The following is a 57,671-nucleotide window of genomic DNA, read 5'->3' as shown; positions in this document are numbered from 1 at the left end:
CCCAACCGCTGACCGCGATCGTCAGCGCCTGCAGCGGCCAAGTGAGCACGGTGCGTGTCACGCCGAGCGCGACCAGTTGCCCCGCCCACCACAACGGCAGGTAGACGGCCACCCGCAACAGGTACTGGCACGACCAGGTCAGGCTCGCCCACGAGTAGGCCCGAAGCAGGGCAGGATCCTTGCGCCACTTGGTTTTCTGCCCCAGCAACAGTCCGACCACGACACCGAGCAGCGGCCAGCGCACGACCACGCTCGCCGCCCACAGCAGCGCACTGGCCACATTGGACAGCAGCTGGATCAGGAAGAAGTCCTGTGCCCGCCCGGTGTGCAGCGCGATCAGCGCCGCGACGATCACAGCGGCGAGGCTTACCACTACAGCGCGTGCCTTGTCGCCGCGCACGAGCCGGAACACCCCGACCACGACGGCTGTCGCGATCGCGGCCACCGAGCCCCACGCGATGGAGTTTCCGGTGAAAAGCCAACCCAGAACGAAGGCGAGCGGCGGTAGGCTCGCGTCGATCGCGCCGTTGCGTCCACCCAGCACACTGGCCAGAGATTCGCGTTCCGGAGTCGCAGGTGAGGTCACCCTTACATGCTGCCCGATCTGTGCCGTTCGGGGGAACGGTCCGCGAGATCTTGCCCACAAGGCTGGTTTCAGTCCGGTAATGAAGCGGCGCAGATGGCCGACAAGGTAAGAAACTATGACGTCCGAGGAAACCGGCGATGCCCATCAGGGAACAGCGCGGCGGCCTCGGGTTGTTGACACTGGGGCAGGGTGCGGCAGAGAGGGGATCGCAGCGTGTACGGCTACGAAAGCTATGTCGCCTTGGGTGACAGCTTCACCGAAGGCATGAACGACGCACTCCCCGACGGCAGCTACCGCGGGTGGGCCGATCGCCTCGCCGAGATCCTCGCCGGGGGCAGACCCGGTTTCGAGTACGCGAACCTGGCGCTGCGCGGCAAAATGCTCGCCGAGATCGTCGACGAGCAGGTCCCGATCGCCCTCGAACTGAAGCCGGATCTGGTCACCTTCTGCGGTGGCGGCAACGACGTGATCGTGCCCGGCACGGATGTCGACGAGATCTCCGCCAAGATCGACGAGGTCGTCGGCACGCTGCGCGCCGCCGGCATCGAAGTCCTGCTGTTCAACGGCCCCGACACGAAACGCCTGTCGGTGATGAGCGTGCTGCGCGGCCGGATCGGTATCTACAACACGAATCTGTGGGCGATCGCGGCCGCGCACGGCGCCCGTGTCGTCGACCTGTGGGCGATGGACGCGCTGCGCGACTACCGCGCGTGGAGCGACGACAGGCTGCACTTCACCGCGGAGGCGCATCGCCGGATAGCGCTGCGCACCGCCGAACTGCTGGGTGTGCCGGTGGCCGACGACTGGCGTGAGCCGTGGCCGGCGCTGGACGCCCCGCGCACCTGGGTCACCCAGCGCCGCTCGGATCTGGCGTGGACGAAGACGCATCTGCTGCCGTGGATCGGCCGGCAACTGCGCGGCGAGTCCCTCGGCGACGGTCTCGTACCGAAGAGGCCGCAGCTCACGCCGTTCGTCACCCCGTCGCGCCCCGCGGACGACCGCGCCTCCGCCAGCTGACTCGCGCCCGGCCCTACCGCGGCTTACAGTCGCGATACGCGGTAGGGGGTGGTGGCGTATGCACTGGCTCTGGCTCGTGGGGGCGTTCGTGCTGGGCGTGGCCGTCGGCGCGCTCATCGTCCGGCTGACCCGAAGACGCGTCCCGGTGGTCCCGCCGCCGGTCCCGGCCGAACAGACGATGTGGATTCCGCGTGTCCCGGACGAGTACGTCGACCCCGAGACGCGGGACGCCGACCACGGCCGCCGCTCCGGAACACTCCCGATCGACTGGCCGCCTGCGCACTGACAGTGACCTTATTGGTAGTTTTCACCACATGCCGCTCCCGCACTGGACCATGGAGGGGTCACTCCCGCCAGGGCGGCTGCCCGCCGATGTCGCCGACATCTATGAGCGCCTCGTGTTCGACGCGCCGCACCAGAACGAGCGGGAGATCCTGTTCAGTGCCCTGAACAGCTATCTCGGCGCGGTCGCGCGGATCATCCCCGGTGGCCGCGCGTGGATCGGCGGCGCGTTCATCACCCGCACCGAGCGCGTGCCGGGTGGACTCGACGTGGTTCTGATGCCGGACGACTGGGGCAGCCTCAAGCGCATGACCGGCCCGGCGCGTGACTCGCTGTACGGCCTGGTCACGCTGCGCGGGGTGATCATCGGCCAGCCCGCGATGTACCTGGACCAGGTGCAGCCGGTGGGTGGCCTGCTCGACGGCTTCCTGTGCTTCCCCGGCGACGAGGAGACCTGGGAGCAGACCTGGTCGGCTCATGGCACGCGCGGATTCCCCGAGGTGATCTGGTGACCGAGTTCCGCAGGATCGCCGACGAGATCCCCGGTGGCACCTGGCTCGACGATCTGGCGCGCGCCTCGGCGATGGCCGCGCACGCCAAGTTCGAGCGCACGTCCCGGTCGCCGCTGCTGCGGGTGTCGATGCTCGGCCCGACGAACCTCGACGCGTACACGTTCTCCGACATCAGCCGCGCGCTGCAGGACGCGACCGCGAAGGTCGGGCACATCATCCGCAACCCGCAGGCCGAGGTCACCTACGTGCAGCCGGCCGACCGCGACAAGGCCCCGCTCATCCAGCGCGGCCAAGCCGGCAACACGATCTTCTTCGGCTTTCCCGAGCCCGCGCTCGACGACGCGCTGATCCATGACGGCATCGAAAGCCTGTCCGAGCGCGCGGTGAAGGAGCTGTGCGACTTCCTGCCCGCGAACGGCTCCGACGACGGGGCGCTCGACGCGATCCTGCTGCAGCGCGACACCGTGCGCAACGCGGTCAGCGACGTCGTCAACGCGGTGGTCAAGAACGCCGGAATCGGCCTGCAGCTGACCCCGACCGCGGGTGACGAAGTGGCCCGCAGCATGACGCTGGACCAGGCGAAAGTGCTGAACAGCAGCCTGCGCGAAGCACGCGAGGCGGTCGGGTACGAGACCGTGTCGGGGCGGCTCGACGGGGTCCGCACGCGTAAGCGGATCTTCTACCTCGAGCGCGAGACCGGCGGCACGATCCAGGGTGCGGTCGCGCCGGATCTGCTCGGCAAGATCAAGGAGAACCTCGACCGTCCGGTGACGGCGAAACTGCGCGTGGTGCGGGCGACGACGATCGACGGGCGGCGTGGGCGGCCGGTGCACGAGCTGCTGGAGATCACGCCCGAGGTGAATCTGTTCGACCAATGAATGCGGCCCCGTACCACCAGTCCCGATCTGGTGGTGCGGGGCCGCACCCGGTGCAACATTGTCAGCGGTCGCACAGGACTTACCCGAGCGAGGAAGGACCCACACCACCGACGACAACCTCGGACCGCCCCGTCGCCGAGGCGGTGGCGACACCGTAACAGGCTGCGTCGGGTTCGCTACACGCGGCCTGCTGTTAGCTTCGTTACTACCGGGTCACCGGGGTGAAGTCCCGGCCGGCGATGAAGGTGGGCCGCGGTTTACTCGCCGCGAACGGCTCGACCAGCGCGTTCTCGACGCTGTTGAACACCAGGAAGATGTTCGAGCGCGGGAACGGCGTGATGTTGTTGCCCGAGCCGTGCATGATGTTCGAGTCGAACCACAGCGCCGATCCGGCCGCCCCGGTGAACTGGTCGATACCGTGCTCGGCGGCCATCGTGGTGATGTCGTGGCGGCTCGGGACGCCGATCTGCTGGTCCTGGAGCGACGACCTGTAGTAGTCCTCCGGGGTCTCCCCGACGCACGGCACGAACGTGCGCTGCGAGCCGGGCATGATCATCAGGCCGCCGTTGAACGGGTAGTTGTCGGTCAGCGCGATCGAGCAGCTCACCGACCGCGGGCCGGGCATGCCGTCCTCGGCGTGCCAGGTCTCGAAGTCCGAATGCCAGTAGAAGCCGGCGCCGGTGAATCCCGGCATGTAGTTCACCCGGCTCTGGTGGATGTAGACCTCCGAGCCGAGGATCTGCCGGGCCCGGTCGAGCACGCGCGGGTCGCGGACGAGTTCGCTGATCAGCTCGCTGATCCGGTGCACCTCGAAGACGGACCGGACCTCGCCGCTGGTCTTCTCGGTGATCACCCGCTCGTCGGCCCGGAGGGACTCGTCGCCGGACAACCGGACCAGTTCCTGCCAGTAGGTCTGCACCTCACCCGGGGAGAGCAGCCCGTCGACGACGTGGAACCCCTTGGCCTCGTGCGCCGCCAGCGTGGCCGCGTCTGCCGGACCGTCGCCCTCGGTTCCCCAGACCGTCGGCTCGGTGCGGTCCAACGGTGTCGCGGTCCCGGTGACCCTTGTCGGGTAACGGTCCTCGATACCGGTGTCCATCATGGTCAAAACGGTTCGCCTCCTTGTGGCTTCCCCTTTTTCGTGCGTGGCGGGAAGTTCAGTCCGCTTCGGTGACCAGCGGGTACACGCCGTTCTCGTCGTGCACCTCGCGCCCGGTGACCGGCGGGTTGAACACGCACACCGTGCGCATGTCGGTTTTCGGCCGGACCTGGTGCTTGTCGTGGTCGTTCAGCAGGTACAGCGACCCCGGCTTGAGCAGGTGCGTCTCGCCGGTCGCCTTGTTGGTGATCTCGCCCTCGCCCTCGAAGACGAACACGGCCTCGATGTGGTTCGCGTACCAGAAATCGTTCACGGTGCCCGCGTACAGCGTGGTCTCGTGAACGGAGAACCCGACCTTCTCCTTGGCGAGGATGATCCGCTTGCTGCGCCAGTTCGGCGTCTTGATGTCAGCGTCGGTGTCGGTGATCTCATCGAGGGTACGGACGATCAAGTCTCTCTCCTTTTACTTGCCCAGTACGGCTTTGACCGAGGCGTCGATGATTTCGAGGCCTTCGTCCACTTCGGACTCGGACAGGGTCAGCGGCGGTAGTAGTTTGGCGACTTCGCTGTCCGGGCCGGAGGTTTCCATCAGCAGCCCGCGGTCGAACGCGGCCCCGCACACCCTCCCGGCGATTTCGCCGTTGGGAAATTCGATGCCGCGGGCGAGGCCGCGTCCCTTGGCGGTGAGCCCGTGCTCGGGGTAGGCCTCGGCGATGCTCTGCAGCGCGGCGCCGACCCGTTCGCCCTTGGCGCGGGTGGATTTCTCCAGTTCGTCGTCGCTCCAGTAGGTGCGCAGCGCCTCGGCGGCGGTGACGAACGCCGGGTTGATCCCGCGGAAGGTGCCGTTGTGCTCGCCCGGCTCCCACACATCCAACTCGGGTTTGATCAGCGTCAGCGCGAGCGGCAGCCCGTAGCCGCCGATCGACTTGGACAGACACACCATGTCCGGTGTGATGCCCGCGTCTTCGAAGCTGAAGAACGGGCCGGTGCGCCCGCAGCCCATCTGCACGTCATCGACGATGAGCAGGATGTTGTGCCGCTGACACAGATCCGACAGGCCGCGCAGCCACTCGAACCCCGCCGCGTTGATACCCCCCTCACCCTGCACGGTCTCCACGATCACCGCGGCCGGCTCGTTGAGACCGCTACCCGAGTCATCCAACAGCCGTTCGAAGTACAGAAAGTCCGGGTACACCCCGTCGAAGTACTGGTCATAGGGCATCGGGGTGGCGTGCACCAGCGGGATCCCGGCGCCGCTGCGCTTCATCGAGTTACCGGTCACCGACAACGCACCCAACGTCATACCGTGGAAGGCGTTGGTGAAGTTGATGACCGACTCCTTACCGGTCACCTTCCGCGCCAGCTTCAGCGCCGCCTCCACCGCGTTCGCCCCACCCGGACCAGGGAAAATGACCTTGTAATCCAACTCCCGCGGCCGCAGAATGTTCGCCTCCAGCGTCTCCAGCAGATCACGCTTGGCCACGGTGAACATATCCAGCGCGTGCGTCACGCCGTCGCGGCCGATGTAGTCCAGCAGGGCTTTCTTCAGCACCGGGTTGTTGTGCCCGTAGTTGAGCGCGCCCGCGCCGGCGAAGAAGTCCAGGTACGGCGTGCCGTCCTCGGCGTAGAGGTGACTGCCGACGGCGCGGTCGAACACGACCGGCCAGCCGCGGCTGTAGCTACGCACTTCGGACTCGAGTTTTTCGAAGATGCTCACGTACTTTTCCTACTCCCGAGTGATATCCGAATCGAGGGACTTTTCCGCGCTATTAACGGGAAAGTGGTCCGATTCGGTAGAGGTCCTCCGGCTCGTGCGGCTCGTCTTCCGCGGGGAAGTCCGATGACTCGAACAGTCGCGTCTGCTCCATCGGCGCGTTCCAACGCTGCGCGAACGACGCGAACGTTCTTATCGACGCTTCGTTGTCCGGGGTGACGGTGGTTTCCAGGTACCGCACCCCCCGGCCCACCAGGCGTGTGAACAGCTCGTCCAGCAGAGCCCCGGCCAGGCCTTGTCCCCGCTGCAACGCGTCAACGGCCACCTGCCACACCAGCGCCGCATCGGGCGCCACGGGTCTGCGGTACGCGATGACGAATCCGACCGGCTGACCGTCCACTTTGGCCACTACCGATGTGTCGGCGAAATCGCGGCACCACAACAAATACGCGTATGGCGTGTTGAGATCCAGCTTCTTCGAATCCCGTGCTATTCGCCACAGCGCGGCGCCGTCGGCCTTGGTCGGAGAGTCGATCAAGTGCTTTCCGGACATGTCAAAACAAGTTAACAGAGCTTTCTGAGCACTTCAGCGGCCGGCGAAGCATGCAGGCTAACTACCTGCAACGACGACGAAACACATGTGATAATGCCAACAAAAAGGTATCTTTTTTCAGTAAAATGTGCTATAAGCTCAGCACATTCCCGCCCACGTCACTAACGTGGGTTCACCACCCTGCAAAGCGTTACCGCGGCAGGCTTCGTTACACGGTAGTGGCAGCGGTCACAACACGCGAGTCCGAACTTCTGGATCACATACCGCCCAGAAGCGAGTGCCGAACCGCGACACTCGCACTGTGTGACGGACCAGCCGGACCCGTTTCGCCGTGGCGCTCGCCGCGCGGACCAGCTCGTCGGTCGCCAGGATCTCGTACTGCGAGCTCAGCGCGGCCTCGGCGGCGGTGATGTCGATCAGCCCGAGCCCGGCCAGCCGGGTCAGGTAGCTGGGCACCTCGTCGAGCAGGGTCACGCCCGCCGTGCTACCGACAGTAGAAGCGTTGCGCAGCAGAATTCGCTCCCCCCTGGCCACGACGTCGACCGCGGGATAAGCGGGACTGCCGTTCGACAGCACCGAGAGGATGCGGGCCTCGTCCGGGGTCAGCTGGCGCAGCACGGTCGCGTACAGGTATTCGCGCGCCCGGTCGCGATCGAAGGTGACGGACCGGTCGAGCAGTTCCTTCATCGCCGCGCGCAACGGCTCGGGGGTGACCACGAGCTGACCGGCGGGCTCACCGCCACTGGACGCGGCGCTCAACGCGACCACGTAGGGATCGTCGACCTCGTCGAGGCGTTTGCGCAGGGTGGAGAACACCTGGCGCTCCACGAGCCGCAGGCTCTCGGTCGCGTTGTCCACGCCCGGCAGGCGGCGGCCGAGCGACACACCGGTGCGCGCGGCCCAGCCGGCGAACCGTCCGGCCCGGTGCAGCAGGGAACCGTCCGCGGCGGATACGGGCAAGTCTTCGCTGGTCACAGACCAGAGATTAGCTTTCCGACTGGAGCGCCTTGTGCGCCCGCCTGGTCGCGCGGCGCAGCTGGGCGATCCGGGCGCCGCCGACGAGCGCGACCAGCAGCGCGCCGCCGATGGCGGAGAGCAGCATCGCGACGCCGAGCGGCAGGCCGGCGCTCATCCCGAGGAACTGCACGGTGGCGTCGCCGAGGTTCTGCAGGATGAAGATGAGCAGGAAGACGAGAACGATGAGAGCGACGATCACCGCCACCCAGGTGCCGCTGACCCGAGTCCGCTTGATCTTCGCCGGACCGGTCGGTGTCGCCGGGGCAGCGGTTTCCGGAAGAGCCTGGGTGGTCGGCTCGTTGTCCTGAGCGTGGGTCATATGCGGATTATCGCCCGGTCGGCGGCGTTTTGCTGGGTTCCGCCGTCCGATCGGGTGACCAGACCAATGTGATCATGCGTCGTGTACCCGATCGGCCCCCCGCCAGTGCGGCGGCCAGCTCCTCGGTGCGGTCGGCGCCCAGGCAGAGGCGACGGCGAGTGACCGCGACCAGCTCGTCGAACGGGACCGGTGCCGAAGGTTGTTGCCAGCGCACCACTTCCGGCTCGACCCCCAGCTCCCGCAACGCGATCACGGCGTCGTCCGCGGTCGGCCCGTGCGGGCGGTCGAGGTTGTGAAAGCGCTTCCAGAGGTCGTTCATCGCGGTCAGCGGATGGGACTCGGTCAGCTCCAGGACGACCCGCCGCGCGTGCCGCCCGAGCGCCTCGACGAACGGCGACAGGTCCGGCACGTTGTAGAGAACGTTGGCACAGACGGCGACATCGACGAAGCCGACTTCGTTCGCCGCGTCCGGCCAATGACCTTCGATCGTGCGGTATGGCAAGGAAAGCGCCGCGGCTCGCACGGCGAACTCGGCGAGCAGCTTGATATTCGTGTCGATCGCGGTGACGTGGGTGATCGCCCGCGCGCACGGCAGGCTCGCCGCGCCGGCTCCCGCGCCGACGTCCAGCACCGTGCCGCCGTAGTCGAGCACGGCCTGGTGTGTCGGCGTGGACGGCGTGCCGAGCTGCCGGTCCGCCCGGCGGACGAACACGTTCCGGGACACCCCCCACGGCGATTCTTCCGCCCGCGCAAGGATTTCCGGCGGGATCGCCCAGCCGGCCAGCTCCTCGCCCCAGTGCTCGACGGCGGTCACGGCAGGCGCCCGCCGACCGCGATCACCAGCCCGTGAATGTCCAATGTGGACCATCCAGCGAGGTGCGGATCCGTGCCCATGGACCCACCCTAGAACCAGGCTTTCGCCACCTCGACCGCCTCCCGGGTGATCATGAGACTGGTGAGATGACGATGTGTCGTCAGGTCCGCGCCACGCGGGCGCCGGACCGGAGCCGTGAACGCGAGGGGCGGGGGCCGGCAGCACCGACGCGAAGGGGTCACGCCAGGTCCGGGTTGTGCTCGCTGGGCAGGTTCAGCTTCGGCAGCGCCCGCTCCATCTACTTGCGATCCGGGCTGTGCTCGCTGGGCAAGTTCAGCATCGACAGCGAGCGCTCGACCTACTCGCGATCCGGGTTGTTCCCGCTGGGCAGGTTCAGCATCGGCAGCGGCTGCTCGACCTACTCACGATCCGAGTCGTTCTCGCCGGGCGGGTTCAGCTTGGGCAGTGTGCGCTCGGCCTACTCGCGATCCGGGTTGTTCTCGCTGGGCAGGTTCAGCTTGGGCAGTGCCTGCTCGATCTGCTCGCGGTCCGGTTCGAGCCATGGGGGTAGCTTGAGCGCACGGCCGAGTTCCAGCAGCGGCTCGTCGATCGCGAAGCCCGGTTGGTCGGTCGCCACTTCGAGCAGGGTGCCGCCCGGCTCGCGGAAGTAGATCGAGCGGAAGTACTGGCGGTCGAGGATCGAGGTCACGTTCACCCCACTGTCGACCAGTTCCGCCCGCCACGACACCTGCGTCTCCTCATCCGGCGCGCGCCAGGCGACGTGGTGCACGGTGCCGGCCGCGACTAGACCGCGCGGGGCATCCGGCGTGACCAGGACGTCGACCATCGCGCCCGGTCCGCCATCGCCGGCACTGAAGCGCAGCCGGTTGGAGTCCTGGCTGGTGAAGGTCAGGCCGAGGTCCCGGAACATGTCCGCGGTCGCCTCCTCCTCCGCCACCGACAGGGTCACCGAGTGCAGCCCGCGGATCGCGTGCTCGGCCGGGACGTGCCCGTTGTCCCAGGGGTCGCGCGGGTCGCCCTGCGGGTGCGCGACGAGCGCGATCTGCAGGCCGTCCGGGTCGTCGAAGGTGAGTACGTCCTCGCCGTCGCGGCTGGCGATGCGGCCGGTGGTGATACCGGCTCCGGCGAGGTGGTCACGCCACCAGCCGATCGACGCGGCCGGGACGGAGAACGCGGTCGTGGTTGCCTGCCCGTTGCCGCGGCGGCCGCTGGGCGCGTCGCGCGACGGGAAGAACGTCATCAGCGAGCCCGGCTTGCCGGACGCGTCGCCGTAGTACAGGTGGTAGGTGCCTGGGTCGTCGAAGTTCACCGTGGTCTTGACGAGCCGCAGGCCAAGCGTGCGGAGATAGAAGTCGGCGTTGCGCTGTGGATCACCGCCGATCGCGGTGACATGGTGCAGGCCGGTCGTCTTGATGGACATCAGTCCTCCTTCGAGAGGCGTGCCGGACAGAATCTATCGCCAAAACCTCTATCGGCAGAACCTCTCGCTAGCAAGATATATTCCGGCGAAATACGTCTGCTTATACTGCTTGCGTGGCAGATGACGACGAGATCGTGACGTGGTGGGGCCTGGTCATCGAGGGGTACCTGGCCACCCAGGACAAGGTCATGGCTGAGATCGAGCAGCGGTTCGGGCTCGCGCCCGCACAGTTCGACATTCTGCTCCGGCTCGTCCGCACGCCCGGGTACCAGATGCCGATGACGCGGCTGGCCAAGGAAGCGGCGCTGTCCAGCGGAGGGTTCACCAAGGTCGCGGACCGGCTGGAGGCGGCGGGCCTGATCGTGCGCCGGCCGAGCCGGGACGATCGGCGGGTCACCTATGCCTGCCTGAGCGAGCACGGCAAGAGCGTGGCCGAGCGGGCTCGCCGGACGTGCGCGGAAATCCTCCGGCACCGGGTGCTGGAGCCGCTGGGCCCCGACGCGTCGAAGGCCCTGGCCGAGGCGATGCGCACGCTGCGGTCTGTCAACGCAGAGTAGTCGGCTGACGGAATTGCCTCCTTTTCCTTGCAGGCGCACGATTATGAGATCGCTCTGGTGAGGAGGCAGCCATGCTCACGAAATCCCAGGTCATCGTCTTCGTCCCGGTGCAAGACGCCGAGCGCGCGGGCCACTTCTACGCCGACACGCTGGGCCTGCACGAGGCGCCCACCGGCCCGGACGGGACCCGCCACTTCGAAGTGGGCGGCGGCAACGCGATCGGGCTCCGGGTACTGCCCGACGCCCGGCCGAGCGAGAACACCGCGCTGAGCTTCGAAGTCGCCGACATCGCGGCGGAGATCCGCGAGCTGGAGGGGCGCGGCGCCCGGTTCCTCGACTACGACTCGGACGACCTGCGCACGGTCGGCCACATCGCCACGCTCGGCAACGAGAAGGCCGCCTGGTTGACCGACTCCGAGGGCAACTACCTCTGCTTGCACCAAGGAGGCTAAAACCCCAAACCTGGGGCGACCCGAGACGGTCGACCACCGGGACCACTCCTCAGGCCGGTTGCCCGTTACGGGTTCTCGAAATGGACGAGCTGCCGGCCCGGTCGATGGCGCACCTTCGCCGCAGCCTGTCGGCGAAGGTGCGACTTACGGCTGTCCCGGTCTCGTCGGTGAGCCTGACGAAGTACTCAGCGAAGTGGGTGGTGACCGGGCGCTCTCGGGGCCCTCCACCAGCCACCGCCGCCACGTTGACCTAGCACGGCGACGGCTCGATGTCTCGACCCTCGCCACGGAGAACGCCGGCGAAGCACGCGAAGGTGTCCGTGACAATTGGCGCTAGATCCCCAACCCCGGAAAGAGTTTCGCCGCGTTGCCGGACAGGATGTCGGTCAGTACGCCCTCCGGCAGGTCCAGTGTGGACAGTGCGCGAACGTTGCGGGCCGTGCCCGGGACGCCGGGCCAGTCCGTGCCGAAGACGAACTTTCCAGCCAGGCGGGGAAAGTCGAACCGCGCGTAGTACTCGGGTAGCTTTTTCGGTGGTAGCCCGGCCAGGTCCAGCCAGACGTTTTCCCTGGCCAGCGCCATGAACGCGGCGACGTCGTACCACCAGCCGCGGCCACCGTGCGCGAACACGAAGTTCACCGCCGGGAAGTCCTCCACGAGGTCCGACCACAACTCCGGGTTGCCGAAACTCGCGCGCGCACCGGGAAAACTGCTGGTCCCCGAATGCAGGATCACCGGCACACCGCGTTCGGCGCACACGTGGTACGCGGCGTACAACTCCTTGTCCGCCGGCGAGAACGCACCGTGCACCGGGTGGATCTTCAGCGCCACCGCGCCGAGATCCAGCTGCCGCTCGACCTCCGCCGCAACAGGATGATGCAGGTGCGGGTTGACGTTCGCGACCAGCCGGAACCGGTCGGGATTGTGCCGCACCAGCGGCAGGTTGTCCTCGATCGGCTGGATACCGGTCGCGCGCGGGCTGTACTCGCTGAACAGCAGGACCCGGTCGACGCCCTCGGCCTCGAACAACGCGTCGAGCGCCGCCGGCACCGGATCGCCGTTCGCGTCGTAGGCCGACCGCCAGTCGTGAGGCCCGGAGAACTGCTCCGCCCATTCCAGCCAGGCCGGTTTGAGCGTGCTCAGCCGCGGCGCGTGCACATGCGCGTCGACGACCGTCCTGCCGTCGATCACGCGAGCGCCCCCGGCCGCAGCGAGCCCCGGACCTGCTCGCGGATGACATTGCGGCGGATCTTGCCGGTCGCGGTCTTCGGCAGTTCCGCGACCACGACGACCGCACGCGGCCGTTTGAACGAGGCCAGCCCCTCCCGGCAGAACTCGATCAGCACGTCCGGGTCCACAGTGTGCCCGGCCGCCGGCACCACACACGCGACGGGTTTCTCGATCCCGTCCTCGTCGGGTGCGGCGACCACGGCAACCTCGGCCACGTCGGGATGTTGCAGCAGCCGTTGCTCCACTTCGGACGGTGACACCCAGATCCCGCCCGCCTTCAGCATGTCGTTGAACCGGCCGAGGCAGGTGAAGGTGCCGTCCGGATTGCGGACGTAGCTGTCCCCGGTACGCAGCCACTCCCCTTGGAACACGCGCTTCGACGTCTCGTACCGGCTCCAGTAGCCGAACGCCGTGGACGGCCCGCGCACGAACAGTTCGCCCGGTTCCCCGGTGGCTTCGATCGGCGCTCCCGCGGTGTCACGGATTTCGACGTCGTACCCGGGCACGGCGACGCCGGTGGTGCCGGGCACCACCGCGCCCGGCCGGTTCGACAGAAAGATGTGCAACGCCTCGGTGGACCCGATACCGTCGAGGATCTCGACGCCGAAGCGGTCCCGGAACCGTTCGAACAGCACCGCGGGCAACGACTCGCCCGCGGAAACCGCTTGGCGTACCGACAAAAACGAGTCGTCCGGGATGTCGCTGGCGAGCAGGGCCGAATAGAACGTCGGTACCCCGAAGAACAGTGTGGGGCGTTCCGCGCGGACCCGGTCCGCGACGAGTCGCGGTGACGGCCGGCCCGGTTCGAGCACCGTGCACGCGCCGACCGAGAACGGGAAGAACGCGGAATTCCCGATGCCGTAAGCGAAGAACAGCTTCGCGACCGAGAAACACTTGTCGCCGTCCCGAATACCGAGCACGTTCCGCGCGTACGTCTCGCACACCGCGCGAATGCTGGCGTGCCGGTGCATCGCCCCCTTGGGCTCGCCCGTCGTGCCCGAGGTGTAGAGCCACAGTGCGGGCGAGTCCTCCCACGTATCGAACGGTGCCGCGGGGTCCGATGTGGACAGTTCGGTCCAGTCATGGGTGTCCACGCCGGGAAAGTCGAGCGGGTTCGCCCGGTCGAGCACCACGGACCTCAGTTCCGGCGCCAGCTCCAGGGCTTCCTTGGCGGCAGCGGTGAACTCCGTGGACACGCACAGCACCCGGGCGCGCGAGTCGGCCAGCACCTTGCCCAGTTCCGCCCCGGTGACCATGGTCGACACCGGCACCGGCACCGCGCCCGCGTACATCGCGCCGAGAATGCCCGTGAGCAACTCGATCCCGTCGACCATGCAGAGCATCACACGCTCTTCGGGCCGCACGCCGATCGCGGTGAGGCCACCCGCGACGCGATGCACCGCGTCGGCGAGGTCGGCGTAGGTGAGCGTCCCGGACGGGGCGACGACCGCGGTCCGGCCGCCGTCGCCGTCGCGTAAATGCCTGTCCAGCAAGTAATCCACCGCGTTGAACCCCGCCATGGCGCCCGCCTCCTAGAGGTACACGTACTCGTAATCGAACGGCTTGCCGTTGATCCCCTGGCGCGGCGGCGCGACCCAGCTCGCGATCTTCCCGCGCTCGTACACCGGGCGCATGAGCGAGCGGACGAAGGCGAGGTCCTCGGTGCTGGGCAGCCAGTGCTTCCGGCCGCGCCGCCAGGTCTGTTCGTCCACGATCGTCCCATCCGGCGTGATGTGGTGGCCGGAGTTTATGCCGACATACCGGTTGAAACCAGGGTGCGGCAGGGCGAACCGGAACGAGATGCCGGCTTCGTCGAGAATCTTGTTCCACCGCTTGACACCGGTCTCGCAGTCGGCGATGTACTCGCCGCGCAGGTCCAGGTTGAGTAGCACGATCTTCTGGAGTTCCGCGGTTTCCCAGGTGCCGTCGTCGCGGGGCCGCGCCAGCTGGGCGCTGTCGTCGGTCAGCCGGTGGTCGTCCTGGCGGCGCGGTTCCAGCCAGCGGCCCTTGAGCCCGGCGGTGTAGTAGTTCGCCGCGTTCGTCGAGGTCTCGCTGCCGAACAGGTCGAGCGAGACACTGTAGTGGAAGTTCAGGTAGCGCTGGATGATCTCCAGCGGGATGCCGCCGTGCGCGCCGATGTCCATCGTGTCGTGCTCGCGGATCAGCTCGGCGCTACGCTGCACCACGCGGTCGATCCCGGTGGTGCCGACGAACATGTGGTGCGCCTCTTCCTTCAGCATGAACTCGCAGGTGCGCGAGAGCGGGTCGAAAGCGCTTTCCTTGAGCGTGCCCAGCTGGTACTTGCCGTCGCGGTCGGTGAAGTAGGTGAACATGAAGAACGCGAGCCAGTCCGCGGTCTCCTCGTTGAACGCGCCGAGGATGCGCGGCGCGTCGGGGCTGCCGGAGTTGCGGTGCAGCAACGCTTCCGCCTCCTCGCGGCCCTCGCGGCCGAAGTAGGCGTGCAGCAGGTACACCATCGCCCACAGGTGGCGGCCCTCTTCGACGTTGACCTGGAACAGGTTCCGCAGGTCGTACAGTGACGGCGCGGTGAGGCCCAGCAGCTTCTGCTGCTCGACCGAAGCCGGTTCGGTGTCGCCCTGGATCACGATCAGCCGCTGCAGGTCGGCGCGGTATTCGCCGGGCACCTGCTGCCACGCCGGTTCGCCCTTGTGCTCGCCGAACGCGATGGTGCGGCCGGGGTCGCGCTCGGCCAGGAAGATGCCCCAGCGGTAGTCCGGCACGTTGACGTGGTCGAAATGCGCCCAGCCGTCGCGGCCGACGCTCACCGCCGTGCGCAGGTACACGCCGTGGGTTTCCAGCGTCGGCCCCATTTCCGACCACCAGTTCATGAACTTCGGCTGCCAGCCCTCCAGCGCGCGCTGCAGCCGGCGGTCGTCGGCGAGGCTGACGTTGTTGGGGATCTTGCTGTCGTAGTCGATCTTCTCCGGCACTGCTCACACCCGCTTGCGATCGAAGGACGGCTTCTGCCCGGTGCCGTAGCGGCGCAGCGCGCCTTCCGGCCCGGCGGCGTTCGGTCTCGTGAAGATCCAGTTCTGCCAGGCGGTCAGCCGCCCGAAGATCTTGGTCTCGATCGTCTCCGGCCCGACGAACCGGTGGTTGGCCTCCATCCCGGTCAGCGCGTCGGGGCTCAGCGCCGCCCGGCCCTCCAGCACGATCCGGATCTCGTCCGCCCAGTCGAGGTCGTCCGGCGCGTCGGTGACCAGGCCCAGCTCGACCGCCTCGGCCGGGGTGAGCGGGTGGTCGCGTTCCCGCTTGAGCCAGTCGAGGTGATCGCTCTCGCCGTAGAAGCGTGACTCCAAACGCGACAGTCCATTCCCCATCGGGAAGGCGCCGAAATTGGCTTCGGACAAGAGGATCGAGGAACGTTCTTCGCTGTCCTCGTCGTCGCTCGGCGGACCGTCCAACATGTACTGACGGTCGCAGGCCAGCGCCAGCTCCAGCAGCATGCCGGCGAAACAGCTGCCCGGCTCGATGAGCGCGATGAGGCTGCGGCTGGTCACGTCGAGGCGTTTGAGCGTGCGCTTGTAATAGTGCGCGATCTCGTTGGACAGCCAATCGCCGCCGCCCAGCACCTGCCGTTCGTGTTCGAGGACGGCCGCCGGGTCGCCCTCGGTGCGGATGACCCACGTGCCCAGCTCGGGTTCGTTGGTGCGCAGGCGCAGGATCAGGTCGTCGAGCTCGCGGGTCATCGCGAGGAACCAGTCGTCCGCCCCGGGCCCGCGGACGGTGATCTCGACAAGGCCGTTCCCCAGTTTCGCGAAGACGTACCGGTACCGGATCTCGTCCTCGGTCTCGGTGCGCTCCAGGGGCGCGAGCACGATGCCCTTCGCGTCGGCCGGACGATCGGTGCGGGCCGCGATCTCGCGGGCCCGCGCGGCGACCACCTCGCGGAACTCCTGGCGGGGCACGAGTTCGTCGACCAGCCGCCAGTCCACGGCCGTCTTGCCCTTGATCCCGTCCGGCCGGGTGGCGAAGACGTCCGCCCGGTCCTTGCGGACGCGGCGCTTGTCGGTCACCCTCGTCAGCCCGCCGGTGCCGGGCAGGACGCCGAGGAGCGGCACCTCGGGCAGCGCGACGGTCGAGGAGTTGTCGTCGACGAGCAGGATCTTGTCGCAGGCCAGCGCGATCTCGTAGCCGCCGCCGGCGCAGCTGCCGTTGACCGCGGCAAGATACGTCTGCCCGGAGTTCTCGGTGGCGTCCTCGATGCCGTTACGGGTCTCGTTGGTGAACTTGCAGAAGTTCACCTTCCACTCGTGCGGCGAGCCGGCGAGCATCCGGATGTTCGCGCCCGCGCAGAACACCTTGTCCTTGGCGCTCGTGATGATCACGGCGCCGACCTCGGGATGCTCGAAGCGCAGGCGCTGAACGGCGTCGTACAGCTCGATGTCGACACCGAGGTCGTAGGAGTTGAGCTTGAGCTCGTAGCCCTCGACCAGCCCGCCGTGCTCGTCGACGTCCAGCTCCAGCCAGGCCACCGGCGGCTCGATGCGCAGGTGCCAGTGCCGATAGGTGGCCGGATCCCGATCGAACGACACCTTCGTCATGGCCCAATTCTCTACATGTTCCTCACGGGCGTCAATGTTCTGTAGATAATTGACTCGTTCCAGACTGCGTCGGCCTGACGGCGGTTCTATCGTGCTTACCATGGCCGATTTGAAGCCGCGATCCCGTGACGTGACCGATGGACTCGAACGCGCCGCTGCCCGCGGGATGTTGCGCGCGGTGGGGATGGGCGACGAGGATTTCGCCAAACCGCAGGTCGGCATCGCGTCCTCGTGGAACGAGATCACACCGTGCAACCTTTCGCTGCAACGGCTCGCGCAGGCGGGCAAGCAGGGCGTGCACGCGGGCGGTGGTTTTCCCCTGGAGTTCGGCACCATTTCGGTCAGCGACGGCATCTCGATGGGGCACGAAGGGATGCACTTTTCGCTCGTGTCGCGGGAGATCATCGCGGATTCGGTCGAGACCGTGATGGAGGCGGAGCGGCTCGACGGGGTCATGCTGCTGGCAGGCTGCGACAAGAGCCTGCCGGGCATGCTGATGGCGGCCGCGCGGCTCGATGTCGCCGCGGTTTTCCTTTACGCCGGTTCGATCCTGCCCGGCACGGTCGACGGTCGCGAGGTCACGATCATCGACGCGTTCGAGGCGGTGGGCGCTTGTGCCCGTGGGCTGATCTCGCGCGAGGAGGTCGACAAGATCGAGCGTGCGATCTGCCCTGGTGAAGGCGCCTGTGGCGGGATGTACACGGCGAACACCATGGCGTGCGCGGCGGAGGCGCTCGGCATGTCGCTGCCCGGTTCGGCGAGCCCGCCCTCGGTGGACCGGCGGCGCGACCGGTTCGCGCGGGAAAGCGGCGAGGCCGTCGTCGGCATGCTCGCGGCGGGAATGACCGCCCGCGACGTGCTGACCCGGGAGGCGTTCAAGAACGCGATCGCCGTCGTGATGGCGCTGGGCGGCTCGACGAACGCGGTGCTGCACCTGCTCGCGATCGCGCACGAGGCCGAGGTTCCGTTGACCCTGGACGATTTCACGCGGATCGGGGACCGTGTTCCGCATTTGGCGGATGTGAAACCCTTCGGGCGGTACGTGATGACGGCGGTCGATCGGGTCGGCGGGGTACCGGTCGTCATGAAGGCGCTGCTCGATGCCGGGTTGTTGAATGGTGATTGCCTTACCGTCACCGGGAAAACCGTCGCGGAGAACCTGACCGAACTGGCGCCCCCGGAGCTGGACGGCGACGTGCTGCGCCGGCTGTCGAACCCCATTCACCCCACCGGCGGCCTCACCATTCTGCACGGCTCACTCGCCCCGGACGGTGCCGTGGTCAAGAGCGCCGGGTTCGATTCTTCGCGTTTCGAAGGCAGGGCAAGGGTTTTCGACGGCGAGCAGGCGGCGATGGACGCGCTGGGGACGCTCGAGCCGGGCGATGTCGTGGTGATCCGATACGAAGGTCCGCGGGGTGGGCCGGGGATGCGGGAGATGCTGGCCGTGACCGGTGCGATCAAGGGCGCGGGCCTGGGCAAAGACGTGCTCCTCCTGACCGATGGCCGGTTTTCCGGCGGCACCACGGGCCTGTGCATCGGCCACGTGGCCCCGGAAGCCGCCCACGGTGGCGCGATCGCGTTGGTCGAGGACGGCGACCCGATCGTGCTGGACATGGAGTCGCGCACCCTCGACCTCCGCGTCGACGAGCAAGAGCTGGCGAAGCGGCAAGACGCATGGACAGCGCCGGCGGCCCCACGGCGCAGGGGCGTCCTGGCGAAATACGCCGCCCTGGTCGGCTCGGCCGCGAACGGCGCCGTCTGTCAATAAAAAACAACAAAAACCGCCACCCGGCAACACACGTAACCACCAACCCAGCCCACCCATACCTCCCCCAACCCCGATAGAAAGCCGCCCTAGCGGTTGGCGCGTCGTGTCAAGGGTGACCGCGCCAGCGGTCATCGCGCAGCGACGCCGAAGGCGCCCTTGATACGGCGTGCCAACCGTTAGACACTCGGCGATCGGGGTGGGCGCGGTGCCGTTTTACGTCGCGCTCCGCGCGACGTTCCCTCGCGCGGAGCGCGAGGGAAAAGAGAAAAAGATGTCCTCGCCGGACGGGCAGGCTCCAGGATGAGGGGGCCCAGGGGATCTCACCTTTTCGAGGTGGCTGAGTGGGCTTACGCCCGCGCCTTGCCGAAGAAGCTCACGATGTCCGTCACCAGGTCTTCTGTGGCCTGGTGGGCCGCGTAGTGGCCGCCGGCGCCGTAGGTGTGCCACGAAACGATGTTCTTGTGGTCTCGTTCCGCGAACCGGCGGATGGATTGGAAGTCGCCGGCAAAGGACGCCAGGGCCAACGGCACGGTCGTGGGGCCTGTCGGGGGTTGGGCGAGTGAGTCTTCCCGGTACAGGCGGATCGCCGACGCCGCCGTTCTCGTGAGCCAGTAGACCGCCAGGTTTGCCACGGTGAAGTCGAGGTCCTGATCGAGCATGAGCTGGCCATTCCAGCCTGCCAGGCCGGCCGGCGAGTCCATCAGTGCGTGCGCGACCGTTTGCGGCTGCTGGGAGTGCAGGACATTGAAAGCCCCGATGGTGTCCCAGAACCATTTCAGGTGGGCCAGCGCGGCGGTCTCTTCCTCGCTCAGGCCCGCCATCTCGGCCGGATCCCCGCTAGGGAAGGAAAAGATCTGCGTCACGTGCACACCGACGACGTGATCCGGGGCGATGCGACCCACCTCGGGCGAGATCATCGAACCACCATCGTTGCCGACCGCCTCGTACCGGTCGTAGCCCAGAAGGTCCATGAGCGACGCCCAGGCCTGCGCGATGCGGTACCGGCTCCAACCGGTTTCCGTGGTGGGGCCGGAAAAACCGTAACCCGGCATGGACGGGATGACGAGGTCGTAACCGGCCGCGGTCAGAGGTTCGATCACATCCAGGTATTCGACGACCGAACCCGGCCAGCCGTGCGTGAGGATCAGCGGGAACGCATCCGGCACTGACGATCGGACGTGCAGGAAATGGATGTGCTGCCCGTCGATCTCCGTCGTGAACTGCGGATACGCGTTGAGCCGCGCCTCCAGGGCACGCCAGTCGAAATGATCACGCCAGTATTCGACCAGCTCACGAACCCGCGCCACGGGGACGCCGTAGCCGGGCAGCTCGTCGGCGAAGCGGGTGCGGGACAGCCGGTCGGCCAGGTCATCGAGGTCGCTCTGCGGGATGTCGATGCGGAAGGGCTTGATGTTTGTCATGCCCGGAACACTAAGAGGCCATTAGGCACACTTCGTTCCTATTGAAGTGCCAGAATGAAAAGATGTTGGAAACCTCGGCGAGGCTGCTCCGGCTGCTCTCCCTCCTGCAGACCCCTCGCGAGTGGACCGGCGCCGAGCTGGCCGGACGCCTCGACGTCAGCACTCGGACGGTCCGCAACGACATCGACCGGCTGCGCAATCTCGGCTACCCCGTGCACGCGACCCGCGGTTCGGCGGGCGGTTACCGGCTCGGGGCGGGTGCGGCGTTGCCGCCGTTGCTCCTGGACGACGAGGAGGCCGTCGCGGTCGCGATCGGGTTGCGCACCGCTGCGGGCGGCACGATCGTCGGCGTCGAGGAAACCTCGTTGCGCGCCTTGGCAAAGCTGGAACAGGTGCTCCCGTCCCGCTTGCGCCACCGCGTCAACGCGCTTCAGAAGTATTCGGTGCGCGCGCAGACGGAGGACGGGCCACGGGTCAGCGCCGAGACGCTCACGGCGATCGCCGCCGCGTGCCGCGATCACGAGCGCCTCCGCTTCGACTATCAAACCCACGGCGGCGACCGAACACGCCGGAATGTCGAGCCGTACCGGATGGTGAACTGGGGCCGCCGCTGGTATCTCGTCGCGTGGGACGTCGACCGCGACGACTGGCGCACGTTCCGCGTCGACCGGATGGAGCCGAAGATCCCGACCGGTCCCCGTTTCACCCCGCGCCCACTGCCGGACGAGGTCACCGACCGGGTCATGCGCGGCGCATCAGCCGCGGCCTGGCGCTATCGCGCGAAGGTCACCGTGCACGCACCCGCCGAGGCGGTCACCGAACGGATCAACCCGGCCGTCGGCACCGTCCAGGTCGTCGACGAGCAGACCTGCGTCCTCGACACCGGCGCGGACTCGCTCGAAACGCTCGCCGTGTACCTCGGCATGCTCGGGATGGACTTCACCGTCACCGAACCGGACGAACTGGTCGACCATCTCAGATCCCTGGCTGACCGCTATCGCAAAGCCACGTCGGAATGCGCACGACCGCCAACGGGTTGAACCAGGCATGGCCGATCTTGCCGAACGCGCTCTCGCCGCCGCGAACACCATCGCGGTGGTGGGGCTGAGCCGGAATCCCGCCAAGTCCGCGCACTCGGTGCCGGCGGCACTGCAGGCGCACGGGTTCCGCATCATCCCGGTGCACCCGTCCGCGGACGAGTTGCTGGGCGAGAAGGTGTACCGCTCGCTCACCGAAATCCCCGAGCCCGTCGACATCGTCGACGTCTTCCGGCCCGCCCCGGAAGCACCGGGAATCGCGCGGCAGGCCGTCGCGATCGGCGCGAAAACCCTGTGGCTGCAACAGGGAATCGTGTCCGCGGAAGCGCGGCGGATCGCGGCCGAAGCCGGGCTCGACTACGTCGAAGACCGCTGCATCGCGGTCGTCCGGGCGCTGGCGCAAATCACCAAAATCGGCACGCACTGATTTCCGGCGAAAAACGCCTCTGCCGATTCGAGGACTTTCGACCCTGACTGCGGTTACCTGACATTTGGCGACAATGCTCCAATGACAGGCGGGCCTGGGAGGGGTTGACAACCGTGACCATGGAGAACGTCACGCCGATGACGTTGCTGGACCAATACACCCCGCATTTCGACTTCGTGCTCCGAGAACACCTTCTTGTCACCGCCAATCCGGACGAAACATACAAAAAGGTCGGCGAGGTTCCCGCGTCCTTTCAGCCACTCGGCGTGCCGTCACCCCTGCGACCACGCCATTGCGCCCCGGGTTTCGACGAGATCCTCGCGCACGGCCGGTGGACGGTACTGGGCCGGCGGCCCGGCCAGGAACTCGTGCTCGGTGCGGCCGGCCGGTTCTGGACCGCGTTTTCCGACTGGCAGCACATCACCGCGGAGGAGTTCCCGAATTTCTCGCGACCGCGGCGGGGTACGATCGCGATCGCTTTCGTCCACCGGCCCTACGGCGAGGAGCAGACCCTCTTGACCTTCGAGGCACGCGCGACCACGACCGACCCGGTCGCCTACCGCTGGGCCGAGTGGTACTGGCACACCGTCAAGCCGACCGCGCGGCTCGTGATCCGCCGGATCCTGCGCGGGGCGGCGAACTGATCCAGCAGGAGACCCGGCCGCGCCCCGTACCGCTCCCGGCGCGGCCACATACGGGCCGGTGGGCGGCGGAACTCGTGCTCGGCGCCGTTTTCGCGGCGGTGGTGAGCATCGCGCTCCAACTCATCGTCGGCCGCCTGCACATCACCCCGGGCACGTACGTCCCGCAGGCCCTGATGGCGCTGGCGAGCACGGTGATCGTGGTCGTCCTGTTCGCGTTGCTGGCCTATCGCCGCGGCGTGCGCTGGCGCCCGTGGCTGAAGATCGTCGGCGTCTGGACCGCGCTGAGCGCCCTGGCCACGCTGATGATCGCGCTGCCGCTGCAGGGCACCCGGTACTACCTGTACGGCGCGTCCGTCGACAACCCGTTCCGCCTGCAGTTCATGGAGCGCATGACCGCGAGCCCGGGGCTGGCGGACATGAACTACTTCGGGATGCCGACCTACTACCCGGCCGGCTGGTTCTGGCTCGGCGGGCATTTCGCGAACGTCGTGCACCTCGAAGGCTGGGCCGCGTACAAGCCGTACTCGATCACCTGGCTCGCGATCACGGCCGTGGTGGCGTTCACGTTGTGGAGCCTGGTGACGCGACGCAGCCTAGCGCTGCTCGCGACCGTAGCGACGATATTCGCCGGGTTCATCTCGCAGGGCATCGAAGAGCCGTACTCGTGGCCGTCGGCGGCGTGGCTGCCGCCGATCGCGGTGCTCACGTGGACGCTGCTGCGCAAACGGGAGCGCGTCCGCTTCTGGCCGCTCGCGCTGATCGGCGGCTATCTCGGCTTCGCGGCGGCGACGTACACGCTGTACTTCTTCTTCGGCGTGCTGGTGGTCGTGGTGCTCGCCGTGGTCGTGGGCGTGCGCGAGCGGACGTTCGCACCGCTGGTCCGCCGGGTCGCGGTCATCGCAGCCGTCTCGGCGCCGCTCGCCCTGGTCACCTGGGGCCCCTTCCTGCTCGCCGGCGGGCTCGGCAAGACCAACACCGCCGCGCACCACCTGCCGGCGAACTCCACGTCGTTCCCGACGCCGTTCGTGCCGGGCAGCGTCTTCGGCGTGCTGTGCCTGGCCGGACTGGTGTGGCTCCTGCTGCGCGCCCGGCGGGACGCGATCGCGGCGGCGCTGCTGGTGCTGACCGGCGTCGGCTACCTCTGGTTCGTGCTGTCGACGCTCGCGCTCGCGGCGCACACGACGTTGCTGTCGTTCCGGGTGGTCATTCCGCTGGACGTCACGTTCGCCGTGGCCGGCGTGTTCGCGGCGGTCGCGTTCCTGCGCTGGCTGCCGCGGAAAGTGCCGACGCCGGCACTGGTCGTGTCCTGCGCCGCGGCGGTCGCACTCGCGCAGATCAGCGTCTCCGACGGAGTGCGGGACGCGCTCGCCCAGGCCGAGGCCGACTCCTACCCGACGGGCGTCAACCCGAGCGGCCAGCATGATCCCAACGAGGACCGGGGCTGGGCCGGGCAGCTGATCACGACGATCAACCAACTGTCCGGACGCCCACCGACGGACGAGATCGTGTTGTCCGCCAACGGTTATCTGCTCTCGTACCAGCCGTACTGGGGTTTCCAGCACACCAGCGCCCAGTACGCCAATCCGCTGGCCGACTACAACCAGCGCAACGACGAAATCCGTTACTGGGCAACGTCTTCGAGTCCGCAGGAGCTGCTCGCGCGGCTGGCCGCGAACCCGCACACACCGCCGAACGTGTTCGTGCTCCGCAACCACGACTCGACGTTGCTGATGGGCGTTGTCGTGGATGTGTTCCCGCGCACGCCCGACATCCGCGTCGACGACGTCACCTTCGACCCGAAACTCTTCGACTCACCCGAATTCGTGCGGCGCGTCGTCGGCCCGTTCACGGTCATCGTCCGCCGGTAGCCACGAACCGGTCGCGCAGCACGAACTTCTGGATCTTGCCCGAGCCGGTCATCGGGAACTCGTCGACGAACTGCCAGATCTTCGGGGTCTTGTGCGGCGCGAGGTGTTCGCGGACGTACGCGAACAGCTCGTCCTCGCCGGCGGTGGCGCCCGGCGTGCGCTTGACGAAGGCCGCGACCTGCTCGCCCCACGTGTCGTCGGGGATCCCGACCACCGCGACGTCGACGACCTCCGGATGCGCGAACAGCACCTGCTCGATCTCCCGCGGATAGATGTTCTCGCCGCCGCGGATGATCATCTCCTTGACCCGCCCCGCGATCCGGCAGTAGCCGCGGCTGTCCATGGTGGCGAGGTCACCGGTATGCAGCCACCCTTCGGCGTCGATCGTCTCGGCGGTCTGGTCCGGCAGGTCGAAATAGCCGGTCATGACATGGAAACCGCGCGTGCACACCTCGCCGACCTGCCCGTACGGCACGGTCTCGCCGGAGGCGGGGTCGACGATCTTCACGTCGGCGCCGGGAATGGGGCGGCCGAGGGTCTCCGCCCGGTCCACCGGATCGTCGTCGAAGCGGCTGGTCGTGATCCCGGGCGAGGCCTCGGTCTGGGCGAAGGTCTGGGTCATCGGCACGCCGAGCGTGCGTTCGATCCGGCGCACCAGGTCCGGCGGCACGGTCGCCCCGCCGGACAGCGCGAACCGCACCGACGACAGGTCGGTACCCGGGAAGTCCGGATGATTCAGCAACGCGATGAGCATGGTCGGCACCCCACCGAAGGACGTGCCGCGTTCCGACTCGATCAGCCGCAGCTGCAGGGCGGGGTCGAAGTACGGCAGCAGCGCCTGCGCGCAGCCGCTCGCGATCGCCGACAGCGTGATCAGGACGCAGCCGGCGGTGTGGAACAGCGGCATCGGGTTGACGAACACCTCGCCGGGACGCAGGTCGAACGTGCGGGAGTAGGTCAGCCGCGCGCTGTTGGTGATGCCACGGTGATGGAGCACCGCCCCCTTCGGCACACCCGTCGTACCGGAGGTGTACTGGATCTGGGCGGCGTCACCGGGATCGACGTGCGGCAGCCGCTGCGTGGCCGAACCCGAAGCCAGGAATCCTTGCCAGTCCTCGAAAAACACCACCTCGCGCAGCTCCGGCAAGTTCCCGCGCACGCGCTCGAGCGACTCGGCCATCGGGTTGGTGCGATACGCCTTCAGCAGGAACACGCCCGCCGAGCGCGACTGCCCGAGCACGTGCGCGAGTTCGGCGGGCCGCAGCGCCGGGTTCACGGTCACCAGCGTCACCCCGGCGAGCGCGGCCGCCATCTCGAGCACGACCCATTCGGGAATGTTGTTGGCCCACACGGCAACCCGCTCGCCGGGCGCGAACCGGCCGAGCAACGCCCGCGCCGCCTGCTCCGCTTCGCCCAGCAAGTCCGCGTACGTCCAGCGCCGCCGCGCCTCCGGCTCAGCGACGCCCTCGATCAGGGCGGTCAAGGACGGAAACCGCTCGGTCGTGGCGCGGAGCAGGTCGCCCACCGTTTCATCGCGCACCAATTCGGTATCGCGTGCAGCCCAGTACGAAATGTCCGCCATGTATCTCACGGTAAACCCGCGGGACCGGTGGTCAAACAACTTCTGCCCTTTCGGTTCACAGAAAGGTATTCACGCGCCTCGTGTAATCCTCGGCGAGTTGTCGCAGCAGCGTTCGCATGCTGTCCGGATCGACGTCATCCGAATTGCAGAGAAACCTGAGCAGGTGGCCACCGGCGGCGAGCGGAATCATCTGCAGTTCGATCCAGGGCATGTCACGGGGGTATTCCGGGTACTTGTCCCGGTAGTGCTCGTCGGTGATGCCGGCCACGGGATCGGTCATGTAGTTGATGATCAGTTGCCGCCGGCCGTAGGAACCCCAGTCGAAATCGGTGTTTCCCGCGCAGGCCGCGTTCACGAACTGCCATGGTGTGTGCAGCCTGGGCAGAATGTGCTTCCACCCACCGCACACGGCTGCCAGCGCCGTACCGAAATCGCTCATCCCATCCTGGGTGACCCGCAGCGGAGTGGAGGTCGCCAACCAGCCGTAAGTGGCCGTGAAGCCCGGCGCCCGGCCATGGTTGACGATCGCGCACGACAGGTCGTCGACACCCGTGCCGGCGGCGATCGTGGCGGCGAAGGACGCCACGGCGAGCGTGAACGGTGTGGCGCCGGCCTTTCGGGCAGCGCCGAGCGCGGCCGCGGCATCGACCGGGACATGCACGCTGAGCGCGACGGTTCCGGCGCCACGGCCGGGAACCGCATCGCGGACACCGGGCAGCCCCGTCGCCCGCCGCGGTGCCGCGCCGGCCAGCACCTGGTTCCAGAATTGTCGCGTCTCCGCGTGGAAATCAGGATCACCGAGGTCGAACTCGCCGCGCTGGCGCCGAACCCACTCGTCGTAACGACCGCCGCCGCGCGCCGGGTCCGGCTCAACGCCGGTGCTGATCTCGCGGACCATCAGCGCAACAGTCAGTACGTCGGCGATCAGATGGTCTACAACCAGCACGGCGCTGGGTCCGGCGTCGGCGCGGGTGAACACAACCAACCGCCACAAGGGTCCGCCCGGCTCCCACGCGGCATCACGCGCGGTTCGCGAGCAGCGCCGCACATCGGAATCGTCGGCACAGGAAACCTCGCTGAGGGGAGCGGTGAGGTGATCGGCGTAGGTGACACCGTCCCGGTCGAACGCGACGGCGCGAAGCCCGGGCTCACGATCCATCATCCGGTCCACCCGCCGGCGCAGCTCATCCGGGGAAACCGACGGCTGAAGCTCGAACTCCTTCCAGATCACGTCGCGGCCGTGCCCCTCGTGCAGCGCCGACTCCTGTTGGATGGACAGGGGTCCGCGGGTCAGTGTGGTGGTCATCAGACCGTGACCAGCTGCGCCGCGAAACCCTGCGCCCTGGTGTGATCGGCGTGCACCCGCCCGGCGTCGCGGTGCGCGAACAGCGCCCAGCCCAGGCGCAGCGACGACAGCAGGTCCGAGGTTTTCGCGATCGGGTCGCCGTTGCGGACCCGGACCTCCAGCCGACGGCAGGTCGGCAGTTGCCTGATCTGGTCGAGGACCTCCACATTGGACACGACACCACCCTGGCGGGCGACGAACATCGCCACGGTGACCGACCGCAGGTGCGGGACGTCCGGGAGAAAGTCCCGGGTGCCGAGGAGATACCGGACCGTGCGGCGGACTCCGCTGTCGCCGGTGGCCAGTTCCGCCGCGGCGGCCATGCCACTGCCCGCTATCCGGGAGTTGATCTCGACCAGCCGCGGCCCCTCCTCGGTCGACATCACCTCCGTGTGGGCCGGACCGAACCGGAAGCCGAGCGCGTCGAGCGACCGCCGGACGTAGTCGATGAGATCCGCGTGAGCCGGGTCGCGGGTGGGCAGGAACTCGACGTCCTGGTACACCGCGAAGCTGTCCCCCACCGCGATTTTCGTGTACCTGCACACGTCGGTGACGACGTGCCGGCCGTTGTGGGAGAAGGTGTTGACGACGTACTCGGTGCCGAACATCCGGCGTTGGATGACCACTTCGTCGTTCACCACCCCGGTGGCATTGGTCCGCCCGAGCAGCGCCGTCACCGCGGGGCGCCAATCCTCGCCCGCGGGCACCAGGGTGACACCGTCGGTGGACACGCTCGTCGCCGGTTTGACGACCAGGTCGTGGCCGGCGAATTCGGGGCTCGCCAATGCGTCGGTGGCGTGCCGGGGATCGCGGACGCACAGCGTGGGTGTGATCGCCAGCCCAGCCGCTTGCATCGCCCGGGCCATGTGGCCCTTGTGACTGCGGCTCGCCGCCAGCTCCGGCACGTGGGCCAGCTCTGGGGTCAGCCGCTGTGCCAGCCGGTCCGCCAGCGCCACTCCACTCTCCGCACCGGGCAGCACCGCGACCGGCGTCAGCCCGGCCAGCCGGCCGAGCAGGTCGCCGGCGTCGGCGGTCAGCACTTCGTCGAAGTCGCCGGGCCGGAAGGTTTTCGTGAACGAGTCCGCGGGTCGTGGCCAGGAGAGCACCGCGACCGGGGAGAACCCGGCCCGGCGCAAGGCGGGTGCGTAGGACACCCCGGACGAATAGGGATCGACGATGACGACGGTCGCGCGGTTCATGCCGCTGCTCCGATCTGCTTGCCGGCGAGCTGCTCGGCGAGCGCCCGTCGGTCGACCTTTCCGTTGGGGGACAACGGCATCCGCGGCAAGGCGACCACATCGTCGGGGGCGCCCGGTCCGAGTTCCCGGCGCAGCCGCCGCAGCAGGCCCGCGGCGGCCAGGTCGGATGCGGGCTCGACGAACAGCACCAGCGCGCCGCCCTTTTCCGGCCCGGTCTGCAGGCAGCAGGCGAGCCGCACGTCCGGCTGGCCCGCGGCCGTCTCCTCGATGACGGTGAGGTCGACGAAAACGCCGAGCCGCTTCACGCGGGAGTCGGAACGCCCGGTGATCACGAGGGAACCGTCGTCGGTGACCATGCCCAGGTCCTTGCTCGCGAACGTGGTGACGCCGTCGCGGCGGACGAGCGCCGCATGATCCGCGGCGGACGCCGTGCCCGGCAGGTAGCCGAGCGAACCGTGCGGTGTCTCGATGGTCACCGGGAACGGGGTGCCGGGTGCGGCGCTCGTGAGCAGGCGCGTGCCGGGCAGCGGCCGGCCCACCGGTTGCACGCCGGGGAGGGGGTTGTCCGGAACGCGGTACCAGAACTTCGCCAGCGTCGTCTCGGATGGACCGTAGACGTTGATGATCTCGCTGTGCGGCGCCGATCGCCACCAGCCGTGGACGTGGCCCGCGTGCAGCGGCTCGCCGGCGAACACGGTCCACCGCAGCCGCGGCAGCCGGTGACCGGGTGCCGCCTCCGTCCAGCGGGTGGACAGGCCGGGGACGACGTGGACCAGTTCGGCCTCCTGGTCGGCCAGCCACGGCACCACGGCGGCGGCATTGGCGCGAACCCGGGACGGTGCGGCGAGCAGTTCGCCCCCGCCGCACAAGGTGACGAACAGCTCTCGGATGATGACCTCGAAGGTCGGCGGGCTGAGCTGCGCGACACGCGTGCCGGGTCGCAGCCCGAGCGCCCCGATTTCCCACTCCACGAAGTGGAACGCGCCGTTCTCGTTGGCGACAATGCCCTTCGGCGGCCCCTGGGTGCCGGAGGTGAAGCCGAGGTAACCGGCGGCCGGATCCAGGACGCGCGGTGTCGCGGCACCGGGTTCGTACTCGGGTGTGCCGGCCACTCGCATGGTCAGCGCGGGCCGCGCGGCCGCGAAGACAGCCGCCCGGCGGGCCGGCGGCATGTGCGGGTCGACCAGCAGCGGGACGAGACCGGCGGAGCGGGCCGCGAGGAACGCGGGGCCGAGGAACAGCGGGTCCGCCACGACCAGTGCGATGACGGAGCCCGGCGGAATCGCCCGGTCAGTCAGGTCCCGCCACCAGGCGGTCCGCAGTTCGTCGAGTTCGCCGTAGTGCAGCGAACCCTGTGCGCCGGTGATGGCGGGTGCGCCCGGCCGGGCCGCCGCGACCGCGCTGATCCTGGCGACGAGCGGGGAACGCACCGCCGGCTCGGTGAGGGGGAATGCGGTCGTCATGCGGTCACCTCGCGCGCCTCGGTCAGGGACCGCACCAGTGCCTCGTGGATCTCGGTCAGATCCTCGGCGGCGTAGATGGTGAAGACGTCCACCTCGCCGCCGAACTTCTCCTCCAGCAGCAGCGACAGGTGGGCGGCAGTCAGTGAGTCGCCACCGAGGTCGAAGAAGTTGGCATCGGACGCGGCGGTGGCGATACCGATCACCTCGGCGATGACGGTCATCGTGTCCTCGATGGCGGGAATGGTGTTGTTCATGGGATCTGCTCCGTTTCAGTTGGTGGTGGGAAAATTCGGAATGTCGAAGGGCCGGCCGGGGGTGGCCGGCACATCGGCGCGGTACCTGCTCAGGCGGGTCAGCAAACAGTCGCCGGACAACTCGATGATGTCCACAAAGGACATGTAGTGCGGGCCGAGCTCGCCCCGGACCCGGCCGACGACCACGATGGTGTTGCCGTCCACCAGGATCCGGTCGATCAGGTGACAGGTGGCGGGCCGGTCCCACTCGGCGATCCGGCGCAGCAGCGCCGGCCTGCCGCGACGGGGTTCCTCACCCGGTGCGCTGTCCACCACCTGCTCGTGCAGCAGCGAGGCGTACCCCTCCAGGTCGAGCCGGTCGCGGTAGTAGTAGGCCAGCCGGACGTGCTCGACGCAGATCGCGGTCCGTGCGGGAAGGTCCCGCACCTCGGCGCAGACGAGGCTATTCATCGGCCGTCTCCTGGGACGTGGTCACGCCTCGCGCCTCGCGCAGGTCGGACAGGGCGAAGCGGAACTCGGAGGTGTAGCGCTCCCCCGCCGGTCCCGTCAGCCACGTCTGGTCCGGACCGGGCAGCATCTCGACGATCTTCAACGCCGGTGCGGCGCCCTCGGGCGAGTTCCGCGCCGCCCGCCGGGCGGCGGAGGTGAACATGTCCACGAAAACCGGGCTGGCGAAGTCGACGTAGAACGGCTTGGTCTCGGTCGGCGATTTGACGAACACCCGGCGCGGCAGCCCGAGGGAGCGCGCCCAGGCGCGGGTCGCGGCGAACCGCGCCACGTCGTCGTTGCGGTGCACGAAATCCATGTCCGCCACGGGCACTCGCCACGCCTCACGGACCAGGACGAGGTCGTCCACCATCACCCTCGGCCGGTGTCCGGCGACCGGCAGCAGATCGAAGTGACCGAGCATCAGCAGCTTGACCGCCTCGGCGAACAGGTCCATGACGTCGAATTCCGCGCCGTCGGGCGTGCGAATGGTGAGCTGCCCGGCACGCTGCTCCACCACCGCATCGGCGGCGGGCAGCACGTTGTCGGTGTGCGGCAACGGTGTGTGCGGCACCATCGCGATCCGGTGGTCCTCGTCCCGGATCAGCGAGGGATGCGAGCGCACGGTGAACCGCGGCCGGCTTTCCGTGGGCAGCAATGGAAGCAGGCGGGGTTCGGGGAAGGCCGCGTCGTTACTGGCCCGCAGCATGCCGGGCGAGTGATGGGTCCGCACCAGGGACACATAGTCCATCGAGTTCACCGCCACGTGGATCTCGCCCAGCACCACCTGGTACCGGCCCGATGCCAGTTCATCCGGGCCGTCCGCGGAGATCATCACGTCCGGGCAGACCATCCTGGCCTGGCTCCAGCCGCTGTGTGGCGCGTCGAACTGTTCCTTGACCCGGACGGCCAGCTCGGCCGTGGTGCAGTCCACTTGGGACTCGTCGCTGCGATAGGGCAGGATCGCGGACCACCGGTCGTGGAACTCGGCCAGCGCGGTCGTGACGATCTCGTCCAGCCGGGTGGCCACGGTCGTCAGCGCCGCCATCCACAGGCTTGCGACGTCGACCGGTTCCCCCGGCGCGGTCCGCTGCCGCTGGGCCGCGTAGGTGGCCTGGATGTGCGGTTCGATGTCCTGCCGGATCCGCCAGGTCAGCCAGCGGATGCTGTCCACGACGGGGATGATCGGTGCGAGGCGGTCGGTGAAGGACTGCCCCAATCGCACCGAGACGTCCCGGCGGCATTCGAGATAGGCGAGCGTCCGGCCGCCGTAGGCCTGGCCGTCGTGCCGGGTGGCCGACGAACCAGTCAGCTCGACGAAGGACTCGGCCATCCTGCTCAGCTCGCCGGGCAGCTCGGCCGGACGGTTCCACACCCGGCGGAGGCGCTCGCGGCCGTCGATGAGCGTACGCACCTGCGCGGACGCCGCGGTCCGGATCTCGTCGTCGTCGATCCCCTCGACCAGCGCCAGCAACTCGTCCTCGGCGGTCAGCGAGGCGGACAGCTCCAGCTTCCAGATCAGCCAGCGCCGCTTCCGCAGATCCGCCATCAGCGCGAACACACTGTCCACTGTGGACTCCGCTGAACTCGCGCACAGCCGCTCGGCGAGGTCACGGGCGGTCAGCGTGCCGTCGGCGGCACGCAGCAGCGCGAGAGTGAGGTCATCCACCGGGGACGGGGTGCCGCCCGGCAAGCAAGCCACGTGACCGGTGAGCCGGAGCAGGGGACTGCGCCGGGGCCGCAGCCACGGTTCGAGGTCGAACTCCGCGGCCAGCTTGCGCGCGAGCACGTCGACCGGCCAGCGTTCCAGATAGACGTTGGCCTGATCGGTGACCTCGGTTCCGGTGCGCACCGCGATGTCGCCGTCGTCGGCCGCCACGGTGGCCCAGGACACCGGCCCGAAGAACCCGATGGACTCGTTCTTCAGGCAGTAACGCTGCCAGTACGTGGCGATCGTCTGTTCCCGCCGGCGGCGCTTGGCGTTACTCCGGTCGCCGCGGTCCAGCTGGCGCAGGAACGGTTGCACGCCGCTGTCCAGCAACTGCCGGTTCTGCCAGCCGACCGCCAGCTGAAACTGTTCCGACCGCGCCACCTGTCCCAGTTCCCGCGCGAACCGCTCGGCCGCGTCCTGGAAATCCTGCCGGAAGGTTTCGTCCTCGGCCGCGCCCTGCCGGTCCGCGCGTTCGGCGAGCGCGAGGTCGGCCAGGCGCTCGACCGCGTCGGCGGGGAACCCGGCGCCGCGGACCATCGCCGAGGACCACATCGCCCATTCGCTCTCACCGAGACGGATCAGGCTGCCGTCGGCCGGAGTCGTCGTGTCCCTGTTCATGATCAGTCCTTTGCGTTGAGATGACGGAAGAAAGTCGGTCACGCGACCGCGTCGCGCATGTCGTAGCGATCAGCCACGTGGGTCAACCCGGCGAGCAGCCGCGCCGAGGACAGCTCGGGATGGCGGCCGGGCGCGGGCCGCAGCGGCATCCGCCCCACCTCCGCCCAGACCAGCCTGCCCCGGGAGTCGATCGCGGACCTGGCCCGTCCGCCGTTGTCCGGGTGCAGGCAGTACGGCACGTCGAGATACCCGCGTCGCAACGCCAGCAACAATGCGCGGCCGACGTCTTCGGAGAGTTCGAGCGTGGCCTCGATGAGAGTCCTGGCCTCCGCCAGTGTCGTATCATCCACAATGGACGTTGCCGCCGGAGTGGCGTCAGCCGTTTCCTCGGCCGCAGCGCGCAATGCCTCGATGTTCTCCGCGATCGTCGGGATGCGCCGCGCCTCGACCCGGGTCTTCACGATCAGCCGGTCGGCGCCGGCCCGGGCGGCGAGCCGCGCCGCGTCGCGGGAAAGCGACAGCGCGCCCTGCTGGGTGTACGGGAACACGCCCATGTAGGTGTAGAGCACGATATGCCAGTCCACATCGGACAGATAGTCGGCGGCGAGGGTACGGAGGGCGGCGATGGCCTGGATGTCCTGCTCGTGGTCGGTCTGCTGGGCGTAGCTCAGCGAAACGCTGTGCAAGCCGTGGTCACGAAAGAACATTGCTTCCAGCACACTGACCGCGACCAGCAGGGACGGCGGGCACAACTGGCCCATCAGGCAGCCGCCGAAGGTCTCCAGGTGCGGTTCGGCATCGGGACCCCGTTGAGCGGCCAGCAACTCGCAGGCATGCCGCCAGTTCCGGATCGATTCGGCGAGCGGGACCCGGCCGTAGGGCAGGCAGTAGGACACCGGGCCGCCCTCGGTCGCGTACAGGTCGCAATCGACCATCGCCCGGATGATGTCCGCCGGTGCCGCGGAGCCGTGCCGCACCTGGACCTGGAAGTCCGGGCCGATCAGATCCGCCGTCATCGCCCGGGTGACACCGCGGTCCTCGGTGACGATCGGATAGCCGTTCAGATCCCCGCGGCGGGCGAGGGCATCACGCACGGCGCGGTAGTCGCCGAGCCTGGTGTAGCTGTCCAAAGTGATGGTGCCCGCCGTCTGGGCGCTGAGTCCGGCGGTCCGGCGCAGACCGGTCCGCATCGCGGTGGGACTGGCGAAACCCATCCTGGGCTGCACGACGACCTGGCCGCGGGCCCGGCGGACCCGGCCGCCGAAGTCGTGGTGCGGTTCCGGTGCGAGTGCGGTCATCACCTGCCTCCTTTCTGTCCTGAATGGACCAGGCTCCGGCCCGTGGCGTGCTGAAGCCGATCGAGGTAGCCGAGGAATCGCGGTATGCTGTCCGCTCCTTCGAACACTTCGTCGAAACCGGCCCGGATCAGCCGGTGGCGGCGGTCCGCGGCGCCGGTGTCGCCGGAGGTGCCGAGCTTGCCGCCGATGACCGCGGGCAGGGTCGTCAGCGCGGGCACCTCCCGCAGCCTGCGGATCAGCCGCTCGCCGTCGTCGGCGCCGTGCCCGTTGACCGAGCTGAGCATCAGCAGGCCGGGCCGCTTCAGCAGGCAGGTGCGCAGGAGCAGGTCGTCCGGCACGCAGGCGCCCAGGTTGCGGACGCGGTGGCCGCGTTCGCGTAACAAAAGCTCGAGATAGACCAGGTTCCAGGTGTGCGCGTCGGAGGAAACGGTGCTCAGCAGGATCGTGGGGGTCATGGTGATCTCCTTGTCCATGCCGGCCCTCACGTGGCGAAGTCGAGGGTGCCGAGCCGGCGGCCGCGCCGGACGAATCTGGTGAAGGTGAGCAGGCAAACCACCAGCCAGCCCGCGCCCACCAGTGCCTCTTGCGCCCCCTGGATCGCGGCCGCGGCGAACTGGCCGTCGAACACCAGCCGGACGCCCGCCAGGCCGTGCGTCACGGGCAGAATCTCCGAAACCCAGCGCAGTGGCGCCGGATAGGCGTCGAGCGGAACATTCGCGCCGCACAAGGTCATCAGCGTGACCAGGCCGACGTTCGTCGCGATGGTCTCGACGGAGCGGAAGCCCAGCAACAGGCCGCCGGCCAGGGTGCCGAAACCGTAGGCGGACCACGCCACCAGGGCGATCAGCACGACCACCGGCAGGAGCTGCCCCCAGCCCAGCGGTATGCCGAACAGCCGGCAGGCCACCACCAGGGCACCCGTGGCGGACACCGTGCCGTCGGCGATCAGGTAAGCCCCCCGCGCGGCCAGCACGATGGCGGGATGCGTGGGGCTGGCCGCCAGCAACGCGAAGGTGCCGATGCTGCGCTCGGAGCTCACCATGTTGATCGCGAACATGCCGCCGATGGCGGCGAGCATCACCGCATTGCCGATCAACAGGAACCGGGTCTGCTCCGGCGAGCCGAGCAGCTTGCCCAGCAGGGCGAAGAACGAAACCTGGGCGAGCACTCGGACGAACCACGCGGACAGCCAGGTCTTCCAGGTGTAGATCGTGCGGTATTCGCTGGCGCCGATGCGGAACGCGCGGCGGATCACGTGCAGGACGGTCATCGCAGGCTCAACTCCCCGGTGTGGCGGACACGGTGCAGGACGCCGGCGATCGCCAGCCGGGCGCCGATCAGGGCGACCACGCCCAGAAGTGCGGTCATGAGCAACCCCTGCGCCGCGTGCGGCACCGGACCGGACTTGACCGCGCCCCGCAGCAGATCGGCCGACCAGGACAGGAAGACGCCGTCCGAGAGCGGGCGCAGCCAGATCGGCAGCAACGCGGTGGGCACGAGAATTCCGCCCAGCAAATAGAACGGGAAGCTCGCCGCGTTGGAGAACGTGACCGCGTTGCGGGCCAGGACGAACACCGCGGCCAGCAACGACGCGGTGGCGGCGGTCGCGAACAACGTGAGTGCGAAGGACGCGATCAGCAAGGGCCAATGCCGGATCGTCACCGGGGCGTCCAGTACGTAGCGGGCGAACAGCCAGGTCTCCGCGAACGCCACCGTGCCCGGAACCATCGTGGCGGCCGCCCGGCCGAACACCACCGCGCTGAAGTTCGCGGGTGCGGACACCAGATATTGGAGGGTGTCCTCCCAGCGGTCGGTCTGGATGATCCAGCCGCCGCTGAACAGCGCGAACCACCACAGGGACATGTAGAACGGCGCGAGCGAGCTCTGGCCGAGCAGGTCGGTACGGCCGTTGTGCCGAATGATCATCGTGAAGATCACGCTGTACAGCGGCGCTGTCAGCAGCGGCACGAGAAGATCGGGATGGTGCCGGTAGAAGATGAGCTGCAGGCGGAACGCGGTGGCGACGGTACGCATCGGCTCAGACCTCGAGTCCGCGGTCGCCGATCAGCCCGAGGTAGAGATCCTCCAGCGTGGGCCGCATGGTTCGCACTGACGTCAGGCCACGGTCGAGGAGCAACCGCAGCACGTCGTGGACGCTTTCCTCGTTGTGCACCCACACCCGGGAGACCTCGGCATCGCCGTCCACCGAGCGCACGCCGGGCAGCGCCCGAAGCGCGCCGAGTGTGACCGCGTCCGGGCCGTCGATCTCCACTCCGCGCGCGCTCGCCGCGAGGTCGGCCAAGGCACGCGGGGAACGGGTGTCGATCACCTTGCCGCCACGGACAAAGCTGACCCGGTCGCACAGCGCCTCGGCCTCGGCCATGTCGTGCGTGGCGATCACGATCGTGCGCCCTTCGCCGCGCAGCTCGCCGATGAGCACCCGGAACTCCCGGGCCGCCACCGGATCCATGCCCATCGTCGGCTCGTCGAGGAAAAGGACCCGGGCATCGGCGACCAGTCCACGCGCCAGGTGCAGGCGCTGCCGCATGCCGCGCGAGTAGGTCTCCACCCGCCGGTCCGCCGCGCTGGACAGGCCGAGCCGGTCCAGCAGGCCGGCACAGCGCTCCCGCAGCGCCTTCGCGGGAACTTGTTGCACAGCCGCCCAGAACTCCAAGTTCTGTCGTCCGGACAACCGGCTGTAGAGGCCGCGGTCGCCGCCGAAGACCACACCGATGAGGGGGCGGACCGCACGTGCTTCGGTGACGACGTCGTGGCCGCAGATCCGGGCATATCCCGTCGTCGGCAGCAAAACGGTGGAGAGGATCTTCACCAGCGTCGTCTTCCCGGCACCGTTCGGGCCGAGCAGGCCGTGCACCTCACCCTGCGGCACGTGCAACGACATTCCGTCCAGTGCGCGAACCGGCGTGGCCTTGCGACGGGAGAACTCGCGGACGAGATCGACCACGTCCAGCGCGGGCGCAAGCCCATCGCGGGGTACCGACGGTGCGCGGTCTAGGGCTGCCCCGTCGAGCAGCGGTCGGGTTCCGGCGACAACGGACATCGGGACTCTCCTTGGGGTTGAGCGGAAGGCGGCTCGGTGGTCGATGACCAAACCGTCCCGAAGCCCGTTATCGGACCGCTATCGCTCGGCACGGCAGGCGGCCACGCACCGAGGGATAGCGCCGGGATGGCAGGGGATAGGCCGAGGCGACGCGAGGAATAGCGGCGGAATCGCGCCGCTGCATACGGTTTTTCTCAGCAAGCGAGAGAAACTTCGGCAGAGGAGAGTCAGATGCTCGTCACGATCGCCGTCATCCGTCAGGCCAACGCCAACAACAACAACGACCCGTGGGGCTGACCCGGTGCTTCAGTCGTTCGTCAGCGACGTCAGCAGCCTGCGGGCGGAGTGCAGATCCGCTGTCATGCCGCTTTCCTGGAACGTCGCAATGGATTCCATGACCAGCGCTTCGGCCTCGCCTCGCCGGCCCAGCCCGGCGAGCGCCCGGGCCAGGCCGAGCCGGACGACGGCCGCATTGTGCGGGTCCCGGAGCTGTTCCCAGACGCTCACCGCACGACTGAGATAGTTCGCCGCCTGCTGGTCATTGCCTCGATGGGCGTCCAAGTCGCCGAGGCAGTGCAGCACATGTGCGGCGCCGATCAGGTCCTGGTTCACCTCGACCAGCGCTAATGCCTCGTGGAGAACCTGCTCGGCCTGCTCCAGTTCACCGTCGTGGACGAACAGCTGACCCAGCCGCCACAGCGCGAGCGACTGCCCCCGTTGATAGCCGACGGACCGGTACACGGTCAGCGCCTCGTCGAGCCGGGCGCGTGCCTCCGCCCGTTGTCCCCGCCGCGTCCAGATATGGGCGCTCTGCGTCAATACGCTCGCCCTGCCGACGACGTCGCCGCTGCGGCCGAAAGCGGCGGCGGCCTGGTCGTAGAGCTCCAGCGCCTGGTCGTCGCGACCCTCCAGCCGCCGGACGAACGCCAGGTCACGCAGGCACAGGCCACGGCCTTCGTCGTCGCTGAGCTGGTCGAACGTGGCCAGCGCCGTGGTCAGCGACGTATCGGCCTCGTCGAGCCGGCGCTGGGCGAGATACAGCGCCCCGAGCGAGGCCAGCACCGCCGCGGTGCCTCGCTGGTTGCCGGCCCGCCGCACCGCCGTCAGCGCCAAGCGGTGGGTACTCTCCCAGTCCTCGATGTGGCCCCGCGCTTCGAACACGGTGACCAGGGTCGTGGCCAGGTCCCAGCACAGCTCGTCCAGTTCCGCGCGAGCGGCCAGCTTGACCGCGGCACACAGATTGGGCAGCTCCGTCTCGAACCAGGTCATCGGATCGGCCAGCAGCGAGCGCACGTAGGACTGGGGCGGGTGCCACCGCGGTCCGGAACCGTGCAACACCAGATGGTCACCGCCGTAGATCTGGCGGTGCGCCTGCTCCGCCAGCGACATCCAGCCGCCGATCATCCGCCGGATGCCCTCCTGCTGGCTCTCCGCCGAGCATTCCGCGATTCGCTTGTCCTGGGCGAAAAGCCGGGTGGTTTGGTGGAACCGATAGCGGAACGGGCCTGCCGCGTCGATTCCCACCACCTCCAGCATGTGCATGTCGACCAGAGGTTCCATCGCGTCGGCGACGTACGGCGCCGGACCGTCGAGCAGTGCGCCGGCGAGCCACTCGGGCAACGTCGGTCCCTCGGCCAGGCTCAGCAGCTGAAGGAGCTTGCGGTCGGCCGCCGCGAGACCGTTGTAACTAACCGAAAGGCTCGCTCGTACGGTCATCTCGCCGTGTGCCAGTTCATCGAGATAGCGCTGTTCGTCACCGAGGCGGGCCACCATCGTCGCCAGTTTCCAGTGCGGTCGCGCGGCCAGCCGGGCCGCGACGATGCGCAACGCGAGCGGCAGTCCGCCGGCGATACGCAGCAGGGCCGTCGCGGCCTCCGGCTCAGCCGTCACCCGCCCGGGTCCGATGACCCGGCCCAGCAGTTCGAGGGCCGGGTCCGCGTCGAACGGCTCCATCTCGAACACGTGGGCGCCGGGCACCGCCGTCAGCCGGGCGTGACTCGTGGCGATCACCGCGCAGGCCGCCGACCCCGGCAGCAGGGGCGCGAGCTGCGCCTCGTCCGCCACATCTTCCAGCACCACCAGCACTCGCTGCTCGGCCAGCGCCGCCCGGTACATCTCGGCGAGCTCGTCCAGCGACCTCGGCAGTCCGACGCCGGGCACACCCAGTGCGAGCAGGAACCTCCGAAGCACCTCCTCGGGTTTCAACCGGTCTGGGTGCATGCCGCGCAGGTCGCAGTACAGCTGGCCGTCGGGAAACCGCCGTTCGCTCAACCGGTGGGCGATATGCGTGGCGGTCGTACGCTTGCCCACTCCCGGCCGGCCGGTCAGTACGGCTACGGCGAGCGCATGTCCCGAGCGGTGGTCGATGGCCCGTTCAACGTTTTCGACGAGGTCCTTCCGGCCGACGAAGTCCGCGATGTCCGCCGGGAGCTGACGCGGACCGGTCGGAGCAGCGACCGGGGCACCGGCCGGGATCTCGACGGGCGCGACCGCTTCCGGAGGCTCGAAGGCGCGCGACACGAAATCCAGCGCGGGATCGCCGGCGAGGATCGCCGTCTCCAGCATCCGCAGCGACTGGCTCGGTTCCAGCCCGAGTTCGTCGGCGAGCACCTCCCGGCCGGTTCGGTACACGGCAAGCGCCTCGGCCTGACGGTCGGCCCGGTACAGCGCCAGCATCAGGTAGCCGCGCAACCGCTCCCGTAGCGGGTGTTCGGCGACCAGCTGCACCAGTTCACCGATGAGCTGGTGGTGCCTGCCGAGGCCGAGTTCCAGCTCCAGGTGGGTCTCGATCGCGGACAGCCGTTCCTCGTCCAGGCCCTGTGCCCGCCGGGCCACCTTGCCGCTGGCGATACCGCTCAGGCAGTCGCCATGCCACAGCGCCACGGCCGAACGCAACAACGCGGCGGCGTCGGCGTCCCGGCCATTTTGGACATGGAGGTCGGATTCCACTACGTGCCGCCGGAACATGGCGAGGTCGGTGACATCGTGCTCGGCTTCCAGCACGTAGCCGCGGTTCCGGGTGACCAGGCGCACCGCGTCACCGGCCCGCTTCAGCGTCTTGCGGATCCGGGAGACACAGATCTGCACCTGCGCACGGGCGGTGTCCGGCGGGTTTTCCTCCCAGATGGCGTCCACCAGTGCTTCGCTGGGCACGACCCGGTTGAGTTCCAGCAGCAGCATGGCAAGCACCACCTCCTGCCGGCCCGACGCGATCTGCACGGGGCCATCCGGCCCATGGATCTCCAGCGGCCCGAGCAGCCGGAAGAAAATGGACGGACCATCGACCCGGTCCACCGTGGACTGAGCCGCCGACACCCCGTACAGGTTCGTCCACACGAAATCCTGGTCTGCCGGCTCAGTGGACTGAACCACCTGCGGGTGCGTCGGCTCCCTCTGGTTCAGACCGGACGGCGGGTCCTCTGGATGGCGCATACCCAGCCCTCTCGATCGGACGCTAACGCCGGTGCCCCACCGGACTGAACCCTTTCGATCATGTGCACGGACGACACAGCCCACCACTTGTTTGTGACCCACGCAACTACGTGCTCGCCGAACCTGCAAAAGCGCACTTGCAATCGTAATCCGATTGGTCCGATCCAGCGGTCCAGCCGCAAAATCCGCCGCAGCACAGGGAACACGCTAGCGTGCCCGATCGGACAAGACAATTGCCCAATCGTCCCCGCGACTTACCCGGACTATTCCTGATAATGGTTTCTTCGCCGTCGTGCCTCAATGATGTGTTGCGTTCTCGTGAACAAATCGCACAACACGCGGTGACGGCCGTAAATCGATCTTGACACCCGCAGCACGCCTTGTGACGATTCCCAATAGAACGTTCGTTTCAGGCGATGCCGCCGAGGAAACCGGTGCGGCGCAAGCACATATCGCCCTGGCGTGAGTCGCGAAGCTCACCTTCACGAGAGGAGACCCGATGCGGCTGATCGTCGCCAGTAACAGCGCCCCGCGATGGCGCGACGGCGTCGGACTCGAACCACGCTCCCCCGGTGGCTTGGTGCCGCTGCTCGCCGGGTTGCTGGCCGAGCACGGTGGCGATTGGGTGTGCACCGTGCCGCCGGACGAGCCGGCCGGGTCCGCCGAACCGGTACGACTGCCCGGCGGGATCACCATCCACCAGGTCTTCGAACGGCCCGAAGTCCTTGTGGAGCATTACCTGACGGTCGGCGTCCGACTGATGTTGTGGCTGTTCCACTACCTTTTCGACACCTCGGCCACACCGAGTTTCGACGCCGGTTTCGCGCGCGCGTTCCGAGCCTACGAACAAGTCAACCGAGCACACGCCGACCGCCTGCGCACGCTCGCGTCCGGTCCGGACGACGTGCTGCTGGTCAACGACTATCACCTTTTCCTGGTACCGGAAATGCTGCGCGGCGAGGGACTGCGGCACGAGGGCCGGATCCTGTACTTCCACGGCCTGCCCTGGTGCGAGCCGGCCTACTTCGGCATCCTGCCGCCAGCGCTGCGCGACCGGATCCTGACCAGCCTGCTGCACTGCGACGTCGTCGGCTTCCACGATTCCCGCTGGGCCCAGGCATTCATCGCGTGTTGCGAGCGCTATCTGCCCGGCTGCCGGACCGATGCGGACACAGTGCGGCTGGACGGGCGAACCACTCGTGTCACCGTGGCACCGTTCCCTTTGGACACGTCAGTGCTCGATGCGATGCGGACCGACCCGCGCACCGTGGACTGGCAAACCCGGCTCGGCGAACTGGCGGCGGGCCGGCGGGTGCTCGCCCGCGCCGACCGGCTCGACCTGTGGAAGAACCAGGTCCGCGGGTTCGCCGCGTACGGCGCCCTGCTGGAGGAACAACCGGACATCGCCAAGGATTGGTGGTTCTGCGCGGTAGCCACTCGGCCCACCCGCGGCACCGAGCGCAGCGACGCTCATCGGCAGCAGTGCGAGGCGATCGTCGAGCAGCTGAACAACAAGTACGGCACACCTGATCGTCCGGCCATCTCGCTGATATACCCCGACGCGGCGAGCACCCGCAACTGTGCCGTGGCCGCCCTGTCGTCCGCCTCGGCGACCTTGGTGAACCCGACCATCGACGGCATGAACCTGGTGTCGAAGGAAGCGCTGTACCTGGCACCCGACGCGCCCAGCGTGCTCTCCGTCAACGCCGGCTCGTACGAGGAGCTCGCACCGTACGTCATCGGTGTGCAGCCCTACGACGTCCTCGCCACCGCGGACGCACTGCGCACCGCGATGGCTCTCGACGGCGCCGGACCGGCGCCGCGTCAGCGCGCCGCAGTCTTGTCCACTTTGGCCGGTCGCGGGCCGGCCGGGTGGCTGTCCCGGCTACTCGGCGCCTGAACCCGTTACAAGGAGGCAGATTTGAGCTCGACCGCCGCGGCCGATCCGATCGGACGAGACGTCGTCATCCGTCATCTTCAAGCTCTCGGCAGCCTGGAGGCCGAGACCGGGCCTTCGTTACCACTCGGCATCACAGGTGTCCGGCTGGAGCCTGACGGCTCACTCAGCCTCGACGGGCGCAACCTCGTCATGACCGAACGCCGATTGTCCGATCTGCTCGACGTCGACCCCGGGATTCGCTACCTGGCCGACCCGGACGCCGCGTCCGAGTTGTACCGCTCCGGCCAAGATCCAGTGCTGTACCGTGCTGTCCGCCGGTTCCTGCCTTCGCGGAGCCTGACCAGCCGCGACCTCGTCGTGGCCGGCAATGACGACGAGGCGCGGGGCCTGCTGACGGCCGATCTGGTGGTGTACGAGCCGGGCGTGCTCCCCGGGGGCGAGCCCTTCCGCTCCACTGGCCACTGGAACCTGCCCGGCCAGCTGGAGATCTTCGAGGTGCTGTCCGGGCGGATCGCCATGCTCGTGGCCGGGCGCAACCGCTCCGGTGAGGCCTTCGCGTACGTGCAGATCTGTCCGGCCGGCACGACGATGGCCGTGCCCTTCGACATCTGGCACGTGAGCTACGTGCTCGACGGACCAGCGGTCGTGTTCAACGTCTCTGCCCGGCTGCAGGAAGCCGGGCTCGCCGCGGGGACCGACAAGTACCACCGGGCAAAGGCGGTCGGGCTGACCCTCAAGCGCGACCTCACCGTCGTCGGTGACGACGACGCGTTCCGGGAATGGGGAACGCCCGGTGGAGCACCCGCCACGGATTGGTTCACCGATCTCCTCGCGCCCGGGCAGAGCCTGGCCGATCTGCACGTGCACGGCAGCCCTGAGCAGCTTTCCACCGTGGTGCGCACCGCCCTGGACGCGTACGACGAAGGCTGGCCGATGATGCCGCGGTGATAGGACGACGACAGCGCGGCCGCTCAGACTGAGGCACGAAACCCAGTCGCTCCAGAGAGGACTCGTCGTGCCGGTCATGACCCGTATCCCGTTGTCGTGGCAACAAGAATCGTTTCTGGGGGTGCCGGACAGGGTCGGTGAACCCGAAGCGATCCCGGAGCAGTTCACGGTGCCGGCCGGGGTCACCGCCGACGAGGTGCTCGCCCGCCTGACGCGCATCGTGGCCGAGGAACCGAGCCTGCGCATCGTGTCGGTTTCCCTGTCCGGGGTGACGATCGCCGACCAGGTGCCGCTGCCGGTGACCCGGTGCGTCGTCAGCGATGCGGAGGAGATTGCCGACGTCGTGGCCCGCCACAAGGAGACGGTGCTGCCCCGGGACGGCCGGCCGCTGTGGCGGGTCCTGCTGATCGAGCACGGGACGGCGGTACGGGTTTTCGTGCAGTTCGACCATTTGATCGCGGATCGACTGACGCTCGGGCAGTTCCGCGCGGAACTGTGCACCGGGATCCGCCCGCCCGCGGGCCGGGGCGGTGGGGGTTATCTGGACTGGGTCACGACGCAGCGAACGGAATTCTCTGCCGACCGCCGTGCGTCCTCCGCCGCGGCCGAGTTCTGGCGGCGGCACCTGGACGGCACGTCACCTCATCGGGCACCACGGATGCCGTTGACCTACAACGAAACCGACGGGCAGCGTCAGCCGGGAACAGCATTGCTGGCTGCCTACATGCCGATCCCCGCGGATAAGGTCGCGCAAGCGTGCAAGAGCGTACGAGCCACGCCACTGTCACTCGTATTGGCGTCGACGGCGGCGACGCTCGCGCGCATGGGCGGTGAAGAGGACTTGACCCTGAAGGTCCTCACGGCCGGGCGCCGGCCACGCTCGGCCGCGGTCTACGGCTGGCTCAACTCGGTGGTGCCGCTTCGCTTGCGGGACCCCGGGCTGGCCAGTTTCACCCGCGCGCTGGACGTCACCCGGACGGCCTGGCGGGAGGTGCTGCCGCGCCAGCACACGCCGTGGGAGTTCATCTGGCGGATGTGTGAGCCGGGTGCGCCGTCCGGCACCGGCTGGGTGGCCGGGGCAGGCCAGTTGATCGTCAACATGTTCCCGGACGCGTTGACCGGCCTGGACCCGCGCACGTACCCGGACAAATTCCTCCCCGGCGCCCGCCGCGACTGCGCGGACCTCGAGGTCTCGTCCTTCGGCGCGGACGGCTACCTGATGCGCCTGATCTGCGACACCGCCTGGGGCGCCCCCCACGAGATGCGATCCCTGATCGACGCAATCCGCGACGACTTCATGGCCAACGTCCGTTCCATTCTGTCCGGAGGGGAGCACTGAGCCGAGATCGCCGACATGGTCATGCGGATCAGGGCAGCTCGAGACGACCGAAAAGTGCTTGCGGTACAAGGCGGGCGCGACCTTTCTCCCGGTCGCCACCGGGCAGCGACGACGGCGTGGCTCAGGTCCGCCGGTATCGACCAACCTCTCGTCGACGCGCTCTATGCCCGGTTGAGGGAGCCCGCAGCCTGGATTCCGTACGAGGATGCGCACGAAGTGTTCGGCGAACTCGTCCGCCGTCGGATACCGATAGGGCTGCTGAGCAACACCGGCTGGGACCTGCGGCCGACGCTGGAGCACCACGGACTGGGATGTGCTGTGTCGGCCGTGATCCTTTCGTGCGAGGTTGGCCTCGAGAAGCCCGATCCGAGGATCTTCCGGCTGGCCTGCGCCGCGCTGGGTACGAGCCCCGGCTCGACTCTCATGGTCGGCGACAACCCGGACACGGACGGCGGAGCCGCCCGAGCCGGCATGCCGGCACTGTTGCTACCGCCCGCCAGCAGAAACGATACGTCGGGCGGACGCCGCGCCGTCCTCGGTTTCGATCACGATGGCTAGATCCGATCCATCAACGTCCGCTTCTTACTTTCGAACTCCTCAGGAGAGAGCACGCCGGCGTCGCGCAACTCGCCCAGCTTGCGCAGCTGCTCGTACAGATCGTTCGAAGCCAACGGGGGCGATGCCGGATGTGTGGGAGCCGATCCTGCCCGTCGGGCTAGACGACGCCGGAGCAGATCCGAGATCTGCTGCCCGTCCTTCTTGTTAATCTGCTTGATCTCAGCCTTGTTGCCAGATGTGTAGACCGTCAGCGAGCCGACGCCGATTCCGCCCGACCACTGCACAGAGGAGATCTTGACAATCGGGAAGTCTACGGTCTGCTTCACCAACCCGTACTTCAGGAACAACAGCCGAAGATCCGTCAAAACGACGAGTCCCGTGCCCCGGCTGTAGATGCCAGAAGCAAGAAGATGGACGCTCTCGTTCTCCCACAGATAGTCAACGAGTCTCTTCAGCTCACGACCGGCTCCGAGCCGCGCCTGCATCTTGTCCCTCGCGGCTTGAATGTCCGGCCTCAGTTCAGTCGCCACACCCGACCTCCAGGTCACATCATCGGTTAACCCTGTTCGTCGTGATCACGATGAGATCCGCTACGTCACGTCATCGAACTGATACATCCGTAGTCGGGGAACGAGCTATGTATCGTCGTTGTCGTCGCGCAGGGAATGGATCATGCTCCGCAGGATTCGGAACGCGTCTGACTGCTCGGTCTCCGTCATCCCGGCCAGCATTCTGACCTCGACGGACCGGACTGCTTTGCTCGCTTTCTCCAGGCTCCGTCGTCCGCGAGGCGTGAGCCGCGTGGGAAGAACCTTTCCGACGGGTGCCTCCGCGGGCCTGGTCACGTAGCCGTCTCGTTCCAGGGCCTGGAGCAACACGTTCATCGACTGCCGTGTCACGAACGCGCCCCGCGCGAGCTCGGAGTTCGACAAGCCCGGTCGTTGAGCCAGCAGTTCGAGGCAGGAGTAGTGCGTCACGCTCATCCCGAGCGGCCGCAACACCTCCTCCATGGCCGCGCGGAGGGCACTCGACGCCTCTTTCAGCAGGTAGCCCAGTGACGTCTGCAGATCGACACCGTCTTGACTCATGTCAGTATTCTGACATACATTGATCCGTGTCAGTAACCTGACACGGACTAAGGAGCATCATCATGCCCGCTATCGGCCCCGACTTCATCTCGCTCCAAGCGCGCGACCTCGACGCTTCCCAGGCGTTTTACGAGCAGTACCTCGGCCTCGTGCGCTCGCAGGCCGGGCCGCCGCACGCCGTCGTCTTCGAGACGAAGCCGATCGCGTTCGCACTCCGCGACATCGTTCCCGGCACCGATCTCGCATCCGTTGCCCAGCCGGGCATCGGCGCCGCGATCTGGCTCCACGCCACAGACGTCCAGACCATTCACGATGCTCTCGTCGCCGACGGTCACACCATCGTCTCCGCGCCGATCGACGGCCCCTTCGGCCGGACGTTCACCTTCGCCGACCCCGACGGCTACCAGATCACGCTCCACGACCGCGCCTGACAAGACTCCGTGAGCGCCGGCGTCCCGGCTGCCCTCACCGAGCTGTCCTGACGGGTCACGCACGACCTCTGAGCAGGGCGGCGAGGTCGGGGTGGCCGTTGTAAGCGGCGATGCCGGCCGGGGTCGCGGCCCAGCGTTCCTCCCGCAGGGTCGCCGAGGCACCGCGATCGAGCAGCAGCTCGACGGCGGCTCGGTGACCGGTCGCGGCGGCGGCGTGCAGTGCGGTGAGGTTGTGCGCGAAGCGGGTATCCGGGTCGGCTCCGGCGTCGAGCAGCGCGACCAGCACGTCGGTCCTGCCGACCCCGGCGGCGATGAACAGGTCGTCCACGCGGACACCTGCCGCCACCAGCGCAGCCGCCGAGCGGGGCCGGCCGAAGCTGATCGCGGTGACGATCGGCCGGTCGCCGGGGCCGCCGTCGATCCGGGCACCACCGGCTGCCAGCACCCGCACCAGCTCCCCGTCCAAGCCCGCATCGCGGGGGAACACGCTGGTCAGCACGAGGACGAGGGTGGTGTCGGCGGCACCGTAGATCTGGCACTCGGCGTCGGGGTCGGCGCCGCGGGCGAGGAGCAGCTCGGCGACAGCGGGCGCGTTCGGCGGGGTGCGCTGGCGCGGGTCCTCAGTCCCGTTGGCCCCGCAGTAATGCAGCAGCGTGGCCCGGTGCGGCCGGGAGGAGCGGGCCCGGACCAGCGAGGGATGGTGGTCGAGCAGCTCCCGCAGGTCGGCGAGCCGGCCGAACGCCACCGCGTCGGCAGCCCGCTCGAATTCCTGGTACTCCTCGCCCACCGCCCCAGCATGCCGGTCACACAAGAGCCGACTAGGGGACTCGAACCCCTGACCTGCTGTTTACAAGAGCGCTGAGGTAAGCCGTCGCTGTCCATATCTGCTGGTCAGGATGACCTGTCACCTGGATTGCATGCACACGCTGTCTGCGAGTGGCGGGGTTTCGCAGTCATCGTGATCGTCACGCCGGTCAGCTCGCTCCGCTACCGCGGGCGAACTTCTCACCCAGACCCGCAACTCTGGGTCCGCCTGGGCGCCATACTTGCGACTCGGCGTGCGCCAGCGTCGTAAGACGGAACGACAGGCTTCAGAGATGACGCTAGAGGACCGCAGTCGCAGGAGGCTGTAACGCTGTGCTGCCGGCGGTTGATTAGCCTTCCGAACAAGTGCAGGAGGTCAGTAGGGGGTTCCAGGTGGCCGTTGAGGTGTCGGAGGCTCAGGTCGAGAAGGCCTACAAGCTCTTCTTGAAGTACGCCGACGTCAGTTCACCCAAGGAGGCCGCCGACGACCTCGAGGCCGCGGGCATGGACCCTGCGGTGATCCAGAGGGTCCGGGAGAAGCACGAGGCCGAGACGGTCCGGATCCGGAACCTCGACGAGCCGCCCTCGGTGTGGCTGGACGGCCGAATCACCTGGTACACGGGGCCGAAGGACACCGACCGCAACTGGCCAGCCATCGTGAGGTCGATGCAGAAGAAGAACTTCGGCGACGCGAACATCAAGTCCGTCGACGAGGCGTCGACGAAGATCCTCTCGCTACTCGACCACCCGAAGCAGAACGCCTTCCAGACCCGCGGCCTCGTCGTCGGCTTCGTCCAATCCGGCAAGACCACGAACTTCACCGCCGTCATGGCGAAGGCCGCCGACCGCGGTTATAAGCTCTTCATCGTCTTGTCCGGCATTCACAACACCCTGCGCCGCCAGACCCAGCTCCGCCTCGGCGGCGACCTGATCTACCCCAACCCCGGCCAGTGGTACGAGGTCACCACGCCCGAGAAGGACTTCGCCCCGCCCGGCGGCAACGCGAAGGCCTACTTCGCGTCCAAGGGCCAGACGATGCTCCTGGTGGTCAAGAAGAATGCCGTGGTGCTGCGTAAGCTACGGGACTGGCTCGACTCGGCCGGCGAGTACCTGACCAACATTCCCACGCTGATCATCGACGACGAAGCCGACCAGTCCACGGTCGCCACAGCGAAGATCAACCCGTTGCTCTACGACGTCATGAGCAAGTTCCCCAAAGTCGGCTACATCGGCTACACAGCCACCCCGTTTGCGAACCTGCTGATCAACGCGGGCGACGAGCAAGACTTCTACCCCCGCGATTTCATCGTCAACCTGCCCCAGCCCACTGGCTACCACGGCACCGAGGTCCTGTTCGGCCGCGAGCTCCTGCCCGGTGAGGACCCTTCGGAACTCGAGGGCGGCTTCAACATGATCCGCACCGTGCCCGACGAGGAGGTCGACGGGCTCAAGCCCAAGACCAAGAAGGATGCGGCCGACTTCTACCCGAGCATGACGCACTCCCTGCGCCGTGCCGTCGAGTGGTTCTGGCTGGCCACAGCCGCGCGCAAGGTCCGGGGCGGGGGGAACCCGCACTCGACGATGCTCGTCCACACGACGACCGACACGACGGTGCACGAGCGCTTCAAGGACCCGTTGCTGGAGCTGCGCGAGCGGATGCTGCGCAGCCTCGACACCCGCAGCAGCGAGCTGCTCAGCCGGCTGCGGAGCATGTGGGCTCGTGAGACGGCGCTGGTGCCGGCCGAGGACCTCGACGAGGCCCCGGTCGCCTTCGAGGCGCTCCTGGAGCACCTGCCCAAGGTCGTCCATGACACGAAGGTCGTGATCGACAACTACCGGAGCACCGACAGGCTCGACTACGAGTCGGGTCCGGTCACGGCCATCGCGGTCGGCGGCAACACCCTGTCGCGTGGCCTGACACTGGAGGGCCTGATCTCCAGCCTGTTCGTCCGCGCTGTGTCGGCCTACGACACGTTGCTGCAGATGGGCCGCTGGTTCGGCTACCGCAACCACTACGCGGACTTGCCCCGCATCTGGATGACGGACGAGCTCAAGGATTGGTTCAGCCACCTGGCCACCGTCGAGGCCGAGATGCGCCAGGACATCAACCGCTACATGAACCCGGGCGTCAACCCACTCAACTTCGCCGTGCGCCTGCGCACGCACCCGAAGATGAGCATCACCGCCAAGGCGAAGATGACCGGCGCTGTCCGGGCCACCGCGGCCTACGGCGGTCTCCTCGTCGAGTCTCGTTTCTTCGACGTCACACCCGACGGCACGCCCTGGCTGGAGCGCAATGCCGCGGCTGCACGCGAGCTCATCGGCCGGGCGGCCAAGGACGGGATCCGTACGCAGTCCCGGGAGGAGACCGCGCTGTTCACGGGCGTCCCGCACGAGGACGTGTTGGGCTTCCTGAGCTCTTACTCCTTCCACGAGCGCTCGTCCGACGCCGACACCGCCCGGATCTCCGAGTACATCCGGCGACGGGTCCGAGCCGGCGCACTGGGTCGATGGAGCGTCGGCGTGATCGGCAACTCCCAGGCCAATCCCGATATCAAGAGCTGCGACCTCGGCAACGGAGTGGACGTGCGGATGGTCCGACGCTCTCGGATGCCGCATGAGGGCGACGGCGAGTTCGACGGCGTCGCCGACATCAAGACCCTGACCAGCCGCCGGGACGAGGCACTGGACCTCGATGCACCCAGCACCACCGACATGAGCCGCCAGGACCTCGTCGAGCTCCGTCGACGCCGGCGACCGACCGAGGGGCTCCTCCTCCTGTATCCGATCGAGCCGAGGTCGGAGCCGACGGCCAAGCGTCGCGTGGCACTCGAAGCCCCGACCGACGACGTTGTCATGGGAGTCGCGCTGATCTTCCCCGAGCCGCGGGACAAGGACTCCGACGTCGAGTACATGAGCGCGGACCTCTCGCAGATCGTCGTCGAGGAAGAAGACACCTCGATCCTTGATCAGGACGACGTATGACCGCGGACGGCGCGCGCCTCGAGGAACTCTGGTCCGCGGCCGCGGCGGAGCCACCCGTCAGTCTCTTCCGGTCGGCCAGCTGCGACCTGGTGACGCCACACGGCCCCGTCCTCGCGGCGGTCCGCGACACCGGCGCGCGGTACCTGCTCGTCCCGATCGACGCGAAGCACACTCTCAAGGAGGACGTCGACGGTCGGGCAGTGACACTGCGACGGCAGATCCTCGAAGACGACACGAGCTACAACGCGTACGCGGCGCTCGCCCTGGCCGACGACCGCCTGCGTGACCTCTTCACGGCGTTGTGCGCCGAAGTGGTGGAGAGGATCGCCGCCAAGCCGAACCAGGCGGTCGCGGCCCTGCGGCAGACTCTTGCCGACTGGCGTTCTCTGCTGTCGGGGTCCCGGCGGACCTTGAGCCCCTCCGGGCTGGCCGGGTTGTTCGGGGAACTGACGGTGCTACGGGCGATGCTCGAGCACGATCCGGGCGCGGTCGCGTTCTGGACGGGCCCCACGAAGAGCCAGCAGGACTTCCACCGCGCCGACATGGCGCTGGAGGTCAAGTCGACGACCTCGCTCGAGTCCCACACCGTTCGCATCCACGGTCTCGGGCAGCTCGACGGCGGCTCGGGTCGACTCCTGCTGACCTGGGTCCGCCTCCGTCCCGGCAAGGGCCGGTCGGTCCCCGATCTCGTCGACGAAATCCTCGCCGTGACGGACGACCAGGCCGCATTCCTTAGCGCTCTCGTCCAGGCCGGCTATCTCGAGACCGAGCGGGAAATCTACTCGCGACGGGTGTTCGAAGTGGCCGAACGACGTGCCTTCGAGGTGGGCCCCGGTTTCCCTCGCCTGATCGTCGCCGGACTCGCGGGGGATGCGACCCTCGCCGGCCTCGACAACATCGACTACGACGTCGACCTGGAGAGCGCGCCCGCCGCCGCGGCACGCGTCGACGTCGATCCGATCAAGGCCTTCCTGGGGCCCGCGTGACAACGCCGACGTGGTGGTCCCAGCCGTTTCCCCCGACGGGAGCGATCGCGTCGGAGGGCATCCGGAATCAGCTCGGACGCCCTCCCGTCGATCCACTCACGGTGTTCGTGAGGGAGACGGCCCAGAACTCGTGGGACGCACGCATCGGTGACCGTCCCACCGAGTACCGCCTCGAGATCAGCACGGTCGCTCCCACCCACCGCCCGAACTGGGAGCGTCTGCTCAGCCCTCCGCACGGACGGGAACCACACTTGGGCATCGGCAGGCTCGTACGGACCCCGAACCTACGGCTGCTGTCCGTCGTCGACCGCGGTACGCGGGGGCTCGGCGGCCCCACCCGCGCCGACGAGCTCGCCGTCGATCGCCGCGACTGGGTCTCGTTCGTGCTCAACGTCGGCGAGAAGCGCGACACCTTCCAGGGTGGGGGTACCTACGGCTACGGCAAGGCCGTGCTCTACCGCCTCTCCCGGGTCGGAACGATTCTGGTCTACACCCGCACGGCGGTCCCCGACGTGGGGCTCGAGTCCCGGCTGATCGGCATCGCCATGCGCGACTCGTTCGACGGCCGAGAGACCCCGACCGACGAGCCCCGACCGTTCACCGGCCGGCACTGGTGGGGCGATGTCCGGAAAGACCACGTCGAACCCCTGCGCGGCACGGACGCCGACACCGTCGCCCGCAGCCTCGGCCTGCAGCCGTTCGCCGAGGACGAGTCCGGGACCACGCTGACGGTGCTCGATCCCGACCTCGACGAGTTCGAGGGCATCGAGGAAGCGGCCCGCCACCTCGCGAACACCATCGCCTGGCAACTCTGGCCGATCATGCTGCCCGAGCGCGAGGAGAAGCGGCTGATCGCCGAGGTACGCGCGGGTGGGACGACCTTCCCCGTACCGGACCCAGCCGACACCTACCCGCTGGAGATGTTCGTCGCCGCCTACCGCAGGCAGCGTGACGGCGGCGGCACCGTCCTGGAGTGCCGCAACCCCAAGCGTGTGCTCGGCCGCTTCGCCGTGGAACACGAGTTCGTCGTCCCGATGACACCGGGATCCGCCAGTGTCGCCGCCGAGTGCGCGGGTGTCCCCGGCGACCCGCACCACGTGTGCCTGATGCGCTCGCCCGAGCTCGTCGTCCGCTACCTGGAGCAGACCGAGACCGGATCCGTGAACCGTGCGTACGCCGGGGTATTCCGCACCGATGACAGCCTCGACGACGTCTTCGCGGCGAGTGAGCCCCCGACCCACGACCAGTGGGTCCACGAGCAGCTGTCCGGGCACGACAAAACCTTCGTCCGTGTGGCCTTCCGCCGGATCAGGGAACAGCTGGCCGGCTACAAGGCCGCCGTCGTCGCCACCGTGCGCGCCGAAGGCGGTACCGCACTCGGGGCGGCGAGCAACTTCCTCGGCGGGATCGTCGCCGCCGCGTTCGCCCGGCCCGACGCCGTCCCCCAGGGCGGGACATCCGGAGGCAGAGGTCCCGTGGGAACAGTCGGAGCGGGCGACGGCGGCTCGGGGGGAAGCGTTCGTCCGTCCTCGATCCCGCGCGACAAGATCCGCATCATCGCGCTGACCGAGCCAGCCGTCAACGAGCACGAGGGTCGGATCGTCCTCGTCCAACGCTTCTCGATCACCGGACCGGGTCCCGTCCTGCTCCAGGCCCGCCTATCGGTCGGGCTCGGGGACCGGGCCAGGGAGGATGAGGCACCCGTCGGCGCCGCACGTCCTCGGGTGCTCTCCTGGGCCACGCCCGACGGCCGGCACGGGTCGGAAACCTGCATCGTGGCCAGCCCCTCCGAGGTCGAGCTCGCCGTCCTGCCGGCGCCCGACACGATCACCGACATCACCGTCGTCGGGACCCGCGTCGAGGAGGCGGTCGTGTCGTGAGCCGCGCCTATCCCTACCGGCGCCCACCGGTCGACGTCGTCACCACCGGCCCGTGGCTGCGCCTCACGGCCGACTCGATCGACGAGCTGCCGCCCGATCTACCAGAATGGGACTACGGCACCGTCCTTCACCTGCGCCGACCGATGAGAGTCGACGGCCTGCGCGCCCGCTCGGACTGCGGCCTGCATCCCGACTCCGAGCTGATGTTGACCGTCGTCTGGTCCGCGGCCAACTCCTCGCTGCGCGGTCGAGCCTGGCAGGTACCGGTCACCGCCGCGGCCGAGGCCGAGCTGGAGATCGACTTCGAGCTCTCGGGCGATGAGCTCGGCGGCCGACTCGACCTCGAGACCTGCCTGACACTCCGTTCTCCCGGATCAGCGGGCTCGCCGGCGGCGCCGACCCGCCCGGGCAGCGTGCTCTGGCGCGATGTCCGCTCCGTGATGCTGCAGGGCGACGCCGTGCTCTTCCCGCTCTCCATCGTTGACTTCGAGCACCTCCCCTACCCCACCGGCGCTGCCTGGCATCTCGAGCTCGGCCACGATCTCGAGTCGCAGGCCCTCGGCTCGATTCTGTTGCTGGCCAACAAGCGACGCGAGGTCGTCACCGCTGCGCTCGAGGCGGCATCGGACCCGACGGACGCCGACCGACGCGTCCTGTCCGCTATTCGAAACGACGTCATCCGATCACTTGTCGAACGCGCCCTCGTCGATGACGAGTTCGACCCCGAAGCCGACTACCCCACCGGATCCGTTGGGGCGCTGCTGGCGTCCGTCCTACGAGCGACGTTCCCCGAGCGCTCCCTCGAGGCGCTGCGCCGCGACCGCGATCACGAGCCGGTCTTGTTCACCACGCGCATTCAGAACGCCACCGGTCTGTTGGCGGACGCATGAGCAGCAGCATCCTCTACCCCCGGCTGCTCGACGCCGCCGCGACGGACATGCACCAGCGCTACGCCAACTTGACCGTCGAGGAGCTCAAGGACCGCCACGCTTTCCAGCACCCGTCGGCGGTCTTCGCCGCCACCGGCGGTGACCGCGTACCCCGCCAGCACCTCGAGGACCTCCGCGAGCGTGTCCTGAAGGCCGCCGAGGCCGCGGGCTTTCCCGGCGGCGGACGCCGCCGGGACCACACTGAGTTCGACCTCGACGTCGCCCGCCTGCTCCACGAGCGCATGGGTCTCGTGGCCGCCGAGGCCGCGGTTCGGCCCATCTGGGCGTTCCTCGCCCTCGTCGTCTTGCCCGACGTCTCCTACTGGCGCTACCGCGACCCTCCCGTCGACCGGATCCTCGGCACCGACATCACCCGCCACGTGTGGGGTCGGCTGTGGTGGCGGGCGCACCTGCTCGCCGTCCCAAACGAGACGGATCCGTACCGGCTGCTCGGGATCTTCAACGAGTCGGACTTCGACCAGATCTATGCACGTCGCTCGCTGCTGGGTGGCAGCCGTTCGGTGATGCGCGCGTTGGCCGACGTGTGGCCGAGCGTCGACACGGGAGGCTTCCCACCCCGCCGGGTGCTGCGGGACGTCCTCAAGCGGCTGCTGCGTGCTGCGGCCGTCATCGAGTTCGACGCGCTCGACTACGCCGATCTCTGCGGCGAGATCCGCCGCGAGGCCGCCACCTCGGTCGCCGCGTTCCGCGACGAGGACCGCCAGGTGCGATGAATCAGCCGCGCACGGCGCGCTCCACGACGTCGACCGCAGATAGAGGATCCTCGTGCTCCCAGAACCTCAGCACAGTCCAGCCCAGATCCTGCAGGTGCGCATCAGTGGCGCGGTCCCGCTCCTGGTTCGCCTCCAGCTTCGCTACCCACCACTCGCGGTTCGCACGAGGGATGCTCGTGTGCTCGGGGCACGAGTGCCAGAAGCAGCCGTCGACGAAGACCGCGACCCGGGCTCGACTGAAGATCATGTCGGCGCGGCGACGGGGCATCCCGGGAATCGCCGCGTCGACCCGATAGCGCAGCCCACGGCGATGGGCTTCCTTGCGGACGAGCATCTCGGGCTCGGTGTCGCGGCGTCGTGCCTTGCTCATCCGCGCCGCAACGGACGGGCTGGAGGCGGCAGGGCGGTCTGCCGACATTGCTACCCTCCCGACCTCGATCCGGTTCCGAGAACTATCACAGACCGCGTGGCCGACACGCCGGCCGCCCTGAACCGAACTGTCGCCGGGGCCGGCTAGATTATGCTCGTGCCTATCCGTCTGGTCGACCTCTTCGCCGGTTGCGGCGGGCTGACCAGGGGATTTCTCGACGCCAGCGACGATCCCGAGATCAATGCGACGTTCGAGGTCATCGCCGCCGTCGAGATGGACCGGGCGGCTGCCGCGACGTATCAGGCCAACTACGGCAAAGCTCATCACCTCTTCCACGGCATGATCGAGGACTGGCCCACCGAGGACATTCCCGACGCCGACGTCGTCGTCGGCGGTCCGCCCTGCCAAGGCTTCTCCAACCTCGGGAAGCGGGACCCGTCCGACCGGCGCAACCGTCTCTGGCGTGAGTATGCGCGGACGGTCGAGAAGATCCAGCCCGACTACTTCGTCATCGAGAACGTCGCCGCGTTCTACAAATCACCGGAATGGCAGCTACTGCGCCTCGCGACGGACGACGGCGGACCACTCGAGAACTATCAGCTCCTGCCCTACACGCTCAATGCCGCCGAGTTCGGAGTCCCCCAGATCCGCAAGCGTGCCGTCGTGATCGGACACCACCGGAGCCGACCTCCGCTCCCCGAGCCGGTCGGCGAGTTCGCCGGGAAGCCGGAGAGCTACAAGACCGTCAAGGACGCACTCCGCGGCCTGAGCGAGTTCGTGGACCCGGACCTCATCGAGCTGCCCGAGGGCACGTACGACTTCGACGGCGGCCTACCCGGACCATTCGAGACCCGCGAACTCCACCTGACCCGCTTCCTGACGCCACTTTCGCGTCGCCGGTTCGCCGCAATCCCCGAGGGCGGCAACCGGACGAATCTTCCCCGCCACCTCCAAACACCGGGCTGGCGCAAGCACACAACCGGCTCCATGGACGTCATGGGACGCCTCCGATGGGAAAAGCCCTCGGTCACGATCCGCACCGAATTCGTCAAGCCCGAGAAAGGCCGCTACCTCCACCCGACCGAGGACCGGCCCCTCACCCTTGCCGAGGGCGCACTCCTGCAGACCTTTCCCCACGACTACAAGTGGTGCGGCGCAAAGGTCTCCATCGCCCGACAGATCGGAAACGCAGTGCCGGTCGCGCTGGCTCGTAGACTCGCCGAGTTGGTGGCAGGCGGATACGCGTAGCGCTCCGAGCGCAGTACGGCCGCACCGAGCGGCGTATTTACGAGAGTTCGTCTCCGGTCATGCCGAGCACTGCCAGCTGACGGGAAAGACCACGGTCGGAGCGTCGCTGAGGACTGGTCGGCGTGTGTGGCGCGCAGGATCGCGCTCCACGCGAGGGGCGCGACCAACGTGCACACCACGATCAACCCAGGACCAGTGGGTTACGTTCACGGGCGGCGGCCACGACGAGCAACCCGGCCAGGATGGCTGAGAGCAACCCCCCGTAGGCGACGACACCCCACGACAGCATCGGGAGCAGCCTCTCTTGACACCCGAGAGCAATCGGCAATGGCGACTGAGCTCGACTTCCTCCGTGGAGGATGCGCTAGGCGTGATCGCCGCTGACGCGATCAGCATCATCGCAGGCGAGCGAGACGGAAGATTGGCCTTGTGCGCATCGCCGACCTGCCAAGCTGGCTTCTTCGACACCAGTCAAAGCCGCACCCGCAAATGGTGCGACATGAACACCTGCGGGAATCGCCAGAAGAAGACGCGCTTCAAGGCCAACCAGCGCAAAAACCCCAGATCAGCGGAGTGATAGTTACCTCGGTACATACAACTGGACCCCACGCCTGCGACACATCTGTCGCGTTGGGTGCATGCCGACGGCAGAAGACCGGGCCGACGAGGCTGCCGGACATGGTTCAAGGCCGCCGCCGAAGAGCTCCCTGACGCGATCCCGGTGATGCACCCGTTCCCTGTCGTCCGCCTCGCCGACGATGGCTGGACCGGTGCCGCCACTGCGTTCAGCGAGACAGTGCTCGCGCCGGCGACCCACTCTA

The 57,671-nt window shown here is 68.2% G+C and carries 53 protein-coding genes and 2 pseudogenes (2 of these 55 running past the window's edge); 24 read left to right on the top strand and 31 right to left on the bottom strand.

Annotated elements, in window-relative coordinates:
* Positions 1-586 carry the 5' portion of a DUF3159 domain-containing protein gene (locus tag LOZ83_RS36525; RefSeq protein ID WP_236796443.1) on the bottom strand. Its footprint begins 77 nt before the window's first position, so 586 of the gene's 663 nt are visible here — the first part of the coding sequence; the start codon lies at positions 584-586; its stop codon lies off the left edge, out of view.
* A 213-nt stretch (positions 587-799) separates the two neighbouring features.
* On the opposite strand from LOZ83_RS36525, the gene LOZ83_RS36520 reads away from it, so the two are divergent.
* The 4 genes from LOZ83_RS36520 to LOZ83_RS36505 are packed head-to-tail and all read left to right on the top strand — an operon-like array spanning position 800 to position 3,275.
* A complete protein-coding gene (locus LOZ83_RS36520; RefSeq protein ID WP_236796442.1) occupies positions 800-1,603 on the top strand; it encodes an SGNH/GDSL hydrolase family protein in 804 nt (267 codons plus the stop codon).
* A gap of 58 nt (positions 1,604-1,661) precedes the next feature.
* The gene (locus tag LOZ83_RS36515; protein ID WP_236796441.1) at positions 1,662-1,889 is read left to right on the top strand and encodes a hypothetical protein; all 228 of its coding nucleotides are present in this window, start codon (positions 1,662-1,664) and stop codon (positions 1,887-1,889) included.
* Between the two features lie 28 nt (positions 1,890-1,917).
* Positions 1,918-2,397, top strand: a complete 480-nt coding sequence (locus LOZ83_RS36510) for a hypothetical protein (protein ID WP_236796440.1) — start codon at positions 1,918-1,920, stop codon at positions 2,395-2,397.
* Positions 2,391-3,275, top strand: a complete 885-nt coding sequence (locus tag LOZ83_RS36505) for a hypothetical protein (protein WP_236796484.1) — start codon at positions 2,391-2,393, stop codon at positions 3,273-3,275. Before LOZ83_RS36510 ends, LOZ83_RS36505 begins: the two co-directional genes overlap by 7 nt.
* Before the next feature lie 205 nt (positions 3,276-3,480).
* Here LOZ83_RS36505 and thpD read toward each other — a convergent pair whose 3' ends face one another.
* The 8 genes from thpD to LOZ83_RS36465 all read right to left on the bottom strand — a co-directional run bounded on the left by thpD (position 3,481) and on the right by LOZ83_RS36465 (position 10,232).
* Positions 3,481-4,374, bottom strand: a complete 894-nt coding sequence (thpD, locus tag LOZ83_RS36500) for an ectoine hydroxylase (protein ID WP_374202766.1) — start codon at positions 4,372-4,374, stop codon at positions 3,481-3,483.
* Positions 4,375-4,432: 58 nt separating this feature from the next.
* Positions 4,433-4,825, bottom strand: coding sequence for an ectoine synthase (locus LOZ83_RS36495; RefSeq protein WP_236796438.1), 393 nt, complete (start codon positions 4,823-4,825; stop codon positions 4,433-4,435).
* A 12-nt stretch (positions 4,826-4,837) separates the two neighbouring features.
* Entirely contained in the window at positions 4,838-6,091 is a 1,254-nt protein-coding gene (gene ectB, locus LOZ83_RS36490) for a diaminobutyrate--2-oxoglutarate transaminase (RefSeq protein ID WP_236796437.1), read from the bottom strand.
* Between the two features lie 52 nt (positions 6,092-6,143).
* Positions 6,144-6,641: a diaminobutyrate acetyltransferase gene (ectA, locus tag LOZ83_RS36485; protein ID WP_236796436.1), complete on the bottom strand. Its 498-nt coding sequence runs from the start codon at positions 6,639-6,641 to the stop codon at positions 6,144-6,146.
* A gap of 228 nt (positions 6,642-6,869) precedes the next feature.
* Entirely contained in the window at positions 6,870-7,616 is a 747-nt protein-coding gene (locus LOZ83_RS36480) for an Abi-alpha family protein (RefSeq protein WP_236796435.1), read from the bottom strand.
* A 10-nt stretch (positions 7,617-7,626) separates the two neighbouring features.
* Positions 7,627-7,977 (bottom strand): lipopolysaccharide assembly LapA domain-containing protein, encoded by a 351-nt coding sequence (locus LOZ83_RS36475; RefSeq protein ID WP_236796434.1) that lies wholly within the window; start codon positions 7,975-7,977, stop codon positions 7,627-7,629.
* Between the two features lie 7 nt (positions 7,978-7,984).
* On the bottom strand, positions 7,985-8,791 hold the full coding sequence (locus LOZ83_RS36470; RefSeq protein WP_236796433.1) for a methyltransferase domain-containing protein: 807 nt from the start codon (positions 8,789-8,791) through the stop codon (positions 7,985-7,987).
* Positions 8,792-9,269: 478 nt separating this feature from the next.
* Positions 9,270-10,232: a ring-cleaving dioxygenase gene (locus tag LOZ83_RS36465; RefSeq protein WP_236796432.1), complete on the bottom strand. Its 963-nt coding sequence runs from the start codon at positions 10,230-10,232 to the stop codon at positions 9,270-9,272.
* A gap of 113 nt (positions 10,233-10,345) precedes the next feature.
* Between LOZ83_RS36465 and LOZ83_RS36460 the strand changes: the two genes are divergently transcribed.
* Complete coding sequence (locus LOZ83_RS36460) at positions 10,346-10,789, top strand: MarR family winged helix-turn-helix transcriptional regulator (RefSeq protein ID WP_236796431.1); 444 nt, start codon at positions 10,346-10,348, stop codon at positions 10,787-10,789.
* 71 nt (positions 10,790-10,860) lie between these two features.
* A complete protein-coding gene (locus LOZ83_RS36455) occupies positions 10,861-11,241 on the top strand; it encodes a VOC family protein (protein ID WP_236796430.1) in 381 nt (126 codons plus the stop codon).
* A gap of 333 nt (positions 11,242-11,574) precedes the next feature.
* On the opposite strand, the gene LOZ83_RS36450 is transcribed toward LOZ83_RS36455, so the two are convergent.
* Genes LOZ83_RS36450 through boxC form a run of 4 tightly spaced genes read right to left on the bottom strand, consistent with a single transcriptional unit; the run spans position 11,575 to position 17,036 of the window.
* Positions 11,575-12,432 carry an amidohydrolase family protein gene (locus tag LOZ83_RS36450; protein WP_236796429.1) on the bottom strand — a complete coding sequence of 286 codons (858 nt, stop codon included), beginning with the start codon at positions 12,430-12,432 and terminating at the stop codon, positions 11,575-11,577.
* A complete protein-coding gene (locus tag LOZ83_RS36445) occupies positions 12,429-13,991 on the bottom strand; it encodes a benzoate-CoA ligase family protein (protein WP_236796428.1) in 1,563 nt (520 codons plus the stop codon). The genes LOZ83_RS36450 and LOZ83_RS36445 overlap by 4 nt, the downstream gene beginning before the upstream one ends.
* 12 nt (positions 13,992-14,003) lie before the next feature.
* Entirely contained in the window at positions 14,004-15,422 is a 1,419-nt protein-coding gene (boxB, locus tag LOZ83_RS36440; RefSeq protein ID WP_236796427.1) for a benzoyl-CoA 2,3-epoxidase subunit BoxB, read from the bottom strand.
* A gap of 3 nt (positions 15,423-15,425) precedes the next feature.
* On the bottom strand, positions 15,426-17,036 hold the full coding sequence (gene boxC / locus LOZ83_RS36435) for a 2,3-epoxybenzoyl-CoA dihydrolase (RefSeq protein WP_236796426.1): 1,611 nt from the start codon (positions 17,034-17,036) through the stop codon (positions 15,426-15,428).
* 100 nt (positions 17,037-17,136) lie between these two features.
* Here boxC and ilvD point away from each other — a divergent pair, with 100 nt between their 5' ends.
* Positions 17,137-18,804 carry a dihydroxy-acid dehydratase gene (gene ilvD, locus LOZ83_RS36430; RefSeq protein ID WP_236796425.1) on the top strand — a complete coding sequence of 556 codons (1,668 nt, stop codon included), beginning with the start codon at positions 17,137-17,139 and terminating at the stop codon, positions 18,802-18,804.
* 347 nt (positions 18,805-19,151) lie between these two features.
* Here the strand turns inward: ilvD and LOZ83_RS36425 are convergent, their stop codons facing one another.
* Positions 19,152-20,225, bottom strand: coding sequence for an epoxide hydrolase family protein (locus LOZ83_RS36425; RefSeq protein ID WP_236796424.1), 1,074 nt, complete (start codon positions 20,223-20,225; stop codon positions 19,152-19,154).
* Between the two features lie 62 nt (positions 20,226-20,287).
* Here LOZ83_RS36425 and LOZ83_RS36420 point away from each other — a divergent pair, with 62 nt between their 5' ends.
* From LOZ83_RS36420 to LOZ83_RS36405, 4 genes are all read left to right on the top strand, one after another.
* Complete coding sequence (locus tag LOZ83_RS36420) at positions 20,288-21,265, top strand: YafY family protein (protein ID WP_236796423.1); 978 nt, start codon at positions 20,288-20,290, stop codon at positions 21,263-21,265.
* 7 nt (positions 21,266-21,272) lie between these two features.
* Positions 21,273-21,689 carry a CoA-binding protein gene (locus tag LOZ83_RS36415; protein WP_236796422.1) on the top strand — a complete coding sequence of 139 codons (417 nt, stop codon included), beginning with the start codon at positions 21,273-21,275 and terminating at the stop codon, positions 21,687-21,689.
* Between the two features lie 113 nt (positions 21,690-21,802).
* On the top strand, positions 21,803-22,333 hold the full coding sequence (locus tag LOZ83_RS36410; protein WP_236796421.1) for a hypothetical protein: 531 nt from the start codon (positions 21,803-21,805) through the stop codon (positions 22,331-22,333).
* 74 nt (positions 22,334-22,407) lie between these two features.
* Positions 22,408-24,201 carry an arabinofuranosyltransferase gene (locus tag LOZ83_RS36405; protein WP_236796420.1) on the top strand — a complete coding sequence of 598 codons (1,794 nt, stop codon included), beginning with the start codon at positions 22,408-22,410 and terminating at the stop codon, positions 24,199-24,201.
* Here LOZ83_RS36405 and LOZ83_RS36400 read toward each other — a convergent pair.
* The 13 genes from LOZ83_RS36400 to LOZ83_RS36340 all read right to left on the bottom strand — a co-directional run bounded on the left by LOZ83_RS36400 (position 24,185) and on the right by LOZ83_RS36340 (position 40,590).
* Entirely contained in the window at positions 24,185-25,783 is a 1,599-nt protein-coding gene (locus LOZ83_RS36400) for an AMP-binding protein (RefSeq protein WP_236796419.1), read from the bottom strand. The genes LOZ83_RS36405 and LOZ83_RS36400 overlap by 17 nt on opposite strands.
* 55 nt (positions 25,784-25,838) lie before the next feature.
* The gene (locus tag LOZ83_RS36395) at positions 25,839-27,089 is read right to left on the bottom strand and encodes a condensation domain-containing protein (protein WP_255826814.1); all 1,251 of its coding nucleotides are present in this window, start codon (positions 27,087-27,089) and stop codon (positions 25,839-25,841) included.
* Positions 27,089-28,327, bottom strand: coding sequence for an ATP-grasp domain-containing protein (locus tag LOZ83_RS36390; RefSeq protein ID WP_236796418.1), 1,239 nt, complete (start codon positions 28,325-28,327; stop codon positions 27,089-27,091). Before LOZ83_RS36390 ends, LOZ83_RS36395 begins: the two co-directional genes overlap by 1 nt.
* Positions 28,324-29,790 carry an AMP-binding protein gene (locus LOZ83_RS36385; RefSeq protein WP_236796417.1) on the bottom strand — a complete coding sequence of 489 codons (1,467 nt, stop codon included), beginning with the start codon at positions 29,788-29,790 and terminating at the stop codon, positions 28,324-28,326. The genes LOZ83_RS36390 and LOZ83_RS36385 overlap by 4 nt, the downstream gene beginning before the upstream one ends.
* Positions 29,787-30,044 (bottom strand): phosphopantetheine-binding protein, encoded by a 258-nt coding sequence (locus LOZ83_RS36380; protein ID WP_236796416.1) that lies wholly within the window; start codon positions 30,042-30,044, stop codon positions 29,787-29,789. The genes LOZ83_RS36385 and LOZ83_RS36380 overlap by 4 nt, the downstream gene beginning before the upstream one ends.
* Before the next feature lie 15 nt (positions 30,045-30,059).
* Entirely contained in the window at positions 30,060-30,494 is a 435-nt protein-coding gene (locus LOZ83_RS36375) for a nuclear transport factor 2 family protein (RefSeq protein WP_236796415.1), read from the bottom strand.
* Positions 30,487-32,859, bottom strand: coding sequence for a lantibiotic dehydratase (locus LOZ83_RS36370; RefSeq protein WP_236796414.1), 2,373 nt, complete (start codon positions 32,857-32,859; stop codon positions 30,487-30,489). The genes LOZ83_RS36375 and LOZ83_RS36370 overlap by 8 nt, the downstream gene beginning before the upstream one ends.
* Positions 32,860-32,897: 38 nt before the next feature.
* Positions 32,898-34,157, bottom strand: coding sequence for a methylaspartate mutase (locus LOZ83_RS36365; RefSeq protein WP_236796413.1), 1,260 nt, complete (start codon positions 34,155-34,157; stop codon positions 32,898-32,900).
* Positions 34,157-34,612, bottom strand: a complete 456-nt coding sequence (locus tag LOZ83_RS36360; protein WP_236796412.1) for a cobalamin B12-binding domain-containing protein — start codon at positions 34,610-34,612, stop codon at positions 34,157-34,159. Before LOZ83_RS36360 ends, LOZ83_RS36365 begins: the two co-directional genes overlap by 1 nt.
* Positions 34,613-34,638: 26 nt before the next feature.
* The gene (locus tag LOZ83_RS36355; protein WP_236796411.1) at positions 34,639-35,427 is read right to left on the bottom strand and encodes an ABC transporter permease; all 789 of its coding nucleotides are present in this window, start codon (positions 35,425-35,427) and stop codon (positions 34,639-34,641) included.
* Positions 35,424-36,191, bottom strand: coding sequence for an ABC transporter permease (locus LOZ83_RS36350; RefSeq protein WP_236796410.1), 768 nt, complete (start codon positions 36,189-36,191; stop codon positions 35,424-35,426). Before LOZ83_RS36350 ends, LOZ83_RS36355 begins: the two co-directional genes overlap by 4 nt.
* A 4-nt stretch (positions 36,192-36,195) precedes the next feature.
* Complete coding sequence (locus tag LOZ83_RS36345; RefSeq protein ID WP_236796409.1) at positions 36,196-37,218, bottom strand: ABC transporter ATP-binding protein; 1,023 nt, start codon at positions 37,216-37,218, stop codon at positions 36,196-36,198.
* 306 nt (positions 37,219-37,524) lie between these two features.
* Positions 37,525-40,590: an AfsR/SARP family transcriptional regulator gene (locus LOZ83_RS36340; RefSeq protein WP_236796408.1), complete on the bottom strand. Its 3,066-nt coding sequence runs from the start codon at positions 40,588-40,590 to the stop codon at positions 37,525-37,527.
* A 559-nt stretch (positions 40,591-41,149) separates the two neighbouring features.
* On the opposite strand from LOZ83_RS36340, the gene LOZ83_RS36335 reads away from it, so the two are divergent.
* From LOZ83_RS36335 to LOZ83_RS36320, 4 genes are all read left to right on the top strand, one after another.
* Positions 41,150-42,550: a trehalose-6-phosphate synthase gene (locus LOZ83_RS36335; RefSeq protein WP_236796407.1), complete on the top strand. Its 1,401-nt coding sequence runs from the start codon at positions 41,150-41,152 to the stop codon at positions 42,548-42,550.
* A 21-nt stretch (positions 42,551-42,571) separates the two neighbouring features.
* Positions 42,572-43,498, top strand: a complete 927-nt coding sequence (locus tag LOZ83_RS36330) for a hypothetical protein (protein WP_236796406.1) — start codon at positions 42,572-42,574, stop codon at positions 43,496-43,498.
* A gap of 76 nt (positions 43,499-43,574) precedes the next feature.
* Positions 43,575-44,837, top strand: coding sequence for a condensation domain-containing protein (locus LOZ83_RS36325; RefSeq protein ID WP_236796482.1), 1,263 nt, complete (start codon positions 43,575-43,577; stop codon positions 44,835-44,837).
* Positions 44,838-44,852: 15 nt separating this feature from the next.
* The gene (locus tag LOZ83_RS36320; RefSeq protein WP_236796405.1) at positions 44,853-45,395 is read left to right on the top strand and encodes an HAD family hydrolase; all 543 of its coding nucleotides are present in this window, start codon (positions 44,853-44,855) and stop codon (positions 45,393-45,395) included.
* On the opposite strand, the gene LOZ83_RS36315 is transcribed toward LOZ83_RS36320, so the two are convergent.
* On the bottom strand, positions 45,392-45,925 hold the full coding sequence (locus tag LOZ83_RS36315; protein ID WP_236796404.1) for a PH domain-containing protein: 534 nt from the start codon (positions 45,923-45,925) through the stop codon (positions 45,392-45,394). The genes LOZ83_RS36320 and LOZ83_RS36315 overlap by 4 nt on opposite strands.
* Before the next feature lie 105 nt (positions 45,926-46,030).
* On the bottom strand, positions 46,031-46,483 hold the full coding sequence (locus LOZ83_RS36310) for a MarR family winged helix-turn-helix transcriptional regulator (protein WP_236796403.1): 453 nt from the start codon (positions 46,481-46,483) through the stop codon (positions 46,031-46,033).
* Positions 46,484-46,545: 62 nt separating this feature from the next.
* Between LOZ83_RS36310 and LOZ83_RS36305 the strand changes: the two genes are divergently transcribed.
* On the top strand, positions 46,546-46,914 hold the full coding sequence (locus LOZ83_RS36305; RefSeq protein WP_236796402.1) for a VOC family protein: 369 nt from the start codon (positions 46,546-46,548) through the stop codon (positions 46,912-46,914).
* Positions 46,915-46,969: 55 nt separating this feature from the next.
* Here the strand turns inward: LOZ83_RS36305 and LOZ83_RS40630 are convergent, their stop codons facing one another.
* Positions 46,970-47,701, bottom strand: a complete 732-nt coding sequence (locus LOZ83_RS40630; RefSeq protein ID WP_236796401.1) for an ankyrin repeat domain-containing protein — start codon at positions 47,699-47,701, stop codon at positions 46,970-46,972.
* A 410-nt stretch (positions 47,702-48,111) separates the two neighbouring features.
* Here LOZ83_RS40630 and LOZ83_RS36295 point away from each other — a divergent pair, with 410 nt between their 5' ends.
* The 5 genes from LOZ83_RS36295 to LOZ83_RS36275 all read left to right on the top strand — a co-directional run bounded on the left by LOZ83_RS36295 (position 48,112) and on the right by LOZ83_RS36275 (position 55,232).
* Complete coding sequence (locus LOZ83_RS36295; RefSeq protein WP_236796400.1) at positions 48,112-50,703, top strand: Z1 domain-containing protein; 2,592 nt, start codon at positions 48,112-48,114, stop codon at positions 50,701-50,703.
* Positions 50,700-51,689 carry a PD-(D/E)XK motif protein gene (locus LOZ83_RS36290; RefSeq protein ID WP_236796399.1) on the top strand — a complete coding sequence of 330 codons (990 nt, stop codon included), beginning with the start codon at positions 50,700-50,702 and terminating at the stop codon, positions 51,687-51,689. Before LOZ83_RS36295 ends, LOZ83_RS36290 begins: the two co-directional genes overlap by 4 nt.
* Before the next feature lie 107 nt (positions 51,690-51,796).
* The gene (locus LOZ83_RS36285; protein WP_236796398.1) at positions 51,797-53,569 is read left to right on the top strand and encodes a hypothetical protein; all 1,773 of its coding nucleotides are present in this window, start codon (positions 51,797-51,799) and stop codon (positions 53,567-53,569) included.
* On the top strand, positions 53,566-54,459 hold the full coding sequence (locus LOZ83_RS36280) for a hypothetical protein (RefSeq protein WP_236796397.1): 894 nt from the start codon (positions 53,566-53,568) through the stop codon (positions 54,457-54,459). The genes LOZ83_RS36285 and LOZ83_RS36280 overlap by 4 nt, the downstream gene beginning before the upstream one ends.
* On the top strand, positions 54,456-55,232 hold the full coding sequence (locus LOZ83_RS36275; protein ID WP_236796396.1) for a DUF6339 family protein: 777 nt from the start codon (positions 54,456-54,458) through the stop codon (positions 55,230-55,232). Before LOZ83_RS36280 ends, LOZ83_RS36275 begins: the two co-directional genes overlap by 4 nt.
* Before the next feature lies 1 nt (position 55,233).
* Here LOZ83_RS36275 and LOZ83_RS36270 read toward each other — a convergent pair whose 3' ends face one another.
* On the bottom strand, positions 55,234-55,650 hold the full coding sequence (locus LOZ83_RS36270; RefSeq protein ID WP_236796395.1) for a very short patch repair endonuclease: 417 nt from the start codon (positions 55,648-55,650) through the stop codon (positions 55,234-55,236).
* A 108-nt stretch (positions 55,651-55,758) separates the two neighbouring features.
* Between LOZ83_RS36270 and LOZ83_RS36265 the strand changes: the two genes are divergently transcribed.
* From LOZ83_RS36265 to LOZ83_RS36255, 3 genes and pseudogenes are all read left to right on the top strand, one after another.
* Entirely contained in the window at positions 55,759-56,850 is a 1,092-nt protein-coding gene (locus LOZ83_RS36265; protein WP_236796394.1) for a DNA cytosine methyltransferase, read from the top strand.
* Between the two features lie 298 nt (positions 56,851-57,148).
* Positions 57,149-57,427: pseudogene (locus tag LOZ83_RS36260) on the top strand (CGNR zinc finger domain-containing protein); the annotation flags it as partial.
* Between the two features lie 111 nt (positions 57,428-57,538).
* Positions 57,539-57,671 (top strand): annotated as a pseudogene (locus tag LOZ83_RS36255) (transposase); its annotated part runs 61 nt beyond the window's last position; the annotation flags it as partial.

This window comes from Amycolatopsis sp. GM8, assembly GCF_021653975.1.
Taxonomy (GTDB): Bacteria; Actinomycetota; Actinomycetes; order Mycobacteriales; family Pseudonocardiaceae; genus Amycolatopsis_E.
Note: the sequence above shows the minus strand (reverse complement) of the source record. Positions and strands in the feature narration are given on the sequence as shown.

Coding starts and splice junctions, on each gene's coding strand:
- LOZ83_RS36515 (WP_236796441.1), top strand. CDS start 1,662: ATGCACTGGCTCTGGCTCGTGGGGGCGTTCGTGCTGGGCGTGGCCGTC.
- LOZ83_RS36510 (WP_236796440.1), top strand. CDS start 1,918: ATGCCGCTCCCGCACTGGACCATGGAGGGGTCACTCCCGCCAGGGCGG.
- thpD (WP_374202766.1), bottom strand. CDS start 4,374: ATGGACACCGGTATCGAGGACCGTTACCCGACAAGGGTCACCGGGACC.
- ectA (WP_236796436.1), bottom strand. CDS start 6,641: ATGTCCGGAAAGCACTTGATCGACTCTCCGACCAAGGCCGACGGCGCC.
- LOZ83_RS36475 (WP_236796434.1), bottom strand. CDS start 7,977: ATGACCCACGCTCAGGACAACGAGCCGACCACCCAGGCTCTTCCGGAA.
- LOZ83_RS36465 (WP_236796432.1), bottom strand. CDS start 10,232: ATGTCCATCAAGACGACCGGCCTGCACCATGTCACCGCGATCGGCGGT.
- LOZ83_RS36455 (WP_236796430.1), top strand. CDS start 10,861: ATGCTCACGAAATCCCAGGTCATCGTCTTCGTCCCGGTGCAAGACGCC.
- LOZ83_RS36445 (WP_236796428.1), bottom strand. CDS start 13,991: ATGGCGGGGTTCAACGCGGTGGATTACTTGCTGGACAGGCATTTACGC.
- boxC (WP_236796426.1), bottom strand. CDS start 17,036: ATGACGAAGGTGTCGTTCGATCGGGATCCGGCCACCTATCGGCACTGG.
- ilvD (WP_236796425.1), top strand. CDS start 17,137: ATGGCCGATTTGAAGCCGCGATCCCGTGACGTGACCGATGGACTCGAA.
- LOZ83_RS36425 (WP_236796424.1), bottom strand. CDS start 20,225: ATGACAAACATCAAGCCCTTCCGCATCGACATCCCGCAGAGCGACCTC.
- LOZ83_RS36420 (WP_236796423.1), top strand. CDS start 20,288: ATGTTGGAAACCTCGGCGAGGCTGCTCCGGCTGCTCTCCCTCCTGCAG.
- LOZ83_RS36415 (WP_236796422.1), top strand. CDS start 21,273: ATGGCCGATCTTGCCGAACGCGCTCTCGCCGCCGCGAACACCATCGCG.
- LOZ83_RS36400 (WP_236796419.1), bottom strand. CDS start 25,783: ATGGCGGACATTTCGTACTGGGCTGCACGCGATACCGAATTGGTGCGC.
- LOZ83_RS36395 (WP_255826814.1), bottom strand. CDS start 27,089: ATGACCACCACACTGACCCGCGGACCCCTGTCCATCCAACAGGAGTCG.
- LOZ83_RS36390 (WP_236796418.1), bottom strand. CDS start 28,327: ATGAACCGCGCGACCGTCGTCATCGTCGATCCCTATTCGTCCGGGGTG.
- LOZ83_RS36385 (WP_236796417.1), bottom strand. CDS start 29,790: ATGACGACCGCATTCCCCCTCACCGAGCCGGCGGTGCGTTCCCCGCTC.
- LOZ83_RS36380 (WP_236796416.1), bottom strand. CDS start 30,044: ATGAACAACACCATTCCCGCCATCGAGGACACGATGACCGTCATCGCC.
- LOZ83_RS36375 (WP_236796415.1), bottom strand. CDS start 30,494: ATGAATAGCCTCGTCTGCGCCGAGGTGCGGGACCTTCCCGCACGGACC.
- LOZ83_RS36370 (WP_236796414.1), bottom strand. CDS start 32,859: ATGAACAGGGACACGACGACTCCGGCCGACGGCAGCCTGATCCGTCTC.
- LOZ83_RS36365 (WP_236796413.1), bottom strand. CDS start 34,157: ATGACCGCACTCGCACCGGAACCGCACCACGACTTCGGCGGCCGGGTC.
- LOZ83_RS36360 (WP_236796412.1), bottom strand. CDS start 34,612: ATGACCCCCACGATCCTGCTGAGCACCGTTTCCTCCGACGCGCACACC.
- LOZ83_RS36355 (WP_236796411.1), bottom strand. CDS start 35,427: ATGACCGTCCTGCACGTGATCCGCCGCGCGTTCCGCATCGGCGCCAGC.
- LOZ83_RS36350 (WP_236796410.1), bottom strand. CDS start 36,191: ATGCGTACCGTCGCCACCGCGTTCCGCCTGCAGCTCATCTTCTACCGG.
- LOZ83_RS36345 (WP_236796409.1), bottom strand. CDS start 37,218: ATGTCCGTTGTCGCCGGAACCCGACCGCTGCTCGACGGGGCAGCCCTA.
- LOZ83_RS36335 (WP_236796407.1), top strand. CDS start 41,150: ATGCGGCTGATCGTCGCCAGTAACAGCGCCCCGCGATGGCGCGACGGC.
- LOZ83_RS36325 (WP_236796482.1), top strand. CDS start 43,575: ATGACCCGTATCCCGTTGTCGTGGCAACAAGAATCGTTTCTGGGGGTG.
- LOZ83_RS36320 (WP_236796405.1), top strand. CDS start 44,853: ATGGTCATGCGGATCAGGGCAGCTCGAGACGACCGAAAAGTGCTTGCG.
- LOZ83_RS36310 (WP_236796403.1), bottom strand. CDS start 46,483: ATGAGTCAAGACGGTGTCGATCTGCAGACGTCACTGGGCTACCTGCTG.
- LOZ83_RS36305 (WP_236796402.1), top strand. CDS start 46,546: ATGCCCGCTATCGGCCCCGACTTCATCTCGCTCCAAGCGCGCGACCTC.
- LOZ83_RS36290 (WP_236796399.1), top strand. CDS start 50,700: ATGACCGCGGACGGCGCGCGCCTCGAGGAACTCTGGTCCGCGGCCGCG.
- LOZ83_RS36275 (WP_236796396.1), top strand. CDS start 54,456: ATGAGCAGCAGCATCCTCTACCCCCGGCTGCTCGACGCCGCCGCGACG.
- LOZ83_RS36270 (WP_236796395.1), bottom strand. CDS start 55,650: ATGTCGGCAGACCGCCCTGCCGCCTCCAGCCCGTCCGTTGCGGCGCGG.